Annotated in this window: 48 protein-coding genes and 5 pseudogenes; 24 read left to right on the forward strand and 29 right to left on the reverse strand. The window is 68.4% G+C overall.

Annotation, left to right across the window (positions count from 1 at the left end; genetic code table 11):
• Window positions 1–76: 76 nt before the first annotated feature.
• Complete coding sequence (locus EES42_RS32605; protein WP_124721831.1) at window positions 77–1,183, reverse strand: serine hydrolase domain-containing protein; 1,107 nt, start codon at window positions 1,181–1,183, stop codon at window positions 77–79.
• A gap of 252 nt (window positions 1,184–1,435) precedes the next feature.
• On the opposite strand from EES42_RS32605, the gene EES42_RS32610 reads away from it, so the two are divergent.
• The gene (locus tag EES42_RS32610) at window positions 1,436–1,585 is read left to right on the forward strand and encodes a hypothetical protein (RefSeq protein WP_241196734.1); all 150 of its coding nucleotides are present in this window, start codon (window positions 1,436–1,438) and stop codon (window positions 1,583–1,585) included.
• 36 nt (window positions 1,586–1,621) lie between these two features.
• Here EES42_RS32610 and EES42_RS32615 read toward each other — a convergent pair whose 3' ends face one another.
• On the reverse strand, window positions 1,622–2,005 hold the full coding sequence (locus EES42_RS32615; RefSeq protein ID WP_124721832.1) for a hypothetical protein: 384 nt from the start codon (window positions 2,003–2,005) through the stop codon (window positions 1,622–1,624).
• A gap of 90 nt (window positions 2,006–2,095) precedes the next feature.
• Window positions 2,096–2,701, reverse strand: a complete 606-nt coding sequence (locus EES42_RS32620) for a helix-turn-helix domain-containing protein (protein ID WP_124721833.1) — start codon at window positions 2,699–2,701, stop codon at window positions 2,096–2,098.
• Between the two features lie 92 nt (window positions 2,702–2,793).
• Here EES42_RS32620 and EES42_RS32625 point away from each other — a divergent pair, with 92 nt between their 5' ends.
• Together EES42_RS32625 and EES42_RS32630 are read left to right on the forward strand one after the other, a co-directional pair.
• Complete coding sequence (locus EES42_RS32625; protein WP_124721834.1) at window positions 2,794–3,417, forward strand: class I SAM-dependent methyltransferase; 624 nt, start codon at window positions 2,794–2,796, stop codon at window positions 3,415–3,417.
• Between the two features lie 30 nt (window positions 3,418–3,447).
• Entirely contained in the window at window positions 3,448–3,948 is a 501-nt protein-coding gene (locus tag EES42_RS32630) for a DinB family protein (protein ID WP_124721835.1), read from the forward strand.
• 105 nt (window positions 3,949–4,053) lie between these two features.
• On the opposite strand, the gene EES42_RS32635 is transcribed toward EES42_RS32630, so the two are convergent.
• Window positions 4,054–4,428 carry a VOC family protein gene (locus EES42_RS32635; RefSeq protein ID WP_124721836.1) on the reverse strand — a complete coding sequence of 125 codons (375 nt, stop codon included), beginning with the start codon at window positions 4,426–4,428 and terminating at the stop codon, window positions 4,054–4,056.
• A 111-nt stretch (window positions 4,429–4,539) separates the two neighbouring features.
• On the reverse strand, window positions 4,540–5,376 hold the full coding sequence (locus EES42_RS32640) for an RraA family protein (RefSeq protein ID WP_323138555.1): 837 nt from the start codon (window positions 5,374–5,376) through the stop codon (window positions 4,540–4,542).
• 109 nt (window positions 5,377–5,485) lie between these two features.
• Between EES42_RS32640 and EES42_RS32645 the strand changes: the two genes are divergently transcribed.
• The 6 genes from EES42_RS32645 (at window position 5,486) to EES42_RS32670 (ending at window position 14,127) form a co-directional block, all read left to right on the forward strand.
• Window positions 5,486–6,763 carry an alpha-L-fucosidase gene (locus EES42_RS32645; protein ID WP_323186583.1) on the forward strand — a complete coding sequence of 426 codons (1,278 nt, stop codon included), beginning with the start codon at window positions 5,486–5,488 and terminating at the stop codon, window positions 6,761–6,763.
• 5 nt (window positions 6,764–6,768) lie between these two features.
• Complete coding sequence (locus tag EES42_RS32650) at window positions 6,769–8,766, forward strand: heparinase II/III family protein (RefSeq protein ID WP_241196735.1); 1,998 nt, start codon at window positions 6,769–6,771, stop codon at window positions 8,764–8,766.
• 331 nt (window positions 8,767–9,097) lie between these two features.
• Complete coding sequence (locus EES42_RS32655) at window positions 9,098–10,222, forward strand: ABC transporter substrate-binding protein (RefSeq protein ID WP_164495414.1); 1,125 nt, start codon at window positions 9,098–9,100, stop codon at window positions 10,220–10,222.
• Window positions 10,201–11,121, forward strand: a complete 921-nt coding sequence (locus tag EES42_RS32660; RefSeq protein WP_241196736.1) for a carbohydrate ABC transporter permease — start codon at window positions 10,201–10,203, stop codon at window positions 11,119–11,121. The genes EES42_RS32655 and EES42_RS32660 overlap by 22 nt, the downstream gene beginning before the upstream one ends.
• Window positions 11,122–11,236: 115 nt before the next feature.
• Window positions 11,237–12,049, forward strand: coding sequence for a carbohydrate ABC transporter permease (locus EES42_RS32665; protein ID WP_164495415.1), 813 nt, complete (start codon window positions 11,237–11,239; stop codon window positions 12,047–12,049).
• A gap of 101 nt (window positions 12,050–12,150) precedes the next feature.
• Window positions 12,151–14,127, forward strand: a complete 1,977-nt coding sequence (locus EES42_RS32670) for a right-handed parallel beta-helix repeat-containing protein (protein WP_241196737.1) — start codon at window positions 12,151–12,153, stop codon at window positions 14,125–14,127.
• Window positions 14,128–14,189: 62 nt separating this feature from the next.
• Here the strand turns inward: EES42_RS32670 and EES42_RS32675 are convergent, their stop codons facing one another.
• Window positions 14,190–15,008 (reverse strand): GntR family transcriptional regulator, encoded by an 819-nt coding sequence (locus tag EES42_RS32675; RefSeq protein WP_241196738.1) that lies wholly within the window; start codon window positions 15,006–15,008, stop codon window positions 14,190–14,192.
• Window positions 15,009–15,367: 359 nt separating this feature from the next.
• Window positions 15,368–16,192, reverse strand: coding sequence for an amidohydrolase family protein (locus EES42_RS32680; protein WP_164495416.1), 825 nt, complete (start codon window positions 16,190–16,192; stop codon window positions 15,368–15,370).
• A gap of 110 nt (window positions 16,193–16,302) precedes the next feature.
• On the opposite strand from EES42_RS32680, the gene EES42_RS32685 reads away from it, so the two are divergent.
• The gene (locus EES42_RS32685) at window positions 16,303–18,249 is read left to right on the forward strand and encodes a hypothetical protein (protein ID WP_241196739.1); all 1,947 of its coding nucleotides are present in this window, start codon (window positions 16,303–16,305) and stop codon (window positions 18,247–18,249) included.
• Window positions 18,246–19,202 (forward strand): aldo/keto reductase, encoded by a 957-nt coding sequence (locus EES42_RS32690; protein ID WP_124721841.1) that lies wholly within the window; start codon window positions 18,246–18,248, stop codon window positions 19,200–19,202. The genes EES42_RS32685 and EES42_RS32690 overlap by 4 nt, the downstream gene beginning before the upstream one ends.
• A 178-nt stretch (window positions 19,203–19,380) precedes the next feature.
• Here EES42_RS32690 and EES42_RS32695 read toward each other — a convergent pair whose 3' ends face one another.
• Together EES42_RS32695 and arsM are read right to left on the reverse strand one after the other, a co-directional pair.
• The gene (locus tag EES42_RS32695; RefSeq protein WP_124721842.1) at window positions 19,381–19,848 is read right to left on the reverse strand and encodes an SAM-dependent methyltransferase; all 468 of its coding nucleotides are present in this window, start codon (window positions 19,846–19,848) and stop codon (window positions 19,381–19,383) included.
• Window positions 19,849–20,117: 269 nt separating this feature from the next.
• On the reverse strand, window positions 20,118–20,888 hold the full coding sequence (arsM, locus tag EES42_RS32700; RefSeq protein WP_124721843.1) for an arsenite methyltransferase: 771 nt from the start codon (window positions 20,886–20,888) through the stop codon (window positions 20,118–20,120).
• A gap of 138 nt (window positions 20,889–21,026) precedes the next feature.
• Here arsM and EES42_RS46575 point away from each other — a divergent pair.
• Together EES42_RS46575 and EES42_RS32710 are read left to right on the forward strand one after the other, a co-directional pair.
• A pseudogene (locus tag EES42_RS46575) lies at window positions 21,027–21,225 on the forward strand (arsenical-resistance protein); the annotation flags it as partial.
• A gap of 225 nt (window positions 21,226–21,450) precedes the next feature.
• Window positions 21,451–22,128 carry an esterase/lipase family protein gene (locus EES42_RS32710; RefSeq protein ID WP_124721844.1) on the forward strand — a complete coding sequence of 226 codons (678 nt, stop codon included), beginning with the start codon at window positions 21,451–21,453 and terminating at the stop codon, window positions 22,126–22,128.
• Window positions 22,129–22,419: 291 nt separating this feature from the next.
• Here EES42_RS32710 and EES42_RS32715 read toward each other — a convergent pair whose 3' ends face one another.
• The 4 genes from EES42_RS32715 to EES42_RS32735 all read right to left on the reverse strand — a co-directional run bounded on the left by EES42_RS32715 (window position 22,420) and on the right by EES42_RS32735 (window position 26,306).
• Window positions 22,420–22,935: an NPCBM/NEW2 domain-containing protein gene (locus EES42_RS32715; protein WP_124721845.1), complete on the reverse strand. Its 516-nt coding sequence runs from the start codon at window positions 22,933–22,935 to the stop codon at window positions 22,420–22,422.
• A gap of 446 nt (window positions 22,936–23,381) precedes the next feature.
• On the reverse strand, window positions 23,382–23,930 hold the full coding sequence (locus EES42_RS32725; protein ID WP_124721847.1) for a GNAT family N-acetyltransferase: 549 nt from the start codon (window positions 23,928–23,930) through the stop codon (window positions 23,382–23,384).
• 283 nt (window positions 23,931–24,213) lie between these two features.
• A complete protein-coding gene (locus EES42_RS32730) occupies window positions 24,214–25,356 on the reverse strand; it encodes a glycoside hydrolase family 3 N-terminal domain-containing protein (protein WP_124721848.1) in 1,143 nt (380 codons plus the stop codon).
• 158 nt (window positions 25,357–25,514) lie between these two features.
• Entirely contained in the window at window positions 25,515–26,306 is a 792-nt protein-coding gene (locus tag EES42_RS32735) for a GH25 family lysozyme (protein ID WP_241196740.1), read from the reverse strand.
• 858 nt (window positions 26,307–27,164) lie between these two features.
• On the opposite strand from EES42_RS32735, the gene EES42_RS32740 reads away from it, so the two are divergent.
• Both EES42_RS32740 and EES42_RS32745 read left to right on the forward strand, forming a co-directional pair.
• Window positions 27,165–27,362, forward strand: a complete 198-nt coding sequence (locus EES42_RS32740; protein ID WP_124721850.1) for a hypothetical protein — start codon at window positions 27,165–27,167, stop codon at window positions 27,360–27,362.
• Complete coding sequence (locus EES42_RS32745) at window positions 27,359–27,919, forward strand: cysteine hydrolase family protein (protein ID WP_124721851.1); 561 nt, start codon at window positions 27,359–27,361, stop codon at window positions 27,917–27,919. The genes EES42_RS32740 and EES42_RS32745 overlap by 4 nt, the downstream gene beginning before the upstream one ends.
• Window positions 27,920–28,003: 84 nt before the next feature.
• On the opposite strand, the gene EES42_RS32750 is transcribed toward EES42_RS32745, so the two are convergent.
• A complete protein-coding gene (locus tag EES42_RS32750) occupies window positions 28,004–28,642 on the reverse strand; it encodes a LysE family translocator (protein ID WP_124722205.1) in 639 nt (212 codons plus the stop codon).
• A gap of 337 nt (window positions 28,643–28,979) precedes the next feature.
• On the opposite strand from EES42_RS32750, the pseudogene EES42_RS46580 reads away from it, so the two are divergent.
• Together EES42_RS46580 and EES42_RS32760 are read left to right on the forward strand one after the other, a co-directional pair.
• Window positions 28,980–29,213: pseudogene (locus tag EES42_RS46580) on the forward strand (hypothetical protein); the annotation flags it as partial.
• A gap of 101 nt (window positions 29,214–29,314) precedes the next feature.
• A complete protein-coding gene (locus EES42_RS32760; RefSeq protein ID WP_124721852.1) occupies window positions 29,315–29,647 on the forward strand; it encodes a glyoxalase superfamily protein in 333 nt (110 codons plus the stop codon).
• Between the two features lie 192 nt (window positions 29,648–29,839).
• Here the strand turns inward: EES42_RS32760 and EES42_RS32765 are convergent, their stop codons facing one another.
• Entirely contained in the window at window positions 29,840–30,553 is a 714-nt protein-coding gene (locus EES42_RS32765) for an ArsR/SmtB family transcription factor (RefSeq protein ID WP_124721853.1), read from the reverse strand.
• Between the two features lie 201 nt (window positions 30,554–30,754).
• Here EES42_RS32765 and EES42_RS32770 point away from each other — a divergent pair, with 201 nt between their 5' ends.
• Window positions 30,755–31,165: a GNAT family N-acetyltransferase gene (locus EES42_RS32770; RefSeq protein ID WP_124721854.1), complete on the forward strand. Its 411-nt coding sequence runs from the start codon at window positions 30,755–30,757 to the stop codon at window positions 31,163–31,165.
• A gap of 80 nt (window positions 31,166–31,245) precedes the next feature.
• Here the strand turns inward: EES42_RS32770 and EES42_RS32775 are convergent, their stop codons facing one another.
• Window positions 31,246–31,830 (reverse strand): hypothetical protein, encoded by a 585-nt coding sequence (locus EES42_RS32775; RefSeq protein WP_124721855.1) that lies wholly within the window; start codon window positions 31,828–31,830, stop codon window positions 31,246–31,248.
• Between the two features lie 205 nt (window positions 31,831–32,035).
• Window positions 32,036–32,704 carry a GDSL-type esterase/lipase family protein gene (locus EES42_RS32780; protein ID WP_124721856.1) on the reverse strand — a complete coding sequence of 223 codons (669 nt, stop codon included), beginning with the start codon at window positions 32,702–32,704 and terminating at the stop codon, window positions 32,036–32,038.
• 562 nt (window positions 32,705–33,266) lie between these two features.
• Between EES42_RS32780 and EES42_RS46585 the strand changes: the two are divergent.
• A pseudogene (locus tag EES42_RS46585) lies at window positions 33,267–33,530 on the forward strand (transposase); the annotation flags it as partial.
• A 162-nt stretch (window positions 33,531–33,692) separates the two neighbouring features.
• Here EES42_RS46585 and EES42_RS32790 read toward each other — a convergent pair.
• The 3 genes from EES42_RS32790 to EES42_RS32800 form a co-directional block, all read right to left on the reverse strand.
• Window positions 33,693–34,220 (reverse strand): DinB family protein, encoded by a 528-nt coding sequence (locus EES42_RS32790; RefSeq protein ID WP_124721857.1) that lies wholly within the window; start codon window positions 34,218–34,220, stop codon window positions 33,693–33,695.
• 373 nt (window positions 34,221–34,593) lie between these two features.
• On the reverse strand, window positions 34,594–35,070 hold the full coding sequence (locus EES42_RS32795) for a nuclear transport factor 2 family protein (protein WP_124721858.1): 477 nt from the start codon (window positions 35,068–35,070) through the stop codon (window positions 34,594–34,596).
• Window positions 35,071–35,210: 140 nt separating this feature from the next.
• Window positions 35,211–35,483 (reverse strand): GNAT family N-acetyltransferase, encoded by a 273-nt coding sequence (locus EES42_RS32800; RefSeq protein WP_241196741.1) that lies wholly within the window; start codon window positions 35,481–35,483, stop codon window positions 35,211–35,213.
• Between the two features lie 193 nt (window positions 35,484–35,676).
• Between EES42_RS32800 and EES42_RS32805 the strand changes: the two genes are divergently transcribed.
• The gene (locus EES42_RS32805) at window positions 35,677–36,129 is read left to right on the forward strand and encodes a nuclear transport factor 2 family protein (protein ID WP_124721860.1); all 453 of its coding nucleotides are present in this window, start codon (window positions 35,677–35,679) and stop codon (window positions 36,127–36,129) included.
• A gap of 484 nt (window positions 36,130–36,613) precedes the next feature.
• Here the strand turns inward: EES42_RS32805 and EES42_RS46590 are convergent.
• The 3 genes and pseudogenes from EES42_RS46590 to EES42_RS45115 all read right to left on the reverse strand — a co-directional run.
• A pseudogene (locus tag EES42_RS46590) lies at window positions 36,614–36,748 on the reverse strand (RNA polymerase subunit sigma-24); the annotation flags it as partial.
• Window positions 36,749–36,953: 205 nt separating this feature from the next.
• Window positions 36,954–37,181: a hypothetical protein gene (locus EES42_RS32815; RefSeq protein WP_124721861.1), complete on the reverse strand. Its 228-nt coding sequence runs from the start codon at window positions 37,179–37,181 to the stop codon at window positions 36,954–36,956.
• Between the two features lie 162 nt (window positions 37,182–37,343).
• Window positions 37,344–37,514 carry a hypothetical protein gene (locus EES42_RS45115; RefSeq protein ID WP_164495417.1) on the reverse strand — a complete coding sequence of 57 codons (171 nt, stop codon included), beginning with the start codon at window positions 37,512–37,514 and terminating at the stop codon, window positions 37,344–37,346.
• Between the two features lie 275 nt (window positions 37,515–37,789).
• Here EES42_RS45115 and EES42_RS32820 point away from each other — a divergent pair, with 275 nt between their 5' ends.
• Window positions 37,790–39,322 carry an MFS transporter gene (locus EES42_RS32820; RefSeq protein WP_124721862.1) on the forward strand — a complete coding sequence of 511 codons (1,533 nt, stop codon included), beginning with the start codon at window positions 37,790–37,792 and terminating at the stop codon, window positions 39,320–39,322.
• Between the two features lie 52 nt (window positions 39,323–39,374).
• On the opposite strand, the gene EES42_RS32825 is transcribed toward EES42_RS32820, so the two are convergent.
• Window positions 39,375–40,259: a sigma-70 family RNA polymerase sigma factor gene (locus tag EES42_RS32825; protein WP_124721863.1), complete on the reverse strand. Its 885-nt coding sequence runs from the start codon at window positions 40,257–40,259 to the stop codon at window positions 39,375–39,377.
• Between the two features lie 73 nt (window positions 40,260–40,332).
• Between EES42_RS32825 and EES42_RS32830 the strand changes: the two genes are divergently transcribed.
• Window positions 40,333–41,046 carry an FMN-dependent NADH-azoreductase gene (locus EES42_RS32830; RefSeq protein WP_124721864.1) on the forward strand — a complete coding sequence of 238 codons (714 nt, stop codon included), beginning with the start codon at window positions 40,333–40,335 and terminating at the stop codon, window positions 41,044–41,046.
• Between the two features lie 202 nt (window positions 41,047–41,248).
• Here EES42_RS32830 and EES42_RS32835 read toward each other — a convergent pair whose 3' ends face one another.
• The 5 genes from EES42_RS32835 to EES42_RS32855 form a co-directional block, all read right to left on the reverse strand.
• Window positions 41,249–42,871: a beta-N-acetylhexosaminidase gene (locus tag EES42_RS32835; RefSeq protein WP_206433710.1), complete on the reverse strand. Its 1,623-nt coding sequence runs from the start codon at window positions 42,869–42,871 to the stop codon at window positions 41,249–41,251.
• Window positions 42,872–42,879: 8 nt separating this feature from the next.
• Complete coding sequence (locus tag EES42_RS32840) at window positions 42,880–43,740, reverse strand: carbohydrate ABC transporter permease (RefSeq protein ID WP_206433711.1); 861 nt, start codon at window positions 43,738–43,740, stop codon at window positions 42,880–42,882.
• A complete protein-coding gene (locus EES42_RS32845) occupies window positions 43,737–44,765 on the reverse strand; it encodes a carbohydrate ABC transporter permease (protein ID WP_124721866.1) in 1,029 nt (342 codons plus the stop codon). Before EES42_RS32845 ends, EES42_RS32840 begins: the two co-directional genes overlap by 4 nt.
• Window positions 44,752–46,089 (reverse strand): extracellular solute-binding protein, encoded by a 1,338-nt coding sequence (locus tag EES42_RS32850; protein WP_206433713.1) that lies wholly within the window; start codon window positions 46,087–46,089, stop codon window positions 44,752–44,754. Before EES42_RS32850 ends, EES42_RS32845 begins: the two co-directional genes overlap by 14 nt.
• A gap of 193 nt (window positions 46,090–46,282) precedes the next feature.
• Window positions 46,283–47,470 carry an ROK family transcriptional regulator gene (locus EES42_RS32855; protein WP_124721867.1) on the reverse strand — a complete coding sequence of 396 codons (1,188 nt, stop codon included), beginning with the start codon at window positions 47,468–47,470 and terminating at the stop codon, window positions 46,283–46,285.
• Window positions 47,471–47,603: 133 nt separating this feature from the next.
• Between EES42_RS32855 and EES42_RS32860 the strand changes: the two genes are divergently transcribed.
• Both EES42_RS32860 and EES42_RS45120 read left to right on the forward strand, forming a co-directional pair.
• On the forward strand, window positions 47,604–48,575 hold the full coding sequence (locus EES42_RS32860) for an endonuclease/exonuclease/phosphatase family protein (RefSeq protein ID WP_206433721.1): 972 nt from the start codon (window positions 47,604–47,606) through the stop codon (window positions 48,573–48,575).
• 352 nt (window positions 48,576–48,927) lie between these two features.
• A pseudogene (locus EES42_RS45120) lies at window positions 48,928–49,174 on the forward strand (right-handed parallel beta-helix repeat-containing protein); the annotation flags it as partial.

Raw genomic sequence — 49,174 nt, forward strand, 5'->3', positions numbered from 1 at the left:
TCCGTTTCGGTCGCGCCGGTTGCCACTCAACGGTACGGCTGTTGCCACGCGCCGGTCCGGACGGACGGTCCGGCTGTCAATCGGCAAGAGCCGCGTCGACGAGCGCCTTGATGTACGGGAGGTCATTGCCGGCCCCCGTCGGGTTCAGCGAGTACACCATCCGGTGTCCGAGGTCGTGGGTGGCGAAGAACCCGTTGTCCCAGCCGGGCCGGGAACCTGTCTTGCCCCATACGTACTCGCCACTCGAGAGCCGGTAGCGCATGAGCCCGCCGATGCTGTAGCAGGCCGTCCGACCGAAGCAGTTCGTATTGGTGGCAGCGCTCTTCACCCTCGGCACGGCGAACACCAACCTCTGCTGGGCGGGCGGGAGCAGGCGGCCCCGGAACAGCGCGGTGATGAAGCGGTCCTGGTCGGCTGCGGTGGAGATCATGCCGCCCTCCGCCCACGGGTACGGACTCTGCTCGGTCACGTCCTGCCCGTCCACGTATACCTGTGCGTGGGGCGAGGGGATCGTCGGGTCGTCGGGGGCGGGCAGGCTGGTGTGGCGCAGGCGCAGCGGCCGGATGATCCTGCGCTCCAGTTCGTCGGCGAAGGAGTGGCCGGTGACCTTCTCGACGATCAGGCCGAGAACGAACGAATTGAGCCCGTTGTACTGCTGCACGGATCCCGGTGCGGGCGGCGCGTCGGTGGCTTCGGCGAACGAGTCACGCAGGAAGTCTTCGGGCGTCACGGACTTGAGCTGCCATCCGGGGCCGTCGGCCGGGCCGGGGGTCGGGGCAGGCTTGGGCAGACCGCTGGTGTGGTCGAGGAGCTGGCGCACGGTGACGCGGTGGTACGCCTTGGGCAGCACCTCGGGGAGGTACCGTCGCGCCGGTGCGTCGAGGCCGATCCGGTGTTCGGCGACGAGTTGAAGCACCACCGTACTGGTGAACGCTTTGGTGACACTGCCGATCCGGAAATGCGCGTCGGCGCTGACCGGTCCGGCAGTGGCGCCCACGCCGTCCTGCCTGATCAGCGCGCCCGCAACGATGTCGTCGGGCAAGTGGTCGAGGATGTCCTGGACGGTGGGGTTCGCGGACGCCGGAGTGCTGGAAGCAGACGCGGCGGCGACCGAGGGCAGCACCGCGCCCGCCGTGAGTGCGGTGGCCAGGGTGAGGGTGGTGACGGCGAGACGGATACGCATCGAGGTTCCTCCGGAGCGGCACTGGTGCTTGGCTACGTCGCCGACTCTGCTGCGTGCAGCGGTCCTTGCCCATCAGTGATCACCCTGATCACAACCCTGAACGGCCCCCGACGGACGCGACCCGGGTGCTGCCACCGCAGCACGCCAGGCAGGCCGGATCACGGGTGCAGCAGCCTCGGAAGCAAGTGCCCCCGTGAGTGCGGCTGGTGAGGCGGGGCAGTGGGCCCCCGGCTGCACCGATACGGTAACCGCGTGGATATGAACGAACGACTGCTTCACGCCTCGTCGTTCGGCGCGGCGGCGATCGCGTACGACGAGCAACGTCCGGATTACGCCCAGGCCGCGGTGCGTTGGGCGCTCAGGCCCGCGCCCGGCCCGCGCGTGCTCGACCTCGATCGATGACACACCGCCTGTCGTCCCGCACAGCCGGCGGATCGGTCAAGCACGTCCCAGGTTCGTGAGACACGGCCGGTCCTGGGCTGCTGCATCCAGAGCATCGGCCCGTCGTTCGAGATCGGCGGCGATGTCGTCCCAGTCGGGCCCGTGAAGGTAGAGGCTGCCCGCTGCCTCTCGCATCAGTGCCGGGTCATCGGGCCTCTGCAGGAGAGCGAGCCGATACGCGAGGTTACGGATCCGCACCGGCAGGTAGCCGTCGACCAGGTCAGGGCACAGTTCCCGCAGCATTGCCAGGATCGCGTCGGTGTCGGCGAACGTCAGCTCCTCGATGAAGCAGGCCTCGTCGTGCTGACGGTCGCACGGTGGCGTGGGGCGGTACTCGTCACCGAACAGGCATCGAGCGTGGTCCGTCAGGGTGGCGTGCATGGATCCGAGCGTACGACGCGCTGACTTGCCGGCCTCGGCCCGGGGCGAGGCCCACGGACTGGTTGGGGACAGGCCGTCCCCTCGCCGAGGTCACCGCCCGTCGCGGTCCTGGGGCGTCCGGTCGGGCGTCACGCGCAGGTGCGCACGCGTTCCCTGTGGTCCGAAGAGGACCAGGGCTTCGACCGTGCCGCCATCGGCACTGCCCAGCCAGTGCGGGAGGGTCGTGTCGAACTCGGCGACCTCACCGGGTGTCAGGGTCAGTTCGCGCTCACCGAGCAGCAGCCGCAGGTGGCCGTCGAGTATGTACAGCCACTCGAATCCTTCGTGGGTCTGCGGCGTCGGTTCGCGGCGGTACGGCGAGGCAGGAATGATCATTTTGAACGCCTGCATGCCACCGGGCCGCCGTGACAGCGGGACGAAGACCATCCCGAATCGTCGGATCGGCTTCAGGTGGATGCGGGGATCACCGGTGCGCGGCGCACCGACGAGGTCGTCGAGGGGCACGCCGTAGAGCCGGGCCAGCGGGAGCAGCAGGTCCAGAGCCGGCCGGCGCTGTCCGCTCTCCAGCCGGGACAGTGTGCTTTCCGACACCGCGGTCACCTCGGCGAGATCGGCGAGGGTCATGCCGCGTTCGCGGCGCAACGCGCGCAGCCGGGCTCCGACGGCGTCGAGTACGTCTTCCGGTTCACGTTCCATCGCACCATCTTGCCGAAACCGCAAGGTTGCGTGCCGGCCCGGGGATGCCAGGCAAGACTGATGTGCGTTCGTTCCCGGCAGAAGGAGTCCTGATGAGCACCACCGACGTGGTCGAGTTCTGGAACGGCGTCCACGCGTCCCGACCGGCGGCCGATCCTCGGCCCAACGTATGCCTCACCGAGAGGGTCATCGGCCTGCCGCCCGGTGATGTGCTGGATCTGGGGTGCGGCGGCGGCGGTGATGCGTTGTGGCTCGCCCGCCTGGGATGGCATGTCACCGCTGTCGATGTCTCCTCCGTGGCGGTCGAGCGGCTCCGCGGGGTCGCCCTCGCGCACGGCCTGTCCGACCGGATCTCGGCGCAGCAGCACGACTTGCGCCGGTCATTCCCCGACGGCACGTTCGATCTCGTCTGCGCCCACTACCTCCACACCCCCCTCGACCTGGACAGGGCGGTCGTATTGCGCGCGGCAACGCACGCGTTGCGCCCGGGCGGCCGGCTGCTGGTCGTGGACCATGGATCGACAGCCCCGTGGTCGTGGGCCCAGGACCCGGATGTCCGGTACCCGGCCCCGCAGGAGGTCGCTGCGGACCTGGCCCTGGCCCCGGAGACCTGGGCGGTCGAGACGGCCGACGCGCCGGCACGGACCGCGACCGGTCCGGACGGCCGCACGGCCGAGGTCACCGACCATGTCCTGATCATCCGCCGCGCCGTCTGAACAGGGTGCGGTCCTGGAAAGGCAGAACTCATGACCACCTCATCCCGGCGCACCGGCCGCATCGACACACCTCCGCCCCGTACCGGCAACACCGAGACCGAGGTTCTGCGCGGGTTCCTCGACTACCTGCGGGACTCGATGGCCGCGAAGGTCGAAGGTGCCCCCGAGCCCCAGGTCCGAACGGCCGCGGTGCCGTCGGGCACGAACCTTCTCGGCCTGCTCAACCACCTCACGCACGTCGAACGAGCGACGTTCCTCGGAGCCCGGATCACCGACTGGCCGGCCACCTTCCACGCCTCCCCTTCGGACACCGCGGCGGACGTCGTCACCCGCTACCGGGAATCGGTCACCGCGGCAAACGCGGTGCTCGAAAGGTGCGTCGACCCCGCCGCGCCGCTCCCCCGCTCCCGGCCGGGCAAGCCCGCACCCACTGTCCGCTGGGCACTCGCCCACATGATCGAGGAGACCGGCCGTCACGCCGGCCACGCCGACATCCTCCGCGAACTGATCGACGGCTCGACCGGCCGCTGACTCACTCGTGTGCGACATTCCGGCGCTGAGCAGCGCGCGTCACGGCAGGCCGGTCGAGCGGCCCCAGGACAACGGCAGCCGCTTCAGCGGATCGAGCCCGAGCATTCAGCCTTTGACCAGGCAGAACGGATGCCCGGCCGGATCTGTGAAGACTCGCGCCCTGGCCTCGTCATGAGGCTGGAACTCCGGCTTGCCCGCACCCAGTTCCAGCAACCGGGCCTCGGCCTCGTCCAGGTCGCTCCCGACGCTGAAGCAGATGTGGAGCTGCTGGGGAACGGTCTGGCCGGGCCAGCTCGGAGCTCGGTAGCCGTCCACCTTCTGAAAACCGAGGAGAAGTCCGTCCTCACGGTTGAGGCCGGCGAAATCGGCGTCCGACTCAGGATGAAGTTCAAGGCCGGTGACCTGCTGATAGAACGCCGCCAGTGCTGGCGGATCAGGGCAATCCAGCGTTATCGCATCCAACTTCATCCGCAGAGGCATGGCTTCTCCTGACCGATCGGTTGATCCATCGAAGCACACCCTGGAGGCGCTCTCCCGCCGGCCGCCCGGCACCGTCCGCAGGAGCAGCGGTTCCGGGCGGCCTGCCGGGGCTCAGTCGGCGGCGGGGCGGCTGGCCAGGTACTCGGTCAGGCTCTCGCCGGTGAGGGGGTAGTAGTCGGAGAGCCGTGCGCCCTCGTCGAGGCGGCGGCGGGCGAACTCCTCCCGGTCCTGGTGCAGCAAAGAGTCCTCGGCGAGCGGGATCGCGTTGCGCTGCGGGACGACGACGGCGCCGTCCTCGTCGGCGACGATCAGGTCGCCGGGCGTCACCAGGGAGCCGCCGACGCCGACGGGCACGTTGAACGCGGACGGGAACAGCTCGGTCTGCGAGGCGTAGTGCGGGGTGACTCCGGTGCACCAGACGGGTACACCGAGGGCGCGTACCCGGGCCGCGTCCCGCACCCGTCCGTCCACCACGATCCCGGCGCCGCCGCGCAGCTTGAAGTAGCGCACGAGCATGTCGCCGAGGCAGCCGGTGAAGTGACTGCCTCGGGCCGACACCACGAGCACGTCGCCGGGCTGGATGGATTCGAGGACGCCCCACAGCGGGGTCTTGCGTTCGATGTCCTCCTGCTCCGCGCCGTTGAAGATGTCCTCGCGCTGCGGCAGGAACTCCAGCGTCACGGCACCGCCGGTGATCTTGACGTCCGGTTCTCGGTGCAGGGGCACCGGGCCGTCGATGAACGTCCGGGTGATGCCCATCTGATGCAGCTTCGCGCAGGCCGTCGCCGCGCTCACGTCCTTGAGGGCTTCCACCATCCGTGAGGTGGGCCGTGCGTAGGCCGAGGTGTGGACCGGCGCTCGCATCGACTCATAAGTACGGGTCTCCTCCGTCTCGTTGATGCGGGTCGCCCCGGTCGACGGTGCTTCCTGATCCCCAATCGGGTGCATGCACTTGCCTCTCCGCGCGCTCACAGCACGCAACGCCAGTGACATCATCGCCTATCGATGGTAGATAACAGCCAATCGATTAGTGATGTCAATGCGTCAGGAGCCGTCCGTGACCGATGCTTCCGCCGATCCCGCAGATTCCACTGTCCGCACCGGGTGGTTCGAGGCGTCACGCTTCGGGCTCTTCGTCCACTTCGGCCTGTACAGCCTGGCGGCGCGGCACGAGTGGGTGCGCAGCCGGGAGTCCATGTCGCAGCAGGAGTACGACCGTTACCTGCACCGGTTCGATCCCGACCTCTTCGACGCCCGTCAACTGGCGCGTACCGCCCGGGAGTCCGGGATGCGGTACGCGGTGCTGACCGCCAAACACCACGACGGTTTCTGCCTGTTCGGGTCGGCGCTGTCCGAATACACCTCGATGCACGCGACCGGCCGCGACCTGGTGCGTGAGTTCGTCGACGCGATGCGCGCCGAGGGTCTGCGGGTCGGCCTGTACTACTCGCTGCTCGACTGGCACCACCCCGGCTTCACGGTCGACGAGCACCATCCGCTGCGGGACACCGAGGCCCGGCGGGAGCCCCGCGACATGGCGCGCTACCGGGAGTACATGAAGGGGCAGATACGCGAACTCCTCACCGAATACGGCCGGATCGACCTGCTCTTCTTCGACTTCACCTACCCGGAGAAGGGACCGGAGGAGTGGGGCTCGCGGCAACTTCTCGACCTCGTGCGCGAGTTGCAGCCGGGCATTCTGGTCAATGACAGGCTCGGAATTCCGGGCGACTATGTGACGCCCGAGCAGTACCAGCCCGACCGGCCGCTGGAGCGGGGCGGCGAGCGGGTGATGTGGGAGGCGTGCCACACCCTCAACGGCTCGTGGGGGTACGACCGCGACAACCACGACTACAAGGACCCTGCGCTGCTGGTCCGCATGCTGGTGGAGTCCGTCGCCTGCGGCGGAAACCTCATCCTGAACGTCGGACCCACCGGTCGCGGCGCCCTGGACCCCCGGGCCCGGGCCACGCTCCGCGCCATCGGCGAGTGGACCGAGCTGCACGCCCGGTCCGTGCACGGTGCGGGGCCGAGCGCCTTCGAGACCCCCGCCAACGCCCTGTACACACAGTCGGGCACCCGTCTGTATCTGCATCTGCCGGCCTGGCCCCTGAAACACCTCCATCTGCCGGGACTGGCCGGGCGTGTGCGGTACGCCCAGCTCCTGCACGACGGCTCGGAGATCCGCTTCCACGAGATGGACGGCGCACGGCACGAGCACAACAACCTCGCGCCGCCGAGCCAGCCGGCGGGCACTCTCACCCTGACCCTCCCCGTCGCCCGGCCCGACGTGCTGCTCCCGGTGATCGAGCTGGTGCTGGACGGGGAGGAGTGATCCCGGTGGTGAAACCGTTGGGCGAGCGCCTTTCAACGGTGCTGGGCCCGGACGGAGGCCCGGTGCTGCAGCGGTTGCTCGTCGATCCGGCCGGGCGGGTGGGGGTGCCCGATGTCACCTGCCGTGCCGTGTGGGATGAGGTCCCGGGGGCGGTTCGGGAGCGCGTACTGGAGGACGCTGCCCGGGAGTTGACCCGGCCGGAGCCCCGGCTGACGGCCGGGGCGTGGGCCCGCGCCTTCCGGGACGGTGACCGCAGCGCATACGAGGACGCGGCCTGGGGACTCCAGGAGCGGGTGTCACTGCTGACTCTGGCGGCCGTCCTCACCGGCGAGTCGGCCGATGCGAGGGAGGCCCCCGGGACCTGCCCCCATCTGGACGCCGCGATCGACGGGCTCGTTTCCTTCGCCGAGGCCGGCACCTGGTGCTGGGCACCGCACGAGCGCTTCGCGGCGGAGCGCGGCGACCTTGTGCCCGATCCGGACCAGCCGTATCTCGACCTGGGCGCCGCCGAGGTCGCCTCGCTGTTCGCCTGGGCGGACCACGCCCTCGGGCCGCGTCTCGACCGCCGGATGCCGGGGCTTCGGCGCCGGCTGCGCCGCGAGGTGGAGCGGCGGGTGCTGCTGCCCTTCGAACGCCGCCGGGACTGGCGCTGGATCGGGGCGGACGGCGGCGCCAACAACTGGAACCCGTGGATCCACGGTGCCGTGCTCGCCGCCGCGCTGCTGCTCTGCACGGACGATGCCCGACGCGCCCGCCTCGTACGGCTGGTCGTCCAGGGCCTCGACCACTATGTGGCCACGCTTCCCGACGACGGCGGGATCGACGAGGGCATCGCCTACTGGTGGGTGGGGGCCTGCCGGCTGCTGGAGATCCTCGATCTGCTCGCCGGGGTCGGCGGCTCCGCACTCGACGCCCGTCAAATCCCGCTTCTCGAAGAGTTGTTGAGGTATCCGCAGCGGATGCATTTCGGTGCCGACTGGTACGTGAACGTGGGCGACGCGCCCGCCCGGCTGACCGCCGACCAGCCCTGGCAGGTCCCGTTCCGCTGGGGCAGGCGACTCGGGCAGCCGGAAACGGTGGCGCATGCCCTGGCCGGAGCTCGGCAGCAGCACAGCGCCGTGGCCCCGCGTGCCGGGCTCGGGCGTGCGCTGGCCGCGCTGTCGGACGAAGACTGGTGCGAGGCCCTCACGGCCGGCGAACCGGACGCCTCCGCACCCTGGCTGGCCCACGAGACTTGGCTGCCACGCCTGCAGATCCTGGTGGCCCGCGAGACGGCGGGCAGCGCCGACGGCCTCGCCGTCGCGGTGAAGGCGGGTCACAACGGCGAACACCACAACCACCTCGACGTCGGCTCGTACTGGGTGGCGGCCGGCGGCCGTCCCCTGCTGGTGGATGTCGGCCGGCCGACCTACACGGCACAGACCTTCGGCCCTGACCGCTACGCCGCCTGGCCGTTCCAGAGCGGCTGGCACAACGTGCCCGAGCCCGGCGTCGCACAGCAGCCCGGGCCCGAGCACCGGGCCCGGGACGTACGCGCCGAACTCGGCCGCGGCGTCAGCGGGATGACCGCGGACCTCGGCGGTGCCTATCCCCGCGGAAGCCTCACCGGATGGGACCGAGTGGTACGCCTGGTCCGGTCCGACGGGACCACTCCCCCGCATGTGAGCGTCGAGGACCGGTGGAAAGGGTGCGGGGAGAGCGTGGCCCTGCATCATGTGCTGGCCGGGCTCGTCGAGCTCGGCCAGGGCCGGGCCACGGTCACCGCCCCTGACGGCAGCGGGCTGGTGATGTACTGGAATCCTCGGGACGCCGCCGCCTCCGTCGTACGCAAGGAACTGGACGACCCACTGCTGACCGCGAGTTGGGGAGTCCACCTCACCCGGATCACGCTCACGGTCCGCTCTCCCGGTGCCCAAGGCCGCTTGACCGTGCGGTGGTTGCTAGTCGACGGGGCCGACGAGACCGGGAAGAACGAACTCAGCGGTTTGGCGCAGCACTCTTGAAGAAGCGGAGTGCCGCCCCTAGCATCAGCAATCGATAGACGATAGTCACGGAGGCGAGGGCTTCTCCCCGCCTCCACCGCATCGCACCACCCCGCCGGGCGGCCCGCACCGATGACCGCCCGCGACCCACTCCCGCTACTGCTCCACCGGGAACTCTGCGGCTGAACACCAGCTATCGATTATTCACGACTACGCAACGGAGCGTGTCCCGATGAAAACAATGTGGCGTCGAACCTGCGGACTCGCCCTGGCTCCCCTGGTGATGGCATCGGCCGTCGCCTGTGGCAATGGGTCCGACCAGGCCTCGGAGGGCACGACCCTCCGCGTCATCGTGAACATCACGCCGAACCTGACGGAGAAGTACTGGAACGATCTCTTCGACACCTACGAGAAGTCCCACCCCGGCGTCACGGTCAAGCTCGAACTGACCGGCACCATCTCGGCGGACGCGAAGCTGAGGCAGGACCTGGCCGCGGGCGACCCGCCGGACGTCGCCCAGCAGATCACGCCGACGGCCGACACCGCGTCGCTCTTCGCCGACCTGTCGGACCAGCCCTGGACCGCCAAGACTCCGCTGGCCGACCAGTACGCCATCGACGGCAAGCACTACGTCGTCGGCGTGGGTGAACAGATCCAGTCGCTCGTCTTCTACAACAAGGCCGTATTCGAGAAGGCCGGTATCGACGCCACGAGCATCCGGACCATGGATCAGTTCACCGCCGCCATGGGCAGCTTGAAGGGTGCCGGATTCAAGCCGCTGCAGACGGCCGGCCAGTGGGTCACCGGCTCCCAGTTCTCGATGATGGCCGACGCGGGTGTGCTCACCGCCGACCCCGAGTGGACGGCCAAGCGCAACGACGGCAAGACCTCCTTCGCCAAGAGCGACTACCTGCCCTACCTGGAGCACTACAAGAGCTGGATCGACAAGGGCTATCTGGAGAAGAGCGCGCTCGGCCTCACCTACGCGGACGGGCAGACGGCCTTCCTGAACGGCAAGTCCGCGATGTACATCATGGGTTCGTTCTTCGTGCCGGCCGCAGACGCCGCGAGGAAGAGCGACGAGATCGGCGTGTTCACCATGCCGACCGACGGGACCTACCCGTCCGGACAGTTCGGCAACATCTCCAATCCGTACGTCGTGGTGAACAAGTCGCGCCACAGGGCCGAGGCGATCGAGTTCGTGAAGTGGGCGACCACCGACCCGAAGGCCATCAAGAGCCAGCTCGCCTCCGACGCCAATCTCCGCGAGGGCTTCACGTACCCGATGTCCAGCCTCGGTACGTCCGTGCAGAAGGTTCTGGACAAGGCCCCGTCGGTGATCGTGAAGTCCGGGAAGAGCCAGCCGATCGCCGGGTTCAGCGATGAGCTCAACAAGCAGATCCAGTCCCTGTACACGGGCTCGTCCCCCGCGGACGCGGCCGACGGATTGGACAAGTGGTGGAACTCGCAGAGCTGAACGCAGGACTGAAGCAGCGCCGCCGGGCGAGGCTGCGGGACTCGGCGGTCTCCCTCGGGATGATGGGCCCGGCCGTCCTGCTCTACACACTGATGACCGTGGTGCCGGTGGGTGTCGCGATCTATCTCAGCCTGACCGACTGGGACGGCTTCTCCACCGCCTCGTTCACCGGGCTCGACAACTACAAGCACCTGTTCGACGACCCGAGTTCTTCGGACGCCTGGTACGTGACGGGTCTGATCGCCGTTGTCGGAACGGTCCTCATGGTGGGACTGGGGCTCGTGTACGCGCTGGCCCTCAAGGGCCGTTCCCGCACCAACTCCTTCTTCCGGGCCGTCGCCTACTTCCCGCACGTCATCAGCGCGCTGATCCTCGGCTATCTGTGGGCGGCGATCCTCGGCACCAACGGCGCCATCAACAACACCCTCGCCAAGTTCGGCATCGAACCGCTCGGCTTCCTCTTCGACGAGAGATTCGCGCTGGTCTCGCTGATCGCGGTGATCGTGTGGGCCGGGTTCGGCTTCAACGTCGTCCTGTTCGTGGCCGCCCTGCAGACGGTGCCCGCCGAGCTGCTGGAGGCCGCCGCGATCGACGGCGCCTCCAAGCGGCAGATCAATCTCCGGATCGTGATCCCCATGATCGCTCCCGTGGTCACCGTGGCGACGGTGCTGAACCTGGTGGGGCTGATCCGGGCGTACGACATCGTGGTCAGTCTCACCGGTGGCGGGCCGGCCGGGTCGACCCAGACGTTCACGTACCTCATTCTCGCCCGGTCCTTCGAGGGCACCAAGGTCGGGTACGCGACCGCGCAGGCAGTTTTCCTGATGGTGGTGTCCGCCGTGCTCGCCCTCCTCGTGACGGCGCTGCGCAACCGTCAAGACCAAGCTGCGACAGGTTAGTTAGGAGCCGGTGGTGGTCGTACTAGAGGCAGAGGTCCGCGACAGGCCGAAGGCCGCGCCGACCGAGGGCGGTGCAGCGTCGCGGCGTTCGGAACACAAGGAGCCGCGCTCACCCGTGCGGTGGGCTCTTCTCGGCGTGCTGTTCGTCGTCATGATCGTCCCGATCTACCTGCTCGTGGTGAACGCCTTCAAGTCGCAGCAGGACATCCTCGACAACCCGTTCTCGGTCCCCCTGAGCGGGCTGACCTTCGAGCACATGTCGGCCGCGGTCAACAGCCCACAGTTCAACGTCATCGGTGGTTACGGCTTCACGCTGTTCCTCGTGGTGGTCGTGGACGTGCTGTGCATCCTGCTCGCGGGCCCGGCCGCGTACGCGATCGCGCGCAGCCTCAAGCGGCGTACACAGCTGGTGCTGCTGTACTTCCTGGCCGGCACGTTCATCCCGGGCGCCGCCGTGATCATCCCGGTGATCTACGTGCTGCGCGAGGTGGGCCTGGCCAATACCGTCACCGGCCTGGTCGCACACGACGTGGCGTCCACACTGCCGGTGAGCATCTTCCTGTTCGTCGGCTTCATCCGCACCATTCCGGTGGACATCGATCACGCGGCGACGATCGACGGCGCGGGCCGGTACCGCACGTTCTGGTCCATCGTCTTCCCGCTGATGCGCCCCGCGGTCGTCACGGTGCTGATCCTCAACTCGATCGGTATCTGGAACGACTTCGTCTCGCCGCAGATCCTGCTCAGCCCGTCCTCCGGGCACTACACGGTCACGACGGCGATCTACGCCGGCATCAGCCAGTACTCGACCGACCTGACGAAGGTGTTCCCGAACCTTCTGCTCGCCGTCGCGCCCGTCGTCATCTTCTTCATCTACATGCAGCGCCACATCATCAGCGGTCTCACCGTCGGCGCGGTGAAGGGATGAGCAGCCGGAGCACAGGTCGTGGTGGGAGGGACGGTCCCGAAGTTTCCCGTCCGAGAGAGAGCCGGGACAAGAGAGAGGATCACGCAGTGCTGAGTAGATGGATGCCACGGTCCCGCAGGGGACCGTGGTCCGCAGCCGCCCTGCTCGCCGTCCTGACCGTGGTGGTGGCGGGTCAGCCCGCCACCGCCCATCCGGTCAAGTTCCGGACGGGAAAGACGTATTACGTCTCGCCGTCCGGCCAGGACACCGCCGGCGGCAAGAGCCCCAAGGCGCCGTTCCGGCACATCCAGAAGTGCGCGGACGTGATGGTGCCGGGTGATACGTGCCTGGTCCTGTCCGGCACGTACGAGGAGACCGTGGTGCCGGCCCGCTCCGGCACCGCCGAACTGCCGATCACGTACCGCGCCGCTCCGGGGGCGAAGGTCACGGTGAGCGGTGCCTCCCGGATCGGCGGCTTCGATCCGGTCACCGCCGCCGATGTCACCCAGATCGCCAAGTCCGACCCGTTCGCCGCGAAGTCGCAGTTCAGCGACGCGGTGGCGGCCGGGCACATCTACAGCACCAGCGTCGACCTCGGCGCGGACGTGACCACGGTGCAGGTGTTCACCGACAAGAAGATGGACATCGAGGCCCAGTGGCCGTACCCCGGCCTCGACCTGCTCGATCCCACGCTCCAGTACGCCGGTGAGGGCAGCGCGGACGCCACCATCGCCGACGCGGACCTGACCCGCCCGGCGGGGTACTGGGACGGTGCGAGGGCCCTCACCGGCTACTGGTACGTCTCGGCCACCACCACGGTGAAGAGCGCCGCGGCCGGCTCGGTGACACTGGACGCGGCGCCGCCCTGCGTGCACAAGGTCGTGCCCAAGGAGACCCGGTACGCGCTCTCCGGGAAGATCGGTGAACTCGGGCATCCCGGCGAGTGGTTCTACGACCCGACCGCGAAGCGCCTGTACGTGTACGGCACCGACGACCCGGACGCCCACACCGTCGAGGCCAAGCGGCGCACCCTGGGCTTCGACCTGGCGAACGCCAGTCACACGACGATCGCGGGCATCGGCCTGTTCGCCACCACGATCAGGACGGGCCCCTCCAGCACCGGCGTCACTCTGGACGGCATCAACGGCCGGTATCTGTCGCACTACACGGACATCACCCGGGGTGCGACGGACTGCGGCAGCACGGTGACACGGGGCGTCGGTGACACCGGCATCATCCTCGACGGCACCTACAACAGAATCGTGAACAGTGATCTGGCGCTGAGCGCCGGGAACGGCATCGCTCTCCGTGGGCAGAACAACACCGCCACGGACAACGTGATCCATGACGTCGACTACATGGGCACCTACGCGGCGGGCATCGCCGTACAGGGCAACAGCCAGACGGTCACGCACAACACGATCTCCCGCGTCGGCCGCAGCGGGATCAACCTCCAGTGGAACGAGGTGAGCGGACTCGCCCCGGGCAAGGACCTGATCGCGTACAACGACATCTCCGGGTACGCCCGGCTGAGCCTGGACGTCGCCGCGATCTACACCTGTTGCAGCGCCTGGATGATGGGCACGTCCATCGACCACAACGTACTGCACGACCCGGCACCGGCCACGACCTCCACCACGTTCGGGATCTCCGGAATCTATGCGGACAACGGCCAGAGCGATCTGGTGATCGCGAACAACGTGGGCTGGGGCAACCGGGAGGGCACGGTGATGCTCAACGGTCTGGGCACCGGGTCTCACGACAACAGCGTCTACAACAACACCGGGGGAATGACGCTGTTCTATGTGAAGGAGACGGGGCAGTCGACCGGCACCAAGATCTACAACAACATCGGCACGATCCGGGGCCTGGACGGCGCCACCGACGGTGGGCTCGTGCTCTCCAACAACCTTCCCACGGGCGTCGATCCGCTGTTCGTCGACGCGTCGAACCACGACTACCGGCTGACCGCGCAGTCGCCCGCACGCAATCAGGCGATTCCGCTGCCGGGGATCAATGACGGTTCCACGGATGCGACTCCGAGTCTGGGCGCCTACCAGTACGGGGCACCCGCATGGACCGCCGGGGCCCGTCGGTAGCCGACCCGCAACACGGCTGTGGGCCCGGTCCGGGATTCCGGACCGGGCCCACAGCCGCTCGATCAGTTCGCCTTCGGCTTCGCCGCCGGTTTCACGGCCGGACTCTTCCTGGCCGCAGTCTTTCCGGCAGTCGTCCGGTCGGCGGCGGTCCCCTTCGTCGCCGTGGCCTTCCTGCGCGGCTTCTTGGCCTCCCGGGCGTCCGGAACAGGTCCGCGCCCGGCAGCGTGGTCGGCGAAGGCAGCGGCCGCCTTGTCGGGCTCCCCGGACCGCAGCAGGCCGACGAGCCGGCCGTGTTCGTCGGCCATCGCGCACCAGTCGCCCTCGAAGAGCGGGTCGGAGATGGCCCGCAGGGTGCGCAGGCTCGGCTCGATGACCTCCCACATCCGGGCCAGGAACGGATTGCCCGCGTACTGGCTGACCAGGGTGTGGAACTCTATGTCGGCGTCGCGGAAACCGCTGACGTCGTTCGCGGCGACCGCTTCGTGCATCCGCTCGACCAGTGCGTCGAGCTCGGTGAGCTGTTCCTCGGTGATGTGCTCGGTGGCGAGCCGGGCGGCCAGGCTCTCCAGCGGCTCGCGGACCTGACGTGCGTACTCCGCGTCCTGTGAGGAGATCTCGACGACGAAGTGGCCACGTCGCGGGACGTGCGTGAACAGGCCCTCACGGGCGAGCCGCTTGACCGCCTCACGCACGGGGGCCTGGCTCACGCCGAGCCGCCGGGCGATCTCCGATTCGACCACGCGGTCGTTCGGCGCGAGATCGCCCTCGACGACGGCCTGGCGGAGGAGTTCGTACACCTGGTCCGAGATCAGGGTCTTGCGGAACCGGTCCTTGTTGGTGGCCAGCGTGGAGACGAATCCACCCGACGCATTAGATGCCATGAATACCCAATCCTGCACTGGGGCACGTCAGTTGCGACATAGTACGCGCCCGTCTTCTCTCGATGGAGTCACATCGAGGTTTCCAGCTGCCGGTCTTCCGGCCGTTCCCGTTCGACAGCCTCATGGCCGGGTCGAAATGTGCCATCGGGCCTCTCCGCGGAGGTGGGACCGAGTCCCGGCGAGGTGAGGTCGGTCACTGGTCATCGCCTATCGATCATCGAGGGAATCGAAGCAGGGGCGTTCGAGCACTGTCAACCACGCGGACGTCAACCACATGCAGATCAGCCACATGCAGATCGGCCACATGCGCATCAGACATGCGGGCATCCATCAGCCGCACGCGCATCAGCCGTGCAGGCTCAGCCGCCCAGCCCGTACACGCGGACCGCGTTCGTACGCAGTACGCGATCGAGTTGATCGGCCGCCAGATGGGACAGCCCGAGCCGGGACATGGCGAGCGAGTCGGCCCGTGAGCCACGGGGCAGGCAGATCGGCCAGTCGGAGCCGACTAGACAGCGGTCGGGCCCGAGCGTGTCGACGACGTGTCGCACCATGTGTGCGATGCGCTGCGGCGGGAGCCCGTGCTGCTGGGTGAGCAGCCCGGAGATCTTCACCACCACGTTCGGGCTCGCGGCGGCGCGCTCGACATCACGGAACCACTCCCCCGCCTCCGGTGTGCGCGGGTCCGGGGCGTTGCCCAGGTGGTCGACGACGAGGGTCAGCCCGGGATGCCGGGAGCCGACGTCGGCGGCCGCTGTCAACGCCCCCCGATACAGATTGAGTTCCAGCGCGACGCCCGCTTCGGCCAGCACGGGGACGAGCTCGCGGGCCGGCTCGGGAGTACCCGTCCACGAGGAGCCGCCGATCCGCATCCCATTGGGGCGGGAGTCGCCCAGCTCCTGAAGAGTGGCACGGAACGCATCCGGCCCGTCCTCGCCATGGACGTGGAGGTTGGCCACGTACCCGGTGACCAGGTCCGGGCGGCGCCGGCGCAGTTCGCGCAGGGCGAGCGTCTCGCCCGCGTCGCCGCGCGACGCCTCGACCAGTATCGCTCCGGCCAGGCCGAGGCCCTCGCCCGACCGTTCCAGGTCGTCCTCGTCGAAGGCGCGATGGTGCTCGTCGCCCGGTCGGATCCACGGGAATCCCTGGGCCGGATCCCACAGGTGGACATGGCAGTCGATCACGGTGCGCCTCCTCCTCGGGCCTGTCGGGGCCGCCCCGAAGTATTGACACTTCGGCTCCCCTCCCATGAGTCTAACTATCGGCTATCGATGGGCGATTGTTCAATCCGTACATGACGAGGGTGCAGGTGTTCTCGATGCTCAGGCCTGAACGAACCGGCGACGCGCACAGCACGGGCGAGGCGCACGGACCTCTGCTGACCGCGACCCGGCGCGTCACCGAGGTCCCCGAGTGGGCTTATTTGGAAAGGAAGTTGTTCGCCTTCCAGGACAAGGCATGGCGACTCTTCGCCGACCGCTACACCGAGGGCGACGGCCGCCTCGTCTTCCGTGACACGCTCGGGCAGGGCATGGACGGCCGGGACGGCGTCGACGACTTCTACGAGCCGTTCTTCAACTGGCCGACGCTCTATCTGCTCGGTGGCAGCGTGGACCTGCTGACCGCCGCTCGGCGCCACTGGCGCGGAGTCACCGCTCAGCTCACCGAGATGGGCATGCTCAGCGAGGGCCTGGAGCGCGGCTACGACTGGTTCCACCAGGGCGAGGGACTGCTCCTCTTCTACGGTCTGTGCCTGGCGGACCCGCAGGACGCGGAGCTGCGCGAGTTGGCTGTCCGCTTCGCCGACTTCTACCTTCCCGGCGGTCCCAACTACGACTCCGGGCACCGCCTCCTGCGCGCCCCGCACAACGGCTCGGCGGGCCCGCGCTTCGGATTCAGCGACGAGGAGGCGTACTTCCCCTGGAGCCTGGCCCTGCGCCCGTACGGTCTGCCGCTGGACGGGTTCGACGATGTCACGTCCTTCGACGATCTGGCCTCCTCGCCCGAGCGCGCCCGCGCGTACGGGCGTGCGATGTGGGACCGGATGGGCCGGGGTGACACGATCGTGAACCTCGCCGCCACCGGCCTGGCCACCAACGCCTACCTGCTCAGCGGCGAGCAGCGCTACGCGGACTGGGTGGCCGAGTACGTCGGCGTGTGGCAGGCGCGGCTCGCGGGTCGCGATGTGGTGCCCGACAACGTCGGCCTGAGCGGTGTGGTGGGCGAGTACATGGAGGGCCGCTGGTACGGCGGCCACTACGGCTGGTCGTGGCCGCACGGGCTGTCCCCGGTCGGCAGCGCGACCGTCATCGGCGCCACGAACGCCACGCTCCTCACCGGGGACCGGGGCTTCCTGGACCTCGCGCGCAATCCGCTCGACGCGGTGCTGCGCCACGCCGAGCAGCGCGGCGCCGATCAGATGGGCACCCTCGGCGAGCGCTGGGAGCCGCACCTGCGCGCGATGCCGGCCGAGCGCACCCTCATGGTGCCCCAGCGGCACAACGACTCCGGCTGGTTCGACTTCACCGTCATGCCGGGCCAACTGCCGCTCGCACTGTGGCACTTCAGCCGCGAGCAGGCCGACCGTGAGCGGATCGAGCGCCTGCGCGCCGAGTCCCGATGGGACTGGACCGCCGTGCACACCCAGCGGATCAAGGACGAGGCCGGGCACGAGGAGCCCTGGTACGAATTCCTGCACGGTCGGAACCCGCACTTCCCCGAGCGCATGCTGCGCAGCGCCCTGGCGAGCTGCGCCGAGCGGGTCGAGGCCATCGAGAACGACACCGTCGACCCGGCCGTCGGCCCCGACGCCCTGGACATCCACCACTGGCAGCACCTCAACCCGGTGGTGACGGAAGCGCTGCTGCAGCTGACCACCGGTTCGCCGCAGGTCCTCTACAACGGCGGCCTCGCCCAACTGCATGTGCGCTATCACGACGCGGAGTCCCGCCGCCCCGGCCTGCCGCAGGACGTCGCCGCACTGGTCTGCGACATCAGCCCGGACCACACGGTGGTGGAGCTGGTCAACCTCGGCGGTGCGGCACGTTCTCTGCTGGTGCAGGCGGGGTCGTTCGCCGAGCACCACGTAGCCACCGTCCGCGTGGACGACGGACCCGAGCAGCCGGTCGACGGACCGTACTGCCGCGTCGGCCTTCCCGGAAACTCAAGGATCCGGCTGACTCTGACCCTGGCGCTGCGCGCGAGCCGCGCGGCCTGTTCCTCCCCGTGGGAGACGGCATGACCGACACCGCCGCAACCAGCCGACTGCCCTTCGCCCTGCCCCGCCTCGGCATCGGTACCGCCCCCCTGGGCGGGCTCTTCGAAGAGGTCGGCGAGCAGGACGCCGCCGCGACCCTCAAGGCCGCCACCGAGGCCGGGATCACGTACTTCGACACCGCGCCCCGCTACGGACACGGCCTCGCCGAACAGCGCCTGGGCCGCCTGCTGCCCCCGTCCGGCGGCAGCGGCCCGGTGATCTCGACCAAGACGGGCTGGCTGCTGCGCCCCCGGCCGGACGGTTCACCCGGTGAGGTGATCACCGACTGGACGGAACGCGGCATCCGCGAGTCCCTGGAGTCGAGCCTGACCCGCCTGGGCCGCTCCAGCGTCGACATCCTCTATCTGCACGACCCGGACGAGTACCCGGACGAGATACGCCGCACGGCCTACCCGGCGGTGCGCAAGCTGCGTGACGAGGGGCTGATCCGGGCGATCGGATTCGGCATGAACCACAGCGGCCCGCTCGCCTCGTACGTGGCGAAGTTCGAGGTCGACGTCGTGCTCATCGCGGGCCGCTTCTCGCTCCTCGACCACGAGGCGCTCACCACCCTGTTGCCGTTGTGCGCCGAGGTGGGCACGGCGGTGGTCGTCGGCGGCGTCTTCAATACCGGGCTGCTGGCCGATCCGTCCCCCGGCGCCATGTTCAACTACCGGCCGGTTCCCGCGGAGACGCTGGAGCGGGCACAGCAGTGCCGGGCGCTGTGCGAGGCGTACGAGGTGCCGCTCCCCGCAGCCGCGATCCAGTTCCCCCTGCTGCACACCGCCGTCAACTCGGTTGTACTCGGCTGCCGTTCGGCGGCCGAGGTGACAGCGAACGCGGCGGCTGCCCGATTCCCGATCCCGGGCGAGCTGTGGCAACGGCTCGCGGAGGCCGAATTCGTGCCCGAGCAGTTGCTGGAGAGGCGCGGCGAGTAGCGCCGCAGTGCCCGGCCCGGTGTGGCCGTTCCGTTCCCGACCTGCGACGGTACGGCCACACCGGGCGGGAGCCGGCCGCGCCGGTGATCGCGGCTCCCGCGCGCATCGGGGCGCGGGCAAGCGGTGTTTCGCGGGTGGCGGGGCGTGCGCGCAAGCGGTGTTTCGCAGGTGGCGGGGCTTACGGCTGGAAGTACTCCGACATCATGCGGCTGACCCATTCGGGCTGCTTGACATCCACCGCGCGGAACTCCGCCATCGTCGGCTTCAGGTCGATGACCGGGGTGCCCGAGACCGCATCGAGGCCCACCACCGTCAGTTCGCGGCCCTGGACGGATTCGATGACGCAGCACGTCACACCGATGCGGTTCGGTCTGCGGGGGCCGCGGCCGGCGAAGACGCCAACGGGCGGGAGGTCGGAGCGGCCACGGTAGGGACGGGGCTCGCGGTAGTCGTCCTGTTCCGGGAACTGATCGAGGACGAAGAGCACCTCCACGTGGGAGAAGCCATCCAGACCCTGCAGGCACGCCTCGCCGAAGCGCTCGTCGACAGTGATCGTGCTACGGACGGCGCCCCAGTTGTCCGTGTGCTGGATATCCGTTCGGTCGTTCCGGACCGTACCTATCGGTGTGACCTCGAAGCTCGCCATGGCAAGGTTCTACCTCTGCGGTCAGCCCCGTGCCCAGCCGGCAATGGCGGGGACAGCCAGCACAGCCGGGCGTGCCGGGGCGCCCGGGGCGCCCGCGGGATGGAGATCGATGGTCGGTCCACCGCATCTCATCAGCGATGAGCAATCAGCGATCAGCAATCGGCGATCAACCGGACAGTCACGTCCGATCAACTCACCGACCCGGCCAAAGAGGTACGGTCCAGCAACCGCGGGAGGTCGCAGGGGCGACTGCGGTGGACCCGGTGGTGTCACCCCACGCCGGGGCAGGCCATCACGGGCTTGACCGCTCGGACGATGGCGGAGTGCATGCCGTCGGCAACAGCGTGGGTCGGGGCGAGCTCGATGTCCGTGAAGCCGGCCGCCGACAGCCCGTCGTGGTACTCGGCGAAGGAGAGCGCACCGGCGATGCAGCCGACGTAATCGCCACGCTCGGCCCGCTGCGCCGGGGTGAGTCCGTCGTCGGCGACGACATCAAGGACGCCGATCCGGCCGCCGGGGACCAGGACGCGGAACATCTCGGCGAAGACAGCCGGCTTGTCGGTGGACAGGTTGATCACGCAGTTGGAGATCACGACGTCCATCGTGCCCGCGGGCAGCGGGATGGCCTCGATCTCGCCCTTGAGGAACTCGACGTTCGTGACGCCGGCCTTCTTCTGATTGGCCAGGGCGAGGGCGAGCATCTCCTCCGTCATGTCCAGGCCGTACGCCTTGCCTCCGGGTCCGACACGGCGGGCGGAGAGCAGGACGTCGATGCCGCCGCCGGAACCGAGGTCGAGGACGCGCTCGCCTTCGTGGAGATCGGCGACGGCGGCCGGGTTGCCGCAGCCCAGTGCGGCGGCGACGGCCTCGGCCGGGAGTGCGTCGCGTTCGTCGGCCGCGTAGAGCGCTCCGCCGAAGTTGCCATCGACCTCAACCGGTTCGGGCCCACAGCAGCTGGTGCCGCCTTCGGTGACTTTGAGGGCCGAGGCGGCGTATCGCCGGCGGACGGTCTCTCGCAGGTCCGCGGACTGCTCGGTCATGACTCACTCCCCAAGAGCTTGCATCGATCCTTATCAATGCAAGCATGCGCCCTGCATCGAAGTTCGTCAACATAGAGAAATGTCGAAACAATAGCTGGCCGCACTCGGCCGGGAAGAGGGCGGCTGGTGTCCGGCCTAGACGACGCTCTCGCGGTCGCCATCGCCACCTTTGGTGCCACATCCGGCCAGGCCCTCGCCGGAGTCGTCGGTCTCCGCATAGGACTTCCCGTTCTCATCGGTCTGGTCCACGTCGCCCTTACCGCACGCCGCCGCTTTCCCCCAGCCCGACCCCGCGACCGCACCGGCCACCGCCCCGGAAGGCCCCGCCCACGCCTGAGAGCTCGAAGCCGTCCGTCCTCATCGTCTCCGCCCACGGCGCCGACCGCTCCCGGATGGCACCACCTGGCCGGGGACCGATTCGAGGTCCCCCGCCGGGGGTGTCAGGACGCATTGGGTCGTGCATCACGGTTCCAACGAGAGGCCGCATCCCCGATCATGTCGACTCGTTGTGACCACGCAGTCCGACCGGCCACGAGGTCGGCTCAGAGCAGGAGACTTCATCATGCGTCATCCAGTACTCGCCGCCGCGTCGGCGCTCGTCGCCACCCTCGCACTGTGCGCTCCGGCCGTCGCAGCCCCGACGGCGTCCACCTGGACGCCGGTCATCTTCGTGCACGGCCGCAATAGCGATCCCGGCGTCTGGACCACGATGATCAGCCGCTTCGAGTCCGCGGGGGATCCGAAGAGCCGCTTCTTCGCCTGGGACTACGACACATCACTGTCGACCAACGAGGTGCTGAGCGCCCAACTGGCCGACTACGTCAACCGCGTGCTCGACGAGACCGGTGCGGAGCAGGTCGACATCGTCGCGCACAGCCTGGGCAGCCTACCGTCCCGTTGGTACATCAAGTTCGGGGGTGGGGGGACCACCGTCCGGAACTGGGTGTCGCTGGCCGGCCCCAACCACGGCACGAGCCTGGGTTATCTCTGTGCTCTCTGGGACCAGGGGTGCAGGGACATGACGCCCGGCTCGTACGTCGTCCAGCACCTCAACGAAGCGGACCCGACACCCGGATCCACGCGGTACACGACGTTCCGTTCCGGCTGCGACGAGCAGACCAGTCCGACCACGAGCACGATGCTGGACGGGGCTGCAAACCTTGAGACCAGCTGCCTCAAGCACAACGCTCTGCTGACGGATCCAGCCGTCGCGGACCAGGTGCACACCGTCCTGAAGTAGTACTCCTGTCCCCGGGGGGCGGGGCCTCGGCAGCAGTCGGACCGAACAGCCCGGGCCCCGCCCTGCCCGTCGTAGCGTGGAGGTGTGTCCGGTCGATGCCCGGCCCCTTGCAACCGCGTTCCTGACTCGACCCGTGCCGGGCACGGCAAGCACGGATCTTCGCACGAAGTGCTGCCGGTTGTGACGGAGTTCCCTGCGGCTCTCTCATGTCGTGACCGACCGACATGGCCAACAACACCGTCGGCCATGTGGCGTCGCGTTATGACTAGCAGCGTTGGCCTTCCCTCGGGATCAGGACATCAGCACCGCTTTCCCCAGCGCGACCACGACACCGTCGTCGTTGCAGGAGCTCTCGTCACTGATGTCGGCCTCTATGCCGAGCTTGACCACTCCGGTGATGTCCACCGACACGGTCTGCGGTCTGTTGACCTCCAGCATGATGTTCTTACGGGTTTTCCCGTCCCCGATGACCGCCAACTTCCCGCTCACAGCTACGGCGTTGTCGTCGAGCCCCACGGTCAGGACGAGCTTCTTGTACCTCTGGTTGATGCTGTACTCGGTGCCGGGCTGACAGGGGTATTTGACAACCATGGCATTGGAGTAGGACTTACCCCCCAGCGTCACGGTCTGGAGACCGAACTCGTCGTCGGGATAGTCCCCGAGCGGGGTGAGATCGCTCAGAGCGACTTCACCCGACGGCAGCGGAGCGGGCGCGGGCGACTGTGCGGAGTCTTCGTCGGCCGGCTCCCGGGGCGACGCCTCGACGGTGGCCGTGGCGGTGGCCGTCACGGTTTCCGTGACCGTCACGGTCTTGGCCGTCGGAGAGTTCACCACGGTCGGCAAGCCGAAGAACCCGAGCAGCAGACCGACGACGGCCGTGATGGCCGAGACGAGCGCGGCGATCTCGCCGACCCCTCTCGGTCGTGGCGCCGGCGGCGGTGTCGGAGGTCCGGGATCTGGCGGCGAGGGCGGCCGTGCCGGTGGCGGCGGAGGTGGCGCTCCGTCGTCGGGTGGTGTTGCTGAACTCATCGGCCGTTCCTCCCCGTTGCGAGTAGAGATGCATTAAACGGGATGCCAACCTCGCGCGGCTAGACCTGGCCGGCCGATCACGCGGCTGCTTCGCAACCGAGATGTTGATGCGGACAGGGGAGGAGTGGTTTTGCCCGGAAGGCCGGGTTGGTGTGGGCAGTGCGGGAACAGCTCTGAGGACGCGGCTCGGGGCAACAGTGTGTTCGCGAGCAGCGCCGTGCGGCTCAGACCCCCGGAAGGGACGGATCGGGAATCCAGGGGTCCGGTGCGGTGATGGACCAGCGTTCGTGGTCCCGCCAGCCCCCGTTGATGTAGAGGTAAGCGGGTGAGACCCCTTCGTAGCGGAAGCCCAGCCGCTGGACCAGGGCCAGGGATGCCTTGTTCGCCGGCCTGATGTTGGCCTCCAGTCGGTGGAGCCGCAGGTCGGTGAAGGCATGTTCCAGGGTGGCGGCGATCCCCTCGGTCATGTACCCGTACCCTGCGGACGGAGCGAAGGCCGCATAGCCGATGGACGCGCCCTGGTAGCGACCCCGGATGATCGAGTTGATGTTGACCATGCCGGCGGCTGCGCCGGAATCCCGTACACGGACCAGAAAGCCCAGGTTGCTGCCGTCGTCGAAGCGGCGCATCCAGGTCCGGAACTCCTCCGCGGTCGCAGGCAGCCGCATCCATGGCAGGTGCAGCTCGGAACTGGCCCGCACGAGCGTGCAGAACTCGTCCTGGTCGGCGAGGGTGAGCGGGCGCAGTTCTACCCGTGACGGCATCTTGAGCATGGACCAACGTTAGGGCCTGTGAGCAGTGGGCCACCAGAGTGATCCGCTTCACGGACGGTTTCGGTGGCGGAGACGGATCGGGGCACCGCGGCAGGACGTACGCGAGCGGGACGGTGAGTGGAAAACGGTGTACGGGTCGTTCCGCCGCCGGAACACCCTGCTTCCGCTGTCGGACCTGCGACTCCCTTCAGCCCCCGGCTTTCAGGCGACCTCGCACGTAAAGTGGCGTGGTGCTTCCGGAGCCAGTCGCCAAGGGGCCCGGGCCGGCAAGGTGTCGTACCGGTCAGGACAGGCTGCCGCGAAGGGCGTTGACGCGCTCGGCGCCCGCATCGAAGGCGGTCCCGTCGAGCGTGCCGGCCGCCAGGGCCTCGCTCAGAGCGGTCACCGCTTCCTCCCCCTGGGCGGCGTCACGGGCCGAGCACAGGATCAGGTCCATGCCGGCCGCGGCTGCCAGCACCGCCCTCTCCGCCGTGCTGCCGTAGGCCCGAAGCGCCCCGGCCTCCAGGGCGTCGGTGACCGTCACTCCCGGGAAGCCGAGCCGGTTCCGCAGCTCGCCGACCACGGTCGGGGACAGGCCGGCGGGCCGGTCGGCGTCCAGCGCGCGGTAGACCGCCCAGGAGAGCATGACCAGCTTGGTCCCGGCCGAGATCGCCGCCCGGTACGGCACCTCGTCGACGCTGCGCAGTGTGGACACGGACGTGGTGAGGGTGACGGGCCCCAGGTCGGTGTTCTGGTTCGCGGAGGCGGGGCCGAGGCCGGGAAAGTGCTTGGCGGTGGCGGCCACTCCGGCGTCCTGCTGCGCGGTTATAAAGGCCGAACCGCATGTGCCGACCTCATCCTGGTCCTTGCCGTACGACCTCTCGTACTGGTCGGTGAAGTCGCCGGCCCTGCGGTACACGTCGAGCACCGGCGCCAGGTTGACGTTCATTCCGACGCCCGCGAGGTTCATGCCCGCAGCGTTGCCGGTGAACTCCGCCTGTCCCTCCGGGTCCGTGGAACCGCCTACGTCCTTCGCTGACAGCACGGGCTCGCCGGGCAGGCGGCGCACCATGCCACCCTCCTGGTCTGTCATCAGGAGCAGCGGGGCCTTCACGGGGGCGGAGGCGTTCGCGTCGTTCATCTCCTGGATGACGCCCTCGATCTGGCTCAGGCTCTCGATGTTCTCCCCGAAGAAGATCACCCCGGCCGTACGGCCCTCCCTGATCGCGTCCATCAGCCGGGCCGGCGGGGTGAGTCCCGGGTAGGAGTGGATGACGCGCTGTCCGGCGCGCTGTTCCGGTTTCAGGGCGGGCAGGGAGGTGTGCGCCCTTTCGGGAATGCGTACGGCTGCGTCCGATCGGCCCGCCAGCCCCATCCCGCCGGCCAGGGCCGCTGTTCCGGCGAGCAGAGCGCCGCGCCTGCTGAGGGGCTGTGGTGTGGAGGTCATGACTTTCTCCTTCGCGAACTGTCGTTGTGCCCGGCCGGACCATCGGCCGGCGATCCAGGCCGGAGCAGACCAGCCGGTCGGTCTGCTCCGGCCCACGGTGCCGATCACGCCGGGGTCACCGGCCCCCGGAGGCGATCACCGCGCGCTCGGGCCCGCCGTCACGGAGTGTTGTTGGCCAGAGCCAGCAGGCGGGAGCGGTCGCCGCTGAAGCGGTCGCGGTCGACGTTCCCGGAGATGCCGCTCACCGCTCCGGTGGACGTGTACTGCCAGACGGTCCAGAACGGGAAGCCCTGCGGGATGCTGGGGCTGCCCGCGGAGGTCCAGTGGGCCACCCACAGCGGGCTCCTGGCGGACATGCCCGTCCAGCCACCAGTGCAGGAGTTCCACCAGCTCGCGCTGGTGTAGATCACGACGTCACGGCCGGTGCGGGCCTTGTACTTGTTGTAGAAGTCGAGGATCCAGGACTGCATGGCCGCGGGCGTCTTGCCGTAGCAGGTGCCCTCGATGTCCAGCACGCCGGGGAGCGTCAGATTGTCGCGGGACCAGGCGCCACCATTGCTCGCGAAGAAGTCCGCCTGTGCCGCGCCCCCGGACACGTCCGGCCGCGCGAAGTGGTACGCGCCCCGGATCACGCCGGCGTTGTAGGCGCCCAGGTAGTTGGCGCTGAATGTGGGGTCCTTGTACGTGGTGCCCTCGGTCGCCTTCATCCAGGCGAACTCGATGCCCGCGCTGCGGACGGAGCCCCAGTTGATGCTGCCCTGCCAGCTGGAGATGTCCACACCCACGGGGTTCGCCAGGAGGTTCGCATCCGGTGTCGTGTCGAGCTTGAGCTGCCGGGTGTCCGGCTTGAAGTCTTTGCTGTCCTGGACGTAGCCCACGCCCATGTAGCCCTTGCCCTGTGGCACGGCGCTGTCTGACGGCAGTGGCGTCGAGGAGGCGGTGCCCGACATCAGGCTCAGAGTCAGCGCGGCACTCGTGCCGAGGACGCCTGCCACAGTGAGTCTTTGCTGTATGGACTTGGGGGAATGGTTCCTGGGGAACAAGGTTTCCTCCTGCTTGGTGGGGGGGTGAGATTCAGTGGTTCCGAGTGGTCCTTCGGTGCGGTGGATCTCAGCGCGTCGGCACGGGTGCGGCGCGGCGCGGCAAACAGAAAGGTCGGCGTGCATCCGGTCAGGAGGAACCGGCCGTGCGCATCCCACCGAGGGATCTACGCGCGTCCGCTTGACGCGAACACGACATATTGAGCCACGGGAACACGCGCCCGGTAAATAGCTTTCCGATTCGTTAGTGGTCTAGACCCATCCGCACTCCGGTGAACTGCGGAAACGGATCGACGTCGGCAGAACTTTTTTCAAGTGGCGGGAGCAGGCCGGGAGTTGTCAGGCTGACCGCGTGGCATTGCACCGATCGTGCGAAAATGTCGCCGCTTCTCGTGGAGCGCGTTCGGGGTCCGCGAGTAGGTACTGCCGTCACAGCGGTCGGCGTTACTCCCCGATGACGAAGGCAGCCCTGAGCGCTCAAGGCGGATCACCGCAGAGGAAGGGCCGGGGCAAGGGTCCCTGCCGCTCCTCCCCCACGGCAGGCCGGACGCGAACCGGTTCGTCCGGTATTCAGGCGTCCCGCCCAACCGGAACCGGAACGCGGCGGACGCCAGTCCCTCAGGGCCTTGTCGCCCTCCAACGGTTGCTGCCGCCCGAGGCCGGAATCGGCTACCAGCGGAGCGGCAGGACGACGTGATCGATGTCGCTGCCCGGCGCGGACTCGATCGCAGCCGACCATCGGCCACCGGAGCACGGCCGCTCGGTAGCGTGCCCAGCATCGCCGTCCCCGTGTGCACGGTCAGCAGTACCTCGGACGTACCGGCCCAACTCGCCCTGGCAGGCCGCCTGGCGCAACGCACCTCCAGCGGGCACACTGCCACGGTGTCCGCGGCCGTGTACTTCCCGAACGTGGGGAATCCGTCCCACTTCAATGCCGAACCGATGTCGTTCCTGGAGATCGAATGAGCAGCGCCCTTCTTGTGATGGATGTCCAGCGAGCCGTCGTGGACATTGTCGACGACGGCTCGGGGTACCTGCCTCGCCTGCGCAGGGCAATCGACAGTGCCCGGGCTGCGAACATCCCTGTCGTCTACGTAGTCATCGCGTTGCGCCCCGGCTTTCCGGAAGTCAGCCCGCGCAACAGGGCTCTCACCGCCGTCGCGCGAGCCGGACTCCATGTCGAGGGCGACGTCGGCACCGAAATCCACCCTGATGTCGCGCCGCGGCCCGGTGAGGTGGTGGTCACCAAAAGACGAGCGAGCGCGTTCTCGGGCAGCGACCTCGACGTGGTGCTCCGGGCGCACGGCATCGACAGCCTCGTCCTCACGGGCATCGCCACCAGCGCCGTGGTGCTGCACACCTTGTGCCAGGCCAACGACCTGGACTTCGATCTCACCGTCCTCGCCGACGCCTGTCTGGACACCGACTCGGAGGTGCACCGGTTCCTCACCGAGAAGCTGTTCCCGCAGTGGGCGGACGTCGTCACCGTCGACGACTGGGTCAAGGCGACCGCGCTCCGTTAGCAACGGGCCAAGCGGAGACCAGCGTGGTGTGGCGCATGCCGGCGCATCGCTGCTACTCCGCCTCGACGAGGATGACGACCGGGCTCAGTCCTTGCGTCCTGTCGCGGCGACGGTGACACCCAGGCCGATCATCGTGAGCCCGCCGACTCCTCCGACCAGAGAGAGCCGCCGAGGTGAGCGGGCGAACCAGTTCCGTCCGGTTGCCGCGACCAGCGCCCACAGGCTGTCGGAAGCCACCGCGATGATGTTGAAAACCAGGCCGAGCAGCAGCATCTGAACCACAACGTGCCCTTGGGAGCGGTCGACGAACTGAGGCAGCACGGCGGCGAAGAACACAATGGTCTTGGGGTTGGCCACACCGACAGCGAACCCTTCCCGCAACGTGCGCAAGCCACCCTGTGCGGCCCCGTCGCCCGTGATCGCGGCCGGCAACGAACCACGGTGCCGCCACGCTTTGACGCCCAGATACACCAGGTAGGCGGCACCGGCCAGCTTCAACACCGTGAAGACGAGCACGGAGCGTTCCACGATCGACCCGACCCCGAGGGCAACGCCCACGACGAGCGCATAAGCACCCAACGTATTCCCCACCACCGTGGTCAGCGCAGCCCGGCGCCCTTGCGCCAGCGCCCGCCCGATCACGAACAGCACACTGGGCCCGGGGACCACGATCAGCAGGAATGACATAGCCGCGAAGGCAAGCAAGCGCTCAGCAGACACCATGTCGCTCATACAAGCACGGGCCAGGTTCGCCCCACATCCCCTTTTCAGCGCCCAGCTCGCGCATACACCGGCTCGCACCCGTCCGATCGACGCGGAAGGCAGACTGATCGCAGGGCTTCTGAGTGAGACTTCCTCAACGGCTTCCAGCGGGCTGCGAGTTCGTGGGCGATATTCCGGCGCACTCCAGGATCAGACCGGCGGATATTCCCCAGCGCGGTCCGTCCGGCACCGATCCGTCGCCAGCCCGTCACCAGGTCGGCATCGGCCCGGCCCCGTGGCAAGCTCCGTCAGCGGCCTCGCACCGGAGCCACATCCTTGGCGCCGTGCGGGTGTGCACATGCGGCTGAGGTTGCGACAGTTCCGACCTCGGATCGGGCCACGGGAGTACCGGGTGGCGCAGCCGTGGTATTGGCTGCGGCACACCGCGCTCGCCGACCCGACCTGCTTCGGCTGGCTGCTCGGCGACCACGACGGTCTGTCGCGTCTCGCCGCGCGCCTCTCCTTCGCCGCCCGCTCCCGGCACACCATCGTGCACATCCCACTGCGGGACGGGGTGCCCATGGACGGTGGGTACGAGCACGCCGCCCGCCACCTGGACCGGCGGACGACCAGTGGTCCAGTGCCGGATCAAGCGTCGTCCGCGTTGCCGGATCGGCCTGAGATGATGGGCACATGGACGAGCAAGTGATCCCCATTCTTCGCGTCGAGGACGCTGCGGCGGCGGTCGAGTGGTATGGCCGTCTGGGCTTCACCAAGCAGTGGGAACATCGCTTCGAACCGGGACTTCCCGCGTTCGTCGAGGTCGCCCGGGGCCAGGTCCGGCTGTTCTTGTCGGAACACACGGGCGACGCACGCCCCGACACGCTGGTGTACATGCGTGTCCACAATGTCGAAGCTGTCGCCGCCGAGTTCGGCGCACACGTGGAGGACGCCCCATGGGCATGTGAGATTGAGCTTCAAGACCTTGACGGCAACCGCCTGCGGATCGGCACGCCGCCCGAGTGAATCCGCGCAGCAGCGCGCTGCGCGAAGCTGTGCCGACGGCGAGGACTGAGCAGTCTCGTACGATCGGTGACCGGGGCGAAGTCGTCAGCAGGGCGAATGCTGCCCGACACGATATTCCTTGAGGTCGCCACGCTGCAGGCGAGCGTTCTCGGCCCTGGGGCATGTGAGCGCGATTCCGACGGCTGCCCCGGATCAGAGATCACCCGGCGGCAGACCCAAGTAGTCGTTCCATGCCCGGCGGCCGGTGGTGGTCACGGCGAGCGCGCGCGTCGTTCCGATCCGCGTGACCCAGCCGACGGTGAGGGCGTGGCTGCACAGTGCGGCACCCACCGCACCCGCCAGGTGGGGCCGGCGCTCGGTCCAGTCCAGGCACGCACGCACCAGCGGGCGGCGTGAGCCCGTCGGCACCGTGATGCCGACCTCGGCCAGCCAGGACACTCCCCCACTGGTCAGCCCGGGCTCGGCCCCCCACTCCAGCAGGCCGCGCCCGACCATCGCGTCGGTGATCGCCAGCGCGACGGTTCCGGCGAGGTGGTCGTAACACAGCCGCGCACGGGCCAGTGCCTGCTGACGGCCGGAGGCCGACAGCGAACGCGGTCGGGTCGTCTGCTGCGGGGCCAGTGCGGCCAGGCCCTCGATCAGCTCGACCACCCGGCGGTCGGTCACTCGCACATAGCGATGGCGTCCGTGCCGTTCCTCGGCGAGGAGTCCGCCGCTGACGAGCAGATTCAGGTGCGACGTCGCGGTCGAGGGCGCGACCCCGGCATGACGTGCCAGCTCGATCGCGGTCCAGGCCCGGCCGTCGAGCAGCGCCAGGCAGAAGGCCGCCCTGGTCCCGTCGGCCAGCAGCCTGGCCACGGCCGCCAGGTCGACGCCCACGTCCTGACCTGCGCGCTGAGTATCCATGCCCCCAATTGTCGCCGACCTCGGTTCGACGCCCGTCGAAGCGTCCACGCCTTAACGTCACCAGATGCCCGAGGCGCCCTTGGGCCGGAGGCGCGCCGCCTCCGCTCACACACCGGAGGAACCATGCCCGCGTCCGACCCGCCCACCAGCATGCCGTCGTGCCCCGAGCCCCGGACAGGTCTCGTTGTCACCGATTCCCCGATGCCCGCGGACCTCGCGGTGATCTCCGACGCACTGGACCGGTTCAATACCGAGAGGACGGGAATCGACGACCGCAGACCGCTCGCCGTTCTGGTCCGTGATCCCGGGACAGATCGGGTGATCGGCGGACTGACCGGGCGCACCTCGCTCGGGCTGTTCTTCGTCGACCTCTTCTTCCTGCCTCCCGGGCTTCGTGGCAGTGGACTGGGTGGAGAGATCCTTCGACAGGCCGAGAACGAGGCCCGCGCCCGCGGCTGCCGCGCGGCCGTGCTCTACACGATCACTTTCCAGGCACCCGGCTTCTATCGGAAACAAGGATGGAGGCTCCTGGCAGAGGTGCCCTGCGATCCGCCGGGCGCCAGCCGCGTATTCATGACCAAGGAACTCGCTGTCGAGACCGGCAGCGTTTGATCGGACAGCGGGGCGGTACGTGTCCGATGCGGCACGAGGTGACGCTCGCCCACCCTGGATACGAGTACGGCAGTGTCGTCTCATCGCCCGACGCGGTACGCCCATCGGCTTCCGCCGTCGTCACGGCTGCGTCCCAGCAGCTGCGCCTGCTCGCTCTTGAGCCGTGTGAACCTGTCGCAGGTGTACTCCTTGAGGTCCCGGCCCGGGAAGGGTATGAGCGACAGGTGTTCTTCGTAGTTGCCCTGGGCCCATCGCGCAGCCGTGATCTCGTAGCCCGCGACGTGGGCACAGAGCTGGAGGAGTGCCTCGGGCATTTCCTCCTCGATGAGAAGGTCGGCCCTTGTCACCACCACGTCCCGCATGGTTTTGATGTTGGGGATGAAGACGGTGGTGGCCCAGGTGCGCCACTGCGCGAGTTCTTGATCGGTGGGTGGCGTGTCGTGTCGGAACGGGTCACGGCCGTCCGGGCGGGCGTACCTCTCGGAGAACGTGTCGTAGGTTCGGCTGTTGGCCTCCATGAGGGCGAACAGCGGCCCGTAGAAGTCGCTCAGTTGCTGGTTGACGCGCGCGAGTCGGGCCTGCCTCTGCGCAAGGCGCAGACCGTTCAGGTAAGTCGCCAGGTAGCCGATGAACGCCAGCCCGACGGTCAAGATCACTGTAACCATGACAGGGGATGCTATGGGTCTGCTCGCCGGCCGGGGCGAGTATATGCATCTCGGCGACGCGGAGTGCGGGCCGGCTCCGGCCGCGTCCGTCACGGCCCGTGCTGCCGGGTGGTACCCGGTGAGCGGACCGAGACGGCGCTGAACTGCGGCTGTCCGCCGGGGCGGGCCTTGCACACCACCGGTTCGCGAGTGGTCGCGAGGCCGATCACCTGACCAGGCGCAGCCAGGCCGCCGCGAGTGCGGCGTGGCCGGCCGGCGTCGGGTGTACGCCGTCCGCGGCCCAGTACTCCGGTCCGGTCGTCGCGGCGAGGCCGGCGAACATGCCGTCGGCGGCGAGCAGATGCGCACCGTATTTGCGGGCGAGTCTGCGCACGGCCTGGATCTTCGGGTCCAGATCGGTACGCCATTCCTTTCGCTCCTCCTCTCCGATGCGCCTGGCACCGACACCGGCCTCGACGACGTCGTGGATCGGCAGGAGGAACGGTTCGATGAGGATCAGTTCCGTGCCCGCCTCGGCCAGGGGCGCGAGGAGACGGTCGTAGCCCGCCTCGAATTCCTCCACGGGGATCACGTACCCCTTCGGGTCCAGCGTGTGCCAGCCCATGTCGTTGACCCCGACGAGGATCGACACCACGTCCGGGCGCGCGTCGAGTACGTCTGCCTGCCAGCGGGCTTCGAGGTCCATCACCTTGTTGCCGCCGATCCCGGTGTTCAGCCAGGTCACCGGGCGATCCGGATGCCGGAGTCCCCACTCGCCCGCGACGCGCAGCGGGTAGCCGAAACCGAGACCGTCCTCGCTCTCCTGCCGTTGGCAGTCGGTGATCGAATCGCCGGTGAACATCATGGTGCTTCCCGGTCGGACAGTGATCGTCATATGCGCTCCTTGCGCTCCCTGGATCCCGGACCCACAGCCGGATGGGCACCCGGCCGGACCTCTCGAAAGTTGCCAGGCCCCACCGACATCCGACCGACAAGCGCCGAAATGCCACCGACACCATGACGCTGCCGACCCGGTCCCCCTGGTCAAAGCGTCGGTCAGTCAGCAGGATGCTTTACGGGGCTCTTCCCGAAGGGGCTGTCTCCTTCTTCGGTTCCAGGCATTCGGCTTGCCGTTCGTGGTCCGCAATCGCTTCGGCACTGTCCGAGATCTGGCCGGTCCGGCCCAGCTGGGCCGTGCCTCCTTGACCATCTACAGATTGAGGCGCTTGCGGATGGTCCATGGTGGTGCCGTCAGGATTCCGCCCGAAGGCGGCCTCTAGAACGGCGGGGAGGTCTGGTCGGAGGGCTGAGAGATGACCGCTCGGATCCCGCGTCAGCGGAGGTGGAAGGCTTGCGCGCGTCTGCCGCGGTGACGCGGAGGACCAAGGCCTTTGCGTGGCTGGCGCTGACGAGGTGGACTTGCGTACTCAGGCCGCCGCGGTAACGACCGAGGGCCAGCGTGGAAGTACCGCACCGGCTTGCCCTGGCGGGACCTGCCGGATGAGCTGGGCTCATTGCAGACCGCTCACGAACGGCCGCTCAGGCGGGCCGTGGACGGGACTTGGGCACGGATCCTTGCCGCGCTCTTGGCAGCGGCCGATGGCGCTGACGACATCGGCTGGACCGTGTCGGTGGACTCCACCGTCTGCCGGACACACCAGCACGTCGCCGGAGCCAGGAAAAAAGGGGCGCCACTTCGAGCTGAGCCCGACGATCATGCGCCCGCGGACCGGGTCGGCCGGCCCCACAACCAACGCACGGACATGGCCACAGGTTGTTCAAGCCAGCGTAGCTGGATACCTCAAGCGCACCGGCGAGTTCACCGGACCACGTCGCGCAGAGATGGTGACTTGCGCGGTCCTCCCGACCTCACCGCCAACGTCCTATGCGCCGGTAACCCCATCGATCTGCTCGCGAATGACGTCGGCATGACCGTTGTGACGTGCGTACTCCTCGATCATGTGCACCATGATCCAGCGCAGGGAGACTCCCTGCTCACCGACATACCCCGCCTCCTGTTCAGCCAGGCGGCCGGAGTCGTCCAGAGATGCGTCAACGATCACCTCACGGCCTCGGGCAATCTCCGTTTGCCAGGCAGTCATCGCCTCGTCGAGTCCTTGTCCCGGTTGAAGAGTGAAGCCGTCGACATTGCTCTCCCCGAAGACCGGAGACACGCCATGACCTGCGAATATGCGCTGGAACCAGTTGCGCTCCACCTCAGCCATGTGCTGAACGAGACCGAGCAGTGTCATCAACGACGGTGACACCACAGCGAGTCGCAACTGATCGTCACTCAGACCCGAGCACTTCAGAGCGAGAGTCTCACGGTGAAAGTCAAGCCATGCTTCCAGCATGGCGCGTTCGTCGGCGTAGGCTGGCGGGACAGATCGCCCATCCGGTGTCTTGTTCATGATCACATTCTGGCAGCAGCACTTGCTGCGGGGCGCCCCCCGTGTCACGAGGAGGGGTGCATTACGTGTCTTCCCTCGGTGGCAGGCCCGATTCATCGAGCGAGGGGCCGACATTGCATGATGTTCCGAGGCGCTGATTCTTGAATGTCTGCCACCGGAATCCGACCACCAAGGTCCACCCCGTGACCGACGATCGCAGTCGGCCCGTGGCCTTCGTCCTGGCAGTCGGCCCGGCCGGAGCACACCGGCTTTGCCTGTGTTGACGGACCGTCTCCGTGTTCCTTTCGGACGTGGGTGACCTCTCGCTGGGGGCGGCAGCACCTTCTGCAACCCGTGCTCAGCTGGTTCACCCATACTCGTCGCCGGGCTGAGCTTACGGCTTGGTGACTGGTTCGAGGCTCTCGGTCGGTCCGGCGAATGCCAGAAACAAAGAACGAGAACGGAGAAGCCAAAGGCCGTTGACCTTGAGGAATGTGTCCTCATAGTGGCCCACTTGCGTAGGGATCCGCGGAGGTACGAAGCCGTTTGCATATCCGTCGACGCGGTATGTCGTGAAGTAGGTGGTCGCCGTTGCTGTCGTCTCGGATGTGAGGGTCACCAGGATGTTCGTGCACATCCGGCGCGAGAGACGGTCTGCGGGCCGACCAGCGAAATAGGAGCGAAGCGCGTCACGGCCCTGGATCCGGCGGTCGCCCTCAGCCCACTCCCAGACCCCGTCATCCACGAACAACTCGGCCACCTCACCAGGATCGCCGAGGTCAAGCTTGTGCACGAACTCGATGATCAGGCGCTCGCAGGCTCGCTCGGCGAGCAGGCGGTTCGTGGGATCGAGCGCTTCAGTGGCAAGCATCCCCGATTCGTATCAGCGAGCGAAAGGGCATCACAACACCTTTTCCGAGCCCGCGCTACGTTGCCCCCCCGCCCCGCCCACGTCAAGAACGGCGCCCGGGACATCATGGCCCGGCCGGCAGCTGTCCGAACGGACAGTCCTCAGCCCGAATTCGTGGTCTTGATGAGTGGCGCGTCCCGGGTCAACTCCCAGAACCCGACGCCGTAATGCGGCCCGCGCGCCTGCGGATGCCCCGGCGCACCCAGGGAGGCGACCGTCACGTGTCCGGCCCCGGCCGCCCGCGCCAGATGCATCCCGTGCAGAAGCATCGCCCTTGCCAACCCCAGACGCCGGTAGTCCGGGTGTGTCCCGGCCGGCTCGAACTCAGCGGTCCCGTTCACGTCGTCGAGCCACGTGATCGTCGAGGATGCCATCGTTCCGTGCGGCAGCTTCGCCTGTTCCCCCTCGGTGAGGTCCCTCTCGTTGAGCTGAGTCCAGGGCACCAGGGATGTCGCAGAAGTGAGTCTTGGTGGCCATTACCCGGGAGGTAATCGCCGTAGGCTTCAGGGCTGGAAAGAATGTGATCTCGCCGCGTCGATACGCGGTTCCACAACGGAAGGAATGGCCATGTCCTCGGACACACCCACGACCACCCGCTCCGTGGTGGAGGAGTTGCTGCGCCGGATCGGCGAGGGCGACCCCGACCGCATCGCCGAGCTCTATGCCGAGCGGGGCGACTGGAAACTGGACTGGCCTGAGTCCGAACACGGCCACGCTGCCACCCCATGGATCCGGCATCGGAGCACACGCAGCGACGCCGCAGCTCACTACCGTGAGCTCGCGGAACACCATGTGCCCGGGCAGGAGGCCACCGAGGTCGAGCGCGTCCTCGTCGATGGCAATGATGCGGTCCTGCTCGGCGAGATCCGCCAAACCGCCCGGTCCACCGGGCGCGCGTATCGTGCGCGGTTCGCCCTGCACCTCACGGTCGAGCACGGCCTGGTCACACGGCACCACGTCTACGAAGACAGTCTCGCCGTTGCTCAGGCGTTCAACGCGGAGAGCGGTGAAGCCCGGTAGTGGCATGTACCGGTAGTCGCATGTGCCGGTAGTGGCGTGTACCGGTAGTGGCGTGTGTGCGGCGAATGATCACAGCCACTCATTGATGGCTGCGACCAGCCCAGTCACTTCGTGGTGGACGACCGGTCTGCCGTAGCCGGTCGCGAAATCGCGGTGCCACGGTGCCCCTTGAGTCGGTTGATTGCGCATTGGACCGCGTACCGCTCCCGGCAGTCGGCCTTGTCCAATTCCGGCGGCCCGCCCCTGACGGAGCGGCGTGCCAGGCAGCCCTCGGCCCGATCCGTCTCGTCCCGAGCCGTGCGGTGGATGCTTGGCCAGTCAAGCTTCCCTTTGAGCTCCGACAGGCGTAGGCCTCCCGGCGGGCCACCGCAGGCATCGGCCGCCGGTCACGCCCCGAGCCCGCCTGGCGCCGGTGGCGTCAGGAGTAGTTCTTCGCCCGGCCACTCCCCCCGCACCGGCCGGCGGCGATCCTGCTCGACGCATGGGCCACCTCGTCGGCACCAACGGCGGGCACCAGCGCGGACTGCACGATTCCGCCACCGTCGGTCCACGGGACGACGTCCGGTGCGAGGAGGTCGAGCAGTCCCTGCAGATCGCTCGTCTCGACCGCCGCCCGAGCACTTCGACGGTGCGGCGTATCTCGTTGGCGGAAGACACCTCGCGCGGTCGGCGTGTTCGCCAGGACGCCGGGCCGGCCGACAGGCCGTACGCGGACCGTCCCGGGTTCGTCAGATCCGGGGCAGGCCGGCTCCTGCCACCGCCGACGCCCCAAGGTCGCCGCCAGGACCGTCATATCTCCTGCCCTCAGCCATACGTCGCTGCCCTCAGCGGAAATTCCCTGTGATCCAGGCCAGCAGTCGCGGCTTCTCGTCGCAGTGCCCTATACCGTCGGCTGCCAGGTAGTCGCTGTAGCGCACGGTCTTCATCGGCGCGTCACACTGCGGGAGCCGGACTGGTTGCCCCAGGTACCAACCGGATGCGAATACGGCGGCCAGGACGGCGGCGACTGTCACCCTGCGCGGGGTGATCCATGCGAGTCTCGAGATGGGCATGGCCGGCGAGCCTACCGGCAGGTCGGCAGGGAGGTTCGGCCGAGGCGGGCGATTCGGCACAACCCCCCGGCCGGAGTAGCCGAGTTCAAAGGACGCTGTCTGCTCGGTCCTGCTCGCCGCCGGCGCGGCGAAATCGTGGAACTTGGCGAGCGGAACGATCGTTCACGGCACCGAGTCCTGAGCGACAAGGTGTTTCTGCTCTCTCCCCGCTTGCGTGACGTCGAGGCCCTCTCCGGTCGACAGGTCCACGTCGAGTGAACGGCTCAAACCCACCACGCCATGCCCGGCTCCGGTCGGGGCGGTGGCAGTGAGTGCGCCGACAGCGATTCGCATGGCGACCTCTCTCCTCGGCTTGCGTACGCCCCTTGGACAGCGCCTCGCGGACGCAGACGCTCGTCAGAACCGACGTCCCGAGCGTGACGACCGGCCCACGCGTGGACGGTGCGTCTCCAGACGGTACGTCTCCTTGGTGGAAGCAGCCACGGCTGTGGCTTCCTGTCCACCGGAACGGCGTCCGGCAGCACCGTCGATTGTCCGAGCACAACGCGAGTGATACATTGATGTCTCAATTAAGACTTACACGTCTTACTCAACCGTCTGGAGTCTCAATGTCCCGCCCCGCCGTGATCCCGGTCGCAGACCGTGTGCACGCGCGCCGCTGGGTCGTCCTGGCGATCCTGTCCGGCAGCCTGCTGCTGATCGCCATGGACACCACGATCCTCAACGTCGCCTTCCCCTCACTGGTCGCCGATCTTCAGCCTGGCGCCGTGGAGCAGCTGTGGATCATCGACGTGTACGCGCTCGCCCTGTCCGGACTGCTGGTGACCGCCGGAGCGCTGGGTGACCGGTGGGGTCGCAAGCGTCTCCTGCTGGTCGGCTTCGCGCTGTTCGCGGCGGCCTCGCTGGGCGCGGTGGCAGCCACCGAGGCCTGGCACGTGATCGCCGCCCGCGCGCTGCTCGGCGTCGGCGGCGCCGCGATCATGCCCACCACACTGTCGATCCTGCGGCACGTCTTCACCGACGCCCGCGAGCGGGCGTTCGCCTACGCGGTGTGGGCAGCGGTCATGGGAGGCGGCATGGCGCTGGGCCCGGTCGTGGGAGGGCTCCTGGTCCAGGACTACGGCTGGCAGTCGGCCTTCCTGCTCAACGTGCCCATCGCACTGACCGTCATCGCCCTCGGTGCCTGGTTCCTGCCCGAATCGTTCGCGCCGCGCACCGGACGCTGGGACTGGACCGGCGTCGCCCAGTCCATCGTCGGCATGATCGCCCTGGCCGCCGGTATCAAGCAGCTCGGCAAGAGCGGGCTCGCCTCGCCCCTGCCCTGGCTCCTGCTGGCGCTCGCCGCCGTCGTCCTGACCCTGTTCGTGCGCCGGCAGTTGCGCCTGGCCCACCCCCTGCTGCATGTGCGTCTGTTCACCAGCCGCGCCTTCAGCGTCTCGGCCACGGTCCTCTTCCTGGGCATGGTCGCGCTCGGCGCGGTGCTGTTCCTGCTCACGCAGTGGTTCCAGTACGCGCAGGGCTACTCGCCTCTCCAGGCGGGACTGCGGGTACTGCCCGCACCCTTGGCCCTGGTGGTCACGTCCCTGCTCGCCCCCGCGCTCATGCGTGCCCTTCCGATCCGCCACGTCATGGCATCCGGCCTGGTCCTGATGGCCACGGGATTGGTCCTGCCCTGGCTGGCCCAGGACGGTGACGATCACCTCGGCTACCCCGTCATGGCGGCCGCCCTCGCCCTCATCGGCTTCGGCGCCGGGCTCGCCACCACGGTGGCTTCGGTCACCCTGATGGCCGCCACGCCCAACGAGCACGTCAGCGGCGCGGCCGCGATCGAGGAGACCTGCTACGAACTCGGCGCCGCCCTCGGCGTGGCCTCCCTCGGTTCCCTGGCCGGAGCCCTGTACCGAAGCAGCCTGCCGGCCTCCGCACCGGCCGCGGCACACGACTCGGTCGGTGAGGGAGCCCATGCCGCCCAGGAGATCGGTGGCGCCCAAGGTGCCTCGCTCCTGGAACAGGTCGCCCGCGCCTTCACCCACGGCATGACACCGGCCTTCGCCATCGGATCCGCCCTGGCCCTGGTCGCCGCGGCGGCAGCCTGGGCCTGGATCCCCCGTGGCATCCGGCCCACCGAGAACGCACACTGACCGGTCCGCGATCCCCCGTACCGGCAGCCGGTGCGGGACCGGATCGGCCGGCTCACTCCGCGAGGACGGCCAGGTCGAGGCGACGGAGGCGGGCGGGATCCGCAATCACTTCGTACGCGGCGATCCTGTCCTTCTCGACGGTGAAGGTGAGCGCGATCAGCAACCGGCCACGCGGAGCCACGACGAGCCCCACCGTGCCGTCGACCAGGGCCAGTTCCGCGAGCTGCGACCTGTGCGCAAGGAGGGCGGTCCCCTCCGCCACGGCCCGCGCGCCACGGAGCTCGGCGGCCGCGCCAGGTGGCAGCACCGCCGGGTCGCTGCGGCGCACCACATCGGGTGCGAGCACCGCGAGCATCGCGTTGAGGTCACCGGCCCGGGCGGCCGACAGGAATGCGGAGACGGCCTGCCGGTGGCGGACGAGTTCCTCCGCCGGGACCGCAGGAGTCCCCCGCACCTTGTGGCGCGCGCGACTGGCGAGCTTCTTGGTGGCCACGGGAGTGCGCTCCAGGATGGGCGCGATCTGGCCGAACGGTACGGCGAACATGTCGTGCAGCACGAAGGCAACGCGTTCGGCGGGCTCAAGGGCGTCCAGTACCACGAGCAGCGCACGGCTCACCGAGTCGGCCAGCAGAGCTCTGTCCTCCGGCTGGCTGCCCTGAACGGGCTCCGAGATCTGATCGAGCACCTGCTGTTCGGCGAGGTCCTCCCGCCGTGCCGAGCGGGCGCGCAGCATGTCGAGGCAGATGCGGGTCACCACTGTCCGCAACCAGCCGGCCGGATTGTCCAGGGTGCCGGCATCTGTCCGGCCCAGGCGCAGCCACGCCTCCTGCACGGCGTCCTCGGCCTCGTTCGGTGAGCCGAGCAACCGGTAGGCCACTGCCTGAAGCCGGCCGCGTTGCGCCTCGAATTGTTCGGCCAGCCCATCGCACTCGTTCACCGGTCACCTTTCCTCGTCCCGACTCGTCACCTCTATGACGAATGCAAGCCGGCTGAGGTGACAGGAGAACCCCATGACGTCCTTGCTGCATCTGGATTCCAGTGCCAATCGCTCCGGTGACTCGGTCAGCAGGGACCTCACCGCGTTGTTCGCCGAGACCTGGCGCGCTGTGCACGGCCCTGCCGGAGACCGTTCTCGCTACCGGGATCTGGCCGCAGATCCGGTCCCACCGTTGGATACGGCCTACTGCACGCTGGGGCGGCGACTGGAGCGGAACGGTCTTCCTTCTCTGGCCGGCATCGACGCGTGGATTCGCAGCCCGGCGGAGAAACGGCAATGGGCGCTGACCCGCCCGCTGATCACCGAGCTGCTGGCTGCCGACACTGTTGTGATCGGTGCCCCGATGTACAACTTTTCGGTCTCCGCCCTGCTCAAGGCATGGATCGACCGGGTGGGATTCCCCGGCGTATTCACGCACCCGGACACCGGGGACAGCCTGTTGCGCGCCACGAAGGTCGTGGTGATCACAGCGCAGGGCGGGTCCTACGGCCCGGGTACCCCGCGGGAGGCGTGGGACTTCCAGACACCGTATCTACGGACCTACTTCGGCAAGCAGGGCGTGGCCGAGGACAACATCCACTTCGTCAGCGCCGAGCTGACGATGGCCGGAGTGGTGCCGCACCTGGCCCACCAGCAACCGCGGGCGGCGAATTCGCTGGCTTCGGCACGGGAGAAGGTGACCGCGCTGGCCGCCGCCGGCCGCCCGGTGAGCCGGACCACCGTGTGAGCCCGGCTCCGGTCGTACGAGAGACGCGGACGTGAGGGAACCGGGACCGGCCGGACTGCGGCCGAAGGCGAAGGTGAAGCGGATTCCCGGACGGGGCGTCCGCCCGGAGCGGCATGCGGTCCCGGCGCGACCGGCGCGACCGGCGGCCTCCTCTCCGCCGAGGGCGCCGGTCGGGTCGTCGATGCCCTGAGAACTGCCGGGGTCAGGACTTGATGTCGGCCACGAGTACGTCGATGAATGCCTCCCGCTCGGCGAGCGTGGACGGCCGTCCCACGATGCCCGGACGGGTCTGCCACGGCAGGGGGCCGGTCTCGCGGCGGTACTCGACTCCGACGGCGTCCAGGCGGGCCAGATGATGGTCCAGGCGGCCGCGGAACTCCTCGTACCGGCGCTCGCCGGTGCTCCACAGCGCCTCGGCGACGGCGCAGAGGCGGGGGAACGCGAAGTAGTCGACGGTCCGTGGCGAGTCCATGTGCTCGGTCCAGATGTTGGCCTGGCCGCCCAGGACGTGTTCGCGCTCCGCGTCCGTCAGCTCGGGCGGTACCGGGTCGAATCCGTATGCCGTCTCCACCGTGACGGGCACCGCCACGGGGATCGGCTCGTCCGACCGCTCGGACTGCCGGTAGTCGAGATACACCTGGTCGTCCGGGCACGCGATCACGTACAGGCCGCGGCGGGCCGCGGTGACCGCACCGGTCATGCCCCGCCACGAGGCGACGACGGTTCCGGCCGGCACCTCGTCCTCCAGCAGGTCGTCCCAGCCGAGCAGACGGCGGCCGCGCGATGTGACGTGTGAACCGAGTTGCCGTACGAACCAGGACCGCAGCTCGTTCTCGTGCCGCAGCCCGCGTTCGCGCATCAACTCCTGTGTGCGCGCGTCCTCGCTCCACTCGGTCGTGGGGCACTCGTCGCCGCCCACTCCGACGACCGGGCCGGGGAAGAGGTCCATGATTTCGTCGAGGACGTCGCGGAAGAAGGCGACGGTCGACTCCTCGGTGTTGAGGACGCGGGGGTTGACACCCCAGCGCGTCCACACCTCCGCCGGCTCACCGCCGACTCCCAGCTCGGGATAGGCCGCGATCGCGGCCTGGGAGTGCCCGGGTATGTCGACCTCGGGGACGACGGTGATGTGCCGCTGTGCCGCGTATCCGACGATCTCGCGGATGTCGTCCTGGGTGTAGAAACCGCCGTGCGGCCGTCCGTCCCCCGGCGCCTCGGGCGACGCGCCGAGCGGGGACTCGCGCCGCCAGGCACCGACCTCGGTGAGTCTCGGGTGCCGCAGGATCTCCACCCGCCAGCCCTGGTCGTCGGTGAGGTGCAGATGCAGTGTGTTGAGGCGGTGCATGGCCATCAGATCGAGGAAGCGCAGCACATCGTGCTTGGGCATGAAGTGCCGTGCCACGTCCAGCATCGTGCCGCGCCAGGCGAACCGCGGCGCGTCCTCGATGCGTACGGCGGGCACCGCCCATCGCACCCCGGCCACCTCGTAGCGGCGGTGGACCTCGGCGGGCAGCGACTGCAGCAGGCTCTGACATCCGTAGAAGGCACCGGCCCGGTCGCCGCCTTCGATGACGATGCCGTCGGAGCTCACCCGGAGCCGGTACGCCTCCGGGCCGAGGCCCTCGCCCAACCGCAGGTCTATCGTGTGCCGCGCCTCGTGCAGGTCTGAGAGGAACGGCAGGTCCAGGCCGGTGGAGGGCCGCAGGACCGACTGCAGCCAGCGGGCCGTGGAACGCAGCTCCGGCGCGGCGGTGATCGCGGTCGAGGCATCGAGAACGAACTCGCCGTTGTCGGTCTGCACTGATGTGGGGCGAGGGAGGAACATCGGGCGGATCATCCTTTCACTGCTCCGGCCGACATGCCGGAGACCAACTTGCGTTGAATGAGGAGGAAGAACACGACCACCGGGAGGGAGAAGATGACCGAACCGGCCATCTGCGCGCTGTAGTCGGTTCCGCTGGCGGGGTTGGTGAAGGACACCAGCCACACCGGCAGGGTGTACTGGCCCCGGTCCTTCATGAACGTGTAGGCGATCAGGTAGTCGTTCCAGGCGGCGATGAACGCGAAGATGCTCGATGCGATCACGCCCGGCAGCACCAGCGGGAAGAGGATCTTCCAGAGCACCTGCCAGGTAGAGGCTCCGTCGAGGCGGGCGGCCTCCTCGATCTCTACCGGAATGGCCGCGAAGAATCCCCGCATCACCCAGATCGAGAACGGCAGTGCCAGCGCGAGGTAGGCGAGTATCAGCCCGGTGTAAGTACCCAGCAGACCGGCCTCGTTGAAGACCAGGAAGGTGGGGATGAGCAGGGCTGTGCCCGGCAGCATCTGTGCCACGAGGATCGCGACCATGACGGTGCGCCGGCCGCGGAACCGGAACCGCGAGACCGCGGCTGCCGCGAACAGGCCGAGCACGACGGCGACGATCACTGTTCCGCCGACCACGAGCAGGCTGTTCCACAGGTTCGTCCAGAACCCCGTCCGGTTGAGCGCGACATCGAAGTTGTGCAGGGTGGGTGAGCTGGGCCAGAAGTGCGGCGTCGCCGTCATCGCCTCGGCGCGGGGCTTGAGCGCGGTGTTGACCATCCAGTAGACCGGGAAGATCCACACGAGACAGAACACGATCGCGAGGCTGTTGCTGAGCAGCCGGCCCCGGGCCGCGATGGAACGGGCGCCGCGTGTGCGGAGCTTGGTCACAGGTCCTCCCCGGAACGCAGCAGGCGTCGGATGTACAGGGCGGTGACGGCAAGCAGCATGATCGTCGTGATGACGGACAGCGCCGCGCCCTGGCCGACCCGGAATGCCACGAAGGCGGTCTTGTACGCGAAGACGCCCAGTGTGGTCGTCGCGGAGTCGGGCCCTCCGGCCGAGATGAGCCAGATCTGGTTGAAGACGTTGAAGTCCCAGATCACCGACATCAGGGTGACCAGTGTGAGTGTGGGGCGGAGGAACGGAAGGGTGACCGACCACCACAGACGCCACTCACCGGCCCCGTCGAGCCGGGCTGCCTCCTGCAACTCTCCCGGCATCTGGCTCAGGGCCGCGTACAGGGTGAGCGCGATGAAGGGGACGGCCTGCCAGACGATGAGCAGCCAGATGGACAGATAGGCCAGGGGCGCGCTGTTGGACCAGTCGGTGTTGGTCATGTCGCCGAACAGGCCGGTCTGTGTGAGCAGCCAGTTGACCACTCCGTATCCGGGCTGGAAGAGCCACTTCCACACGAGGGACGAGGCGACTGTCGGCATCGCCCAGGCCAGGATGAGGACGATGGTGACGGTCATGCGCATGGCCGTGCCCAGCCGGGTGAGGAGTTGGGCGACGCCTGCTCCCACGGCGATGCTTCCCGCCACCATCGCGGCGGTGAACACAACGGTCCTGGTCAGGGCGTCCCAGAACTCCGACTGCGACAGGAGGTCGGTGTACTGGCGGGTGCCCACGACGTCGAACGCGCCGGTGAACAGGGAACGTTGGTCGTAGTCGGTGAACGACGCGTAGACGAGGAAGGCGATCGGTGCGACGGTGACGGCCAGCATCACCAGCCCGGCGGGAGTCAGCAGCCACCACGCAACCCACGGTCCGCGGTGCCGTGCGGACGCGGCGCGGGTTCCGGCACGGTGCCGCGGCAGCGCGTCGGCGGGCCCGGGTGTGGAGTCCGGGAAGGCCGCCTTCGGGTTGCCGGCCGTCTTCGGGTTGCCGCGGACGGGCTGCTCAGTGCTGGGCATTGAGTACCTTGCCCACCGTCTTGTCGAAGGTGTCGGCCGCCTGCTTCGGACCACTGGTGCCGGAGGCGATGGAGGAGAACACCTTGTCGATGTCCTTGTTGCCCTCCACTGCCGCCCAGTCGGCGGCGGCCGGGGTGGCCTTGGATCGCAGAGCCGCGTCGAAGAACCCCCGGAACAGGGGGTCGGCCTCGCCGCGGGCGGCCTTCACCGCGCCCGTGCTGTTCGGGATCCAGCCGTCGTGGCCGGCGACCCACTGCTTCTGCACGGACGGTGCGGTCGCGATCTTCACCCACTGCAGGGAGAGATCCGAGTTGGCGCTCTTGGCGGCGATACCCCAGTCGGATCCGCCGAGCATCACGGGCTGGGACTTGCCGGACCTGCCCGGGAACGGGAAGGTCCCGAGGTCGGATTCCTTGAAGGCGGGGTTGGCCTTCTTGATGAGAGCGATCGTGGCGTTGGTGGCGCTCATCGCCGCCGCCTTGCCGTCCGCGAAGACCCGGGTCTGGTCGGGGTTGAGCGTGTCGATGGTACGGGTGGACGGTGCGGAGAACTCGTTCTGGAACTGCTTGTACTCGTTCAGGCCGCGCTGCGCCGCTACGGAGCCGAGCGTTCCCTTCCAACCGGAGCCCTGCTTCGACGCGATGTCGCCGCCCGCGTCCCACACGAACTGCACACCGGTGTGCCAGTAACGGCCCGGCAGGTAGAAGGGGGAGAAGTCGGGGGCGGTGTTGGCCGCGCGTATCTTGCGCAGGGCACCGGTCAGTTCGTCGAAGGTGGCGGGGGCGGACTTCACTCCCGCCTGGGCCCAGATCTTCTTGTTGTAGATCACCGCGCGGGCACCCGCGAACGAGGGCACGGCGTACAGCCGTCCGTCCACCGTCGCGGGCTCTTCGAGACCTGCCAGCCAGGACTGCCCCTGCTTCAGATCCTTGGTGTACGGGGTGAGGTCCATCAGCCCTCCGCTGGCGGCGAAGCTCGCCACCTGCGTGTTGCCTATGTCGATGACGTCCGGCGGGGTCGAGGTCGCGAGCGCCGTGGTGATCTTGGTGGTGATGCCGTCCCAGTTCTGGACCTCCACCTTCACCTTGGCGCCGGTCTGCTGGGTGAACTGTTCGTTCATCGCCTTGAGCGTGGCGTCGGAGTAGTCGCCGTCCATCACCCACACGGTCAGGGTCTTGCCCTCCCCCTTGACCACGGGGACCGCCCGGGGCTTCGTGTCGCCGCCCGAATCTCGTCCCGCGGACCCCGAACAGGCGCTCGCGCCGAGTGCCGCGGTCAGGGTGACGGCCACAAGTGCGCTGTACCGCATGCCTTTATGTGTCATGGAAACTCCTGGGGAAATGGCTCTGGGGAATGGGCCCTGAGAAGGGCAGGCTCTGAGAAGGGCAGGTTCTGAGCAGGTCGGGTTCTGAGAAGAACAGGCCCTGGGAGGTACTGACTCCGGAAAGTGGGCTCCGGAAAGATGGCGTTCCGGGGGACAGCAGGAGCAAGGCCGGCAGCCGGTCAGGGCTCGTGTCTCACCACACGCCAAGCTCGCCCGAAAGGACGATGCTGGCTCCGCCGAGCAGGATGAGGTCCGGGTCGCCCGCGAGTGACCGCATGGCCAGTGAGGCGCTGATGGGCGCGTATGTCCGTGCGCGGATCACCGCGGCCGCGGAGTCCAGGAAGGGGCCCTCTACGAGGTCCGGCGGGCCGATCAGCGCGATCTCATTGAGGTTGAGCACGCTGCTGATCGGGGCGAGTACGGTGCCCAGTGCCCGGCCCGCGTCGGCGAGTACGTCGTCGTGTTCGGACGGGTCGCGGCCGGCCAGGCGCTTGCGCAGTTCGGCCGCGTCGATCAGTGGTTCCAGGCATCCTCGATGTCCGCAGATGCACGGATCGCCGTCCTCGTCGACGGTCACGTGCCCGATCTCGCCGGCCGCGAACTGCTCGCCCTCGACGAGTTCGCCACCCACGATCAGGCCCGCACCCACACCGTGCTCGATCGTGATGACCATGAGGTTCTGCGTCTTGGCGTTCCGGAAGTGCAGTACGGCGAGCGCGGCGATGTTCACGTCGTTGCCGACGTAGGCCGGCACACCGAAGCGTTCGGAGAGCTGGGCGGCGAGCGGCAGTTCGCTCCAGCCGAGATGGGCCGCGTGATGGATGACTCCGGCATCGCCGACGATGCCGGGCGAGCCGACCCCGATGCCGAGTATGCGACGTGGCGCGAGGTCCACCAGCTCGCCGACGAGCTCGTACACCAGGCCGATGGCACGTTCGCCGACGATGTCCCCGTACCGTACGCGGGCACGATGGACCACCTCGCCTCGGAGGTTGAGGACCGCGCCGCTGAAGTGTTCGCTGCCGGACAGGTCCAGGGCGAGGATGTGGGCGGCGTCGTCGTCGATCCGCATCACGCTCGCCGGCTTGCCCAGCCGGCTGTCCTTGCGGGGACCGGTGTCGACGACGAGCCCGTCGCCTTCGAGGTCCGCGATGAGCGCGGACACCGTGGGGGCCGTGAGACCCAGGGTCCGCGCCATCTCCGATCTGCTCATCGCACCCTGGTGGTACAGCGTCGCCAGGACCAGCGCGCGGTTGTGGATCCTGCTGTCCAGCGTGCTCGCCTTGGTCCGCTCGGGCGGCTGCCGACGCGCGGACACCCGTGCCAGCCCGCGTTCGGCGCGGCGGCGGGGGTCGGTCGACGGCAGGAACGGCTCGGACACAGAGTTCGCCTCCGGGTAAGTAAAGACCCTTTAATTAAAGGACTTTGGATATGTTCGGGGCGAGTGGCCTCGGCGTCAAGAGATCGGCGCGAACAAATTCCGTACCACCCATATGCGATGATCACGCCATTGGATGACGAACAAGACATATAGCCAGGAGTTGCCAGTTGAGTGTTTGACTGAGCGCGGTTATGTTCAACCACCTTCGGAACGCCGTGAGTTGGCGTTCGATTTCTGTGTGATTCGGAGGTGTGTTGTGTCTCGTGCATGGAACAGATGCGCGTTGATCATGGTGGCGGCCTTGACCGCTGCGACGGCTCTGGCCGCTACCGGGACGGCATCGGCGACGTCCGCGGGCTCCCGGACGTCGGCGGCCGGACGTGACGTGACGGTGATGACGTTCAACATTCACCATGGCGCGGATCCGGATGATGTGCTGAATCTAAATCACGTAGCCCAGGCGGTACGGCAGTCGGGCGCAGATGTGATCGGCCTGCAGGAGGTGGACCGGCACTTCGCCTCGCGCAGCGACTTCGTCGATCAGGCGGAGTGGCTCGCGAATCGGCTGGGTCTGCACTTGGCCTACGGCACGAACCTGGACCTGGATCCGGAGAAGCCGGGCGACCCCCGGCGTCGGTACGGAACGGCGGTCCTCTCGCGCTTCCCGATCGTGAACACCCGCAATACGCTCCTTCCCCGTTCGGAGGCGGGCGAGCAGCGGGGTCTGCTGGAGGCCGACCTCATGATCCGGGGCAAGAAAATGCGTTTCCTGAACACGCACCTGGAGGACACCTCGCAGGCCGAGCGACGGACGCAGGTGGCAGCGATCAACGCGATCGTGAACGGATCCCGTCTTCCCACGGTGCTGGTGGGTGACCTCAACGCGACGCCGGACAGCGACGAGATCGCTTCGGTGACGAAGCAGCTGACCGACACCTGGCCGACCGCCGGGAAGGGGGACGGATTCACGTACGACTCGGTGAATCCGCGGGAGCGGATCGACTACGTGTTCGCCTCGTCGGGCGTCGAGGCGCGACGGGCCCGGGTGCTGGACGTGACGGTCTCCGACCACCGGCCGCTGCGGGTCGAACTGACCATCCGGTAGGACGGCCGACGTGCCGCCGCGGCACATCAGGGCCGCCGGGAGGCCGCCTGAAGTCGCTGTCCGAGGACTGTCTCGGGGGTGGACTGACTTCGGGAACTGACTTCGAGGAGTGAGTCCTAGGACTGGCCTCGAAGTCTGATGCCGAAGTTCGGCAGGGGCTCCGTCCCATGGGAGAAGCGACTCCCCCGCTTCCTGCCTCACCATCCTCCGCGCCGCCGCCTCGCGGCGCTCCGCAGCTCCACAACAGCACCCGGGGCGGGCAACGCCTTGCCATGCCCCTGCGAACCGAAACCCACGCCCGGCCGGCCACTTCCGAGCGCGTCGGGCAGGCCACCAAGGAAAGCGGAGACAGATGACCACACCCTTGCCACGCAGCTCCGGGGCCGTACGCGCAGCAGGCGCGGCGCTCGTCGCCGTCGCACTGGCAGCATCCACGGCACCGGCCGTGTCCGCGACGACCACCGCCCGGGACAACTCCGGACAGGTTCAGTACGTCGACTGCGGGGCCGCATCCGGAACGGAGAGCGGCTCGCGCAACCAGCCCTGGAGAACTCTCGATCAGGTCAACCGCCTGAACCTGAAGACCGGCAGTTCGATCC

The organism is Streptomyces sp. ADI95-17 (genome assembly GCF_003846175.1).
Classification (GTDB): domain Bacteria; phylum Actinomycetota; class Actinomycetes; order Streptomycetales; family Streptomycetaceae; genus Streptomyces; species Streptomyces sanglieri.

Excerpts from the sequence above, each read along its gene's own strand:
- EES42_RS32805 (WP_124721860.1), top strand. The coding sequence starts at position 35,677 with ATGTCCTCGGACACACCCACGACCACCCGCTCCGTGGTGGAGGAGTTG.
- EES42_RS32830 (WP_124721864.1), top strand. The coding sequence starts at position 40,333 with ATGACGTCCTTGCTGCATCTGGATTCCAGTGCCAATCGCTCCGGTGAC.
- EES42_RS32640 (WP_323138555.1), bottom strand. The coding sequence starts at position 5,376 with ATGCACCCGATTGGGGATCAGGAAGCACCGTCGACCGGGGCGACCCGC.
- EES42_RS32860 (WP_206433721.1), top strand. The coding sequence starts at position 47,604 with ATGACGAACAAGACATATAGCCAGGAGTTGCCAGTTGAGTGTTTGACT.
- EES42_RS32800 (WP_241196741.1), bottom strand. The coding sequence starts at position 35,483 with ATGGCATCCTCGACGATCACGTGGCTCGACGACGTGAACGGGACCGCT.
- EES42_RS32815 (WP_124721861.1), bottom strand. The coding sequence starts at position 37,181 with ATGCCCATCTCGAGACTCGCATGGATCACCCCGCGCAGGGTGACAGTC.
- EES42_RS32605 (WP_124721831.1), bottom strand. The coding sequence starts at position 1,183 with ATGCGTATCCGTCTCGCCGTCACCACCCTCACCCTGGCCACCGCACTC.
- EES42_RS32745 (WP_124721851.1), top strand. The coding sequence starts at position 27,359 with ATGAGCAGCGCCCTTCTTGTGATGGATGTCCAGCGAGCCGTCGTGGAC.
- EES42_RS32690 (WP_124721841.1), top strand. The coding sequence starts at position 18,246 with ATGACCGACACCGCCGCAACCAGCCGACTGCCCTTCGCCCTGCCCCGC.
- EES42_RS32760 (WP_124721852.1), top strand. The coding sequence starts at position 29,315 with ATGGACGAGCAAGTGATCCCCATTCTTCGCGTCGAGGACGCTGCGGCG.
- EES42_RS32630 (WP_124721835.1), top strand. The coding sequence starts at position 3,448 with ATGACCACCTCATCCCGGCGCACCGGCCGCATCGACACACCTCCGCCC.
- EES42_RS32775 (WP_124721855.1), bottom strand. The coding sequence starts at position 31,830 with ATGGTTACAGTGATCTTGACCGTCGGGCTGGCGTTCATCGGCTACCTG.
- EES42_RS32790 (WP_124721857.1), bottom strand. The coding sequence starts at position 34,220 with ATGAACAAGACACCGGATGGGCGATCTGTCCCGCCAGCCTACGCCGAC.
- EES42_RS32675 (WP_241196738.1), bottom strand. The coding sequence starts at position 15,008 with ATGGCATCTAATGCGTCGGGTGGATTCGTCTCCACGCTGGCCACCAAC.
- EES42_RS32820 (WP_124721862.1), top strand. The coding sequence starts at position 37,790 with ATGTCCCGCCCCGCCGTGATCCCGGTCGCAGACCGTGTGCACGCGCGC.
- EES42_RS32625 (WP_124721834.1), top strand. The coding sequence starts at position 2,794 with ATGAGCACCACCGACGTGGTCGAGTTCTGGAACGGCGTCCACGCGTCC.
- EES42_RS32670 (WP_241196737.1), top strand. The coding sequence starts at position 12,151 with ATGCCACGGTCCCGCAGGGGACCGTGGTCCGCAGCCGCCCTGCTCGCC.
- EES42_RS32735 (WP_241196740.1), bottom strand. The coding sequence starts at position 26,306 with ATGTCGGGCACCGCCTCCTCGACGCCACTGCCGTCAGACAGCGCCGTG.
- EES42_RS32780 (WP_124721856.1), bottom strand. The coding sequence starts at position 32,704 with ATGACGATCACTGTCCGACCGGGAAGCACCATGATGTTCACCGGCGAT.
- EES42_RS32770 (WP_124721854.1), top strand. The coding sequence starts at position 30,755 with ATGCCCGCGGACCTCGCGGTGATCTCCGACGCACTGGACCGGTTCAAT.
- EES42_RS32695 (WP_124721842.1), bottom strand. The coding sequence starts at position 19,848 with ATGGCGAGCTTCGAGGTCACACCGATAGGTACGGTCCGGAACGACCGA.
- EES42_RS32620 (WP_124721833.1), bottom strand. The coding sequence starts at position 2,701 with ATGGAACGTGAACCGGAAGACGTACTCGACGCCGTCGGAGCCCGGCTG.
- EES42_RS45115 (WP_164495417.1), bottom strand. The coding sequence starts at position 37,514 with ATGCGAATCGCTGTCGGCGCACTCACTGCCACCGCCCCGACCGGAGCC.
- EES42_RS32635 (WP_124721836.1), bottom strand. The coding sequence starts at position 4,428 with ATGCCTCTGCGGATGAAGTTGGATGCGATAACGCTGGATTGCCCTGAT.
- EES42_RS32850 (WP_206433713.1), bottom strand. The coding sequence starts at position 46,089 with ATGACACATAAAGGCATGCGGTACAGCGCACTTGTGGCCGTCACCCTG.
- EES42_RS32750 (WP_124722205.1), bottom strand. The coding sequence starts at position 28,642 with ATGGTGTCTGCTGAGCGCTTGCTTGCCTTCGCGGCTATGTCATTCCTG.
- EES42_RS32730 (WP_124721848.1), bottom strand. The coding sequence starts at position 25,356 with ATGACCTCCACACCACAGCCCCTCAGCAGGCGCGGCGCTCTGCTCGCC.
- EES42_RS32835 (WP_206433710.1), bottom strand. The coding sequence starts at position 42,871 with ATGTTCCTCCCTCGCCCCACATCAGTGCAGACCGACAACGGCGAGTTC.
- EES42_RS32845 (WP_124721866.1), bottom strand. The coding sequence starts at position 44,765 with ATGCCCAGCACTGAGCAGCCCGTCCGCGGCAACCCGAAGACGGCCGGC.
- EES42_RS32710 (WP_124721844.1), top strand. The coding sequence starts at position 21,451 with ATGCGTCATCCAGTACTCGCCGCCGCGTCGGCGCTCGTCGCCACCCTC.
- EES42_RS32615 (WP_124721832.1), bottom strand. The coding sequence starts at position 2,005 with ATGCACGCCACCCTGACGGACCACGCTCGATGCCTGTTCGGTGACGAG.
- EES42_RS32765 (WP_124721853.1), bottom strand. The coding sequence starts at position 30,553 with ATGGATACTCAGCGCGCAGGTCAGGACGTGGGCGTCGACCTGGCGGCC.
- EES42_RS32685 (WP_241196739.1), top strand. The coding sequence starts at position 16,303 with ATGACGAGGGTGCAGGTGTTCTCGATGCTCAGGCCTGAACGAACCGGC.
- EES42_RS32725 (WP_124721847.1), bottom strand. The coding sequence starts at position 23,930 with ATGCTCAAGATGCCGTCACGGGTAGAACTGCGCCCGCTCACCCTCGCC.
- arsM (WP_124721843.1), bottom strand. The coding sequence starts at position 20,888 with ATGACCGAGCAGTCCGCGGACCTGCGAGAGACCGTCCGCCGGCGATAC.
- EES42_RS32795 (WP_124721858.1), bottom strand. The coding sequence starts at position 35,070 with ATGCTTGCCACTGAAGCGCTCGATCCCACGAACCGCCTGCTCGCCGAG.